A 56,107-nucleotide genomic window follows, 5' to 3' on the forward strand; every position below is an offset into this window, starting at 1 on the left:
ACGGAGGCGCGGCCGCCACGGGTGCGAAGGTGGTCCCCATAGAGATCGAAAAGCGCGGCTCGGGCGTTCACCCCACCCAGTGTGGGGTCACGTCCGGTCCGCCCACAACGCGTGTCCCGCGGCATTGATCCACTGACCGGAGCCGGGCCGTTACCTTTTTGAGCTCGGAGGCGGGATAATAGAACATCACAGAAACGTGAATACGCCGGTTACCCTCCGGGGCGGCCGACAACGCGGGAAGGGATACACGCATGGCGGCGATGAAGCCGCGGACCGGTGACGGTCCGCTGGAGGTCACCAAGGAAGGACGGGGCATCGTCATGCGGGTCCCTCTCGAAGGTGGCGGCCGACTCGTCGTGGAGCTGTCCGCGGACGAGGCCAGCGCCCTCGGTGACGCGCTCAAGAAGGTGGTCGGCTGATTCGTCAGCCGACCTGTTCGATTCACGGCCCTGGCGGCGGGTGATCCCGCGCCGGGGCCGCCCTGTTGGAGGTGGACGTGCCTATCGAGACCACGCCGGTCCTCGCCGGTCCTCACGGTGCCGGGCCCGCGCCGGACGCCGACCTGGTGGCCGTGCCTTTCGGACCCGGACCGGCCCCCGCCCCGGCGCCCTGGCTGGAGACTCCCGTGCCGGTGGACGCGCTGCTGGCGCACTACGAGGCCAAGGGAGAGCCGGGCGAGGTCGTGGAGGTGCCCACCGTCAGGGACGGCGGCGTGCGGCGCGTCCTGCTGTACGGCACCGGCGACGGCTCGGCCGCCGCGCTGCGCAAGGCCGGGGCGGCCGTCGCGAGGCGGGCGAAGGGCCGGGCGTCGCTGTCGGTCGTCGTCCCGTCCGAGGGGGATGCGGCCGCCCTGGTCGAGGGCGCGCTGCTCGCGGCGTACACGTTCACCATCGGCAACGGCCGTACGAAGCCGGTCGGGGAGATCGTCTTCGTGGGCGGGGACGAGCGGGACCTGAAGCGCGGCGAGGTGGTCGCGCGGGCCACCGCGCTCGCCCGCGACCTCGTCAACACCCCGTCGTCGATCAAGACGCCCGCCTGGCTCGCCGACCAGGCGAAGGCGGTCGCCGCCGAATCCGGGCTCGACGTACGCGTGTGGGAGGAGCCCGAGCTCGGCGAGTTCGGCGGCATCCGGGCGGTCGGGCAGGGGTCGATCAGCCCGCCGCGCCTGGTCCAGCTCTCCTACACGCCGGAGAACCCGCGCGCCCACGTGGTGCTCGCCGGCAAGGGCATCACGTTCGACACCGGCGGCCTGTCCCTGAAGCCCACCGAGGGCATGAAGGCGATGAAGACCGACATGGCGGGCGGGGCCGCCGTCATCGCCGCGATGAGCGCGCTGGCGGCCTTCGAGGCGCCCGTGCGGGTCACCGGCCTCGTGGCGTGCGCGGAGAACTCCATCTCCGGCTCGGCGCAGCGGCCGGGAGACGTCATCACCCAGTACGGCGGGCGCACGGTCGAGGTGCTGAACACCGACGCGGAGGGCCGTCTCGTGCTGGCCGACGCGCTGGCGTACGCGGACGCCGAACTGGACCCGGACGTCGTGATCGACGTCGCCACGCTGACCGGCGCGGCCAAGGTCGCGCTCGGCGTGAACCTGGGCGCGCTCTACGCCACCGACGAGTCGCTGGCCGCGGACCTGATCGCCGCCGGTGAGGCCGGCGGGGAACGGCTGTGGCGCATGCCGCTCGTCGAGGACTACCGCACGATGCTCGACTCCGACGTGGCCGATCTGGCCAACGTCGACAGGGCGATGTCGGGCGCGGCGGGGTCGATCGCCGCGGCGCTGTTCCTGCGGGAGTTCACCGGCGGGCGGCCCTGGGCGCACCTGGACATCGCGGGGCCCGCGCGGTCCGCCTCCGACGAGGCGGAGATCACCAAGGGCGGCACCGGATTCGGCGTCCGCCTGCTCCTGCGTTACCTGACCGCCTGACGCCCGCTCAGGAAAGTCTCACGGCGGCCAGCAGCCCGGAGCCGAGCGGCAGCATCAGGGGGCGCAGCCGCTCGTCGTTCCTGACGAGCTTGCCCAGCTCCCGGATCGCGACCGTGTCCGGGTCGCGCTGGGTGGGGTCGGCCACCTGGTCGTCGCAGAAGGCGTCGCCGAAGACGACGACCCCGCCCAGGCGCAGGAGCCGCACCGACTCGGTGAGGTAGTCGATGTACTCCTGCTTGGCCGCGTCACAGAAGACCATGTCGTAGCCGCCGTCGGCGAGGCGGGGAAGGACGTCGAGCGCGCGGCCGCCGATCAGCCGGATGCGGCTGCCGGAGAACCCCGCCTCCGCGAACGTCTGCCGAGCCATGCGCTGATGCTCCGGCTCCACGTCCACGCTCGTGAGCGTGCCGTCCGGGCGCATGCCGCGCAGCAGCCACAGGCCGGAGACGCCGCACCCGGTGCCGACCTCCACCACCGAGCGTGCGTTCACCACCGTGGCGAGGAAGCAGAGCGCCGCTCCGCACCCGGGCAGGATCGGGCGCGCCCCGACCTCGATGCCACGCCGGCGCGCGGTCCGCAGGATGTCGTCCTCCGGGACGAACTCCTCCGCGTACTCCAGGCTGGCCGGTGTCGCCATCGGCCTCTCCCTCCCCTGCTTCATCTTGGTCGCAGCCTAGGGGAGTCGGACCGGAACGGGAACTCACGCCACAACGGGGACGTTGCACGCTTTGAACGGTCTTTGTTCGAGACCGCTCAGCCCGCGGTGCGCAGGAAGGGGCGAAACCAGGCACTATGGCTGTAGCGACGATCCTGCAGAGAGGAATGCCGGTGGACGAGCACGACCACCAGGCGGAGACTTCGGTGTCCGACTGGACGCCTCCCACCTGGGAGGAGGTCGTCCGAACTCATTCCGCTCGGGTCTACCGGCTGGCCTATCGGCTGACGGGCAACGTCCACGACGCCGAGGACCTCACTCAGGAGGTCTTCGTCCGGGTCTTCCGATCCCTGTCGAGCTACACCCCGGGCACGTTCGAGGGGTGGCTGCACCGGATCACGACGAACCTCTTCCTCGACATGGCGCGGCGCAGGCAGCGCATCCGCTTCGAGGGGCTGGCGGACGACGCCGCCGAGCGGCTGCACGGCCGCGAGCCGTCCCCGGCGCAGGCGTACGACGACGCGCACCTGGAGCCCGACATCCAGGCCGCGCTCGACGCCCTGGCGCCGGAGTTCCGGGCGGCCGTGGTGCTGTGCGACATCGAGGGACTGTCCTACGAGGAGATCGCCGCGACACTCGGCGTGAAACTCGGCACGGTGCGCAGCCGCATCCACCGCGGCCGCGCCCAACTGCGGGAGGCGCTCGACCACCGGGCGCCCTCCGCGAACCGGAACGGCGATCAAACCCCCCCTTCAATCAGCAGGGAGGGACTGTGAGTCATCTTGGCGAGCGCGTCTCCGCGCTCATCGACGGCGAACTCAGTCACAACGAGCGGGAACGCGCGCTCGCACACCTGACGTTCTGCGCGGACTGCCGTGCGGAGGTCGACGCGATGCGGGCGCTGAAGACCCGTTTGCGGTCCATGGATCCGCCCGCCATGCCGGCGGACCTCACCATGTCGCTGCTGCGCATGGCGGAGCCGGGAGGGCCGTTGCCGCCGCGGATGCGGCCCTTTCCCGACCACCCGGCCTTCGGCAGCGGGCGGCTACCCGGCATGCACGCCGCCGGGCCGATGGACAACCGGCCCCGAGGCCGGGACGAGGGACGATCGGGGCCTGGACGGTCAGGAAGGGTCAGACGCGCGGGATACGTGGCCGTGGGAATGGCCGGCGCCGCCGTCGCCCTCGGCACCATGCTCATGGCCGGGGGATCCACGGCCACCCCGAACCCGACGCCCGGCCAGATGTTCGTACAGCATCCCGCCCAGAACAGGGCGCCCGTGGTGAGCGTGTCACCCACCCCGTCACCCAGTGTCACCAGGGGTCTTTCGCGCTGATTCGAGGAATCGGCATACGATCGGACATCGCAGCCGTCGTGTGCCGCTTTCCTCGTCACCGCGGCTGCCCAGCGGATGACGCCGTGTGCGAGGAGTGACTGCCGCGATGACCGACAACACGCGTCCGTACGGCGCGTCGGACCGGCCCGAGTTCCTTCCCGCGGGCGAGGAGCCGCAGGACCCTCCGGGCGGTCCTCCGCCTTCCACCGGCGCGTACGGCATGGGCCCAGGATGGGCCCAGCCGCCGCTGTATCCCGTCGTGCCGCAGCCCGAGCCTCGCGGCCCCAACATCGCGCTGTACGCCGCCCTGGCCGTGGTCATCGCGCTCGTGGCGGGCGGCGTGGCGAGCTGGGGCACGTTCCTGCTGACGCGCCCGTCCTCCGGCATCGACCCCGGATACGCGCTGAGCACGCCGTCGAAGCAGCCCACGGCCCGGCCGCCGGAGTCGGTGGCCGGAGTCGCCGCCAAGGTCCTGCCCAGCGTGGTCTCGCTGGAGGTCAAGGGCAACAGCGAGTCCGGCACCGGGTCGGGCTTCGTGATCAAGGGCGGCTACATCGTAACGAACAACCACGTCGTGGCCGTCGCGGGACAGGCCGGGGACATCCGCATCCGCTACAACGACCGCACCTCCTCGGGGGCGCGCGTCGTCGGCCGCGACCCCAACTCCGACATCGCGGTCGTCAAGCCCGACGGGACCGTCAGGGCGCCGGAGCTGCGCCTCGGCAACTCCGACGGCGTGGTCGTCGGCGACCCGGTCATCGCGGTCGGCTCGCCCCTCGGCCTGAGCGGCACGGTCACCACCGGCATCGTCAGCTCGCTCAACCGTCCCGTCGAGGCGGGCGGCAGCACCGGGTCCGACTACGCGCTCATCAACGCGATCCAGACGGACGCCGCCATCAACCCCGGCAACTCCGGCGGTCCCCTGGTGAACGCGGCGGGCGAGGTGATCGGGGTGAACTCGGCGATCGCGACCGTCGGCGGCTCCCTGCTCGGCCAGCAGTCCGGCAGCATCGGCCTCGGCTTCGCGATCCCGGTGAACCAGGTGCGCCGGATCGCCCAGGAACTCATCACCACCGGAGCGGCCCGCACCTCCAGGATCGGCATCACGATCGACCAGAGCTACCAGGGCCAGGGGGTGCGGATCGCCACCCAGACGGAGGGCGGCGCCGTGCCGGTCACGCCGGGAGGCCCGGCCGCGAAGGCGGGCCTGCACGCGGGAGACGTCATTTTGGAAGTCGACGGCCAGCCCGTGAGCGACAGCCGGGAGCTGATCGTCACCATCCGCAGCAAGGCCCCCGGCGACGAGGTGCGCATCAAGTTCCGGCACGACGGCGAGGTGCGGACGGCGACGGTCACCGTCGGCGCGGCCCCCGCCCCCAGCGCTCGGCCTTCATGAAGCAGGGCGTCCCCTGTCCACAGCTTGGGGCGCGGGCATTAGTCTGATTTCAGCGTCGCACGTGCAGGAGGAGATCGCCATGTTCGGACTCGGCTGGGGGGAGGCCCTGGCGCTGGTGGTGATCGCCCTGCTCGTCTTCGGACCGGAGAAGCTTCCTCAGGCCGCCTCGCAGGCCGGCCGTACGCTGCGGCAGCTCCGGCAGATGGCCAACAACGCGAAGGCGGACCTCCAGGCCAACATGGGGCCCGAGTTCGCCAACTTCGACCCGGCCGATCTCAACCCCAAGAACTTCGTGCGCAAGCACCTGCTCGACGATCTCGAGAACGACTGGAACAGCACCCCGGAGACGGCGGCGGAGCCGGTCGCCTCCCCCACGCCCGAGCTGGGCGTGGGGGAGATCCCGCCGTACGACAACGAGGCGACCTGACCCGTCAGTGCTTGACCGGCGAGATGTCGAGCTTCAGGCCCTTGAGGCTGGTCGACTTCTTGCCGAGCCCGGCCGCGATCCGGCGCAGCTCCGCCGCCGCCGGGGCGTCGGGGTCGGTCAGCACGAGCGGCTTGCCCTCGTCGCCGCCCTCACGCAGCCGCATGTCGATCGGCACCTGGCCGAGCAGCGGCACGCGCGCGCCCAGCGTGCGGGTCAGCGCGTCGGCCACGGTCTGGCCGCCGCCCTCGCCGAACACCGAGATCCGCTCGTCGCAGTGCGGGCAGGGCAGCCACGCCATGTTCTCGATGACGCCCGCGATCTGCTGGTGGGTCTGGGCGGCGATCGACCCGGCCCGCTCGGCCACCTCGGCGGCGGCCTGCTGCGGGGTCGTGACGACCAGGATCTCGGCCGTGGGCATGCGCTGGGCGACCGAGATCGCGATGTCGCCGGTGCCCGGGGGCAGGTCCATCAGCAGGACGTCGAGGTCGCCCCAGTAGACGTCGGTGAGGAACTGGTAGAGCGCGCGGTCGAGCATCGGGCCGCGCCAGACCACCGGCGTGTTGCCCTCGGGCTTGAACATGCCGACGGAGATGACCTTGATGTCATGCGCCACCGGCGGCATGATCATGTCCTCGACCTTGGTGGGCCGCTCGCTCACGCCGAGCATGCGCGGCACCGAGTGGCCGTAGATGTCGGCGTCCACGACGCCGACCTTCAGGCCCTGGGAGGCCATCGCCGCGGCGAGGTTCACCGTGACCGACGACTTGCCGACGCCGCCCTTGCCGCTCGCGACCGCGAACACGCGGGTCAGCGAGCCTGGCTTGGCGAAGGGGATCTCCTTCTCCGGCCCGCGGTCGCCGCGCAGCTTCGTCTGCAGTTCCTTGCGCTGCTCGGCGCTCATGACGTCCATGTCCACGTGGACGCGGGACACGCCGTCGATCCGGGACACGGCTCCGGTGACGTCGCGGGTGATGGTGTCCTTCAGCGGGCAGCCGGCGACGGTCAGGAGCACGCCAACGCGCACCACCCCGTCGGGGGAGATGTCGACGCCCTTGACCATGCCGAGCTCGGTGATCGGCCGGCGGATCTCCGGGTCGTTCACCGTCGCAAGCGCGGCCATGACGAGTTCAGGGGATGGTGCCATGAATCCATGCTATGGACTCAGCGGGAATCCTCCGAACCCGCCCCACGTGATCTGGTCCCGGCCTCGGTCAGCTCCTCCTGCAGACGCTGGAGCTCCGAACGGATGTAGTCCCGGGTGGCGACCTCGCCGAGCGCCATCCGCAGGGCGGCGATCTCCCGGGTGAGGTACTCGATCTCGGCCTGGTTGCGCTCGGCCGACATCCTGTCCTGCTCGTACTGGATGCGGTCGCGGTCGGCCTGCCGGTTCTGCGCCAGCAGGATCAGCGGCGCGGCGTACGACGCCTGGAGCGAGAGCATCAGGGTCAGGAAGATGAACGGGTAGGGGTCGAACTTGTACGGCGCGAACACGTTCCACAGCAGCCACACCGCGACGAACACGGTCATGTAGACGATGAACCGCGCCGTGCCGAGGAACCGCGCGAACCGTTCCGAGAACTCGCCGAACGCCTCGGGGTCGTAGTACAGCCGCAGGCGGTAGGTCAGTTCGCGCGGCTGGTCGAGACGTTCTGTCATGGGCGTTCCCGCCAGTCCTCGGGGAGCATGTGGTCGAGCACGTCGTCGACGGTCACCGCGCCGAGCAGGCGGGACAGCTCGTCCACGACGGGGACCGCGACCAGGTTGTACGTCGCGAGGTACGCGGCCACCTCGTGCACCGTGAGCTCGGGCCTGATCGGGTCCACGGTGATGTCTATCACGCTGCCGAGCAGCGTCGAAGGCGGCTCCCGCAGCAGGCGCTGGAAGTGCGCCACCCCGAGGAAGCGCCCGGTCGGCGTCTCGCTCGGCGGGCGGGTGACGTACACCTGGGCGGCGATGGCGGGCGGGCGCTCCTCCTGGCGGATGTGCGCGAGGGCCTCGGCGACGGTCGAGGTCGGCGGGAGGATCACCGGCTCGGTCGTCATCATGCCGCCGGCGGTGAACTCCCCGTAGGTCAGCAGCCGCCGGACCGGCGCGGCCTCCTCCGGCACCATGAGCCGCAGCAGCCCCTCGGCCTGCTCGGTGGGCAGCTCCTGCAGCAGGTCGGCGGCGTCGTCCGGGCTCATCTCCTCCAGCACGTCGGCGGCGCGCTCGCGGTGCAGCCGGCTGAGCACGAGCACCTGGTCGCGCTCGGGCAGCTCCTCCAGGACGTCGGCGAGCCGGTCGTCGTCCAGGGCGGCGGCGACCTCGGCCATCCGTTTGGTGGGCAGCTCGTGCAGCATGTTCGCGAGGTCGGCCGGGCGCAGCGCCTCGAAGACGGCGAGCAGGTTGGCCGCGCCCTGGTCCTTCTGGATCCCCGTGAAGCCGCTGACCTCGTCCCAGTCCACGATCAGCGTCTCGCCCCTGCGCCGGCTCCCGCGGCGTACCGCGACCTTCGTGATGAGCCAGTCGGACGGCCGGGGCTGCTCCATTGCCAGGTCCTGTACGGTCACCCGCTGGCCCTTGTACTCGACGGTGCGGTCGAGCATCTCCCCGATGGCCAGCGTCTCGGCGTCCCGGCACTCGAACCTGCGCATGTTGAGCTTGCCGGTGAAGATGACGGCGCGGGCCTCGATGCTGGTGATCCTGGTGATCGGCAGGAAGACCCGGCGGCGTGGCTGGACCTCGACGACGAAGCCGTGGACCCGGGGGAGCAGCGGTCCCCGCAGCGAGACGACGACGTCCCGGATCCGGCCGATCTGATCGCCGGCCGGGTCGAAGACCGCCAGCCCCGCCAGGCGGGCCACGAAGATCCGATCCACTCTGTCAGGTTACGCAAGGATGCGGACCGCTCCGGGTTATGACAGGATCAAAGCCGTTTATTGGTAATTACATGGGCAGGTGACGATGAGGGCTGTCAGCCTGGCGATCGCGGGCGTCTCGGCCTTCTGCTTCGGGTTCTCGGGGCCGATGGCGAAGATCCTCGGCACGGCGGGGCTCACGCCCCTGGAGGCCGTGTGGGTCCGTATGGCGGGGGCCGGCGTGCTCCTGCTGGCGATCCTGGCCGCCGTCAGGCCGCGCGCGCTGCGCATCCCCCGCGACCGCCTGCTGTTCTTCGCGGCGTACGCCGTGGTCGCCGTGGCCGCCGTGCAGGCCCTGTACTTCATGGCCATCACCCGGCTGCCGGTCGGCGTGGCGCTGCTGATCGAGTACACCTCTCCGGTGATCGTGGTCCTGTGGGTGCGGTTCGTCCGGCGGCTGCGGCTGCCGCGCTCGGCCTACCTGGGGGCGCTGATCGCGGTCGCCGGGCTGGCGATCGTCGTGCAGGTCTGGGAGGGGCTGCGCCTCGACGCGCTCGGGCTGCTGCTCGCTCTGCTCGCCGCCGCCTGCTGCGCCGGATATTTCCTCATGAGCGATTCCTTCGGGGACGACGTGGACACGCTGGGCCTGATCGGCTGGGGCATGCTCGGCTCGGCGGTGGTCCTGCTGCCCCTCTCCCGGCCCTGGAACATCGACTGGCCGGCGTTCGGCCGCGCCGTCGAGGTCTCCGGTCACACGGTGCCGGTCGCCGCGGCCGGCGTCGTGCTGGTCGTGGTGGCCACCGTGGTCGCCTACGCCACCGGGGTCACGGCCGTGCGGCGGCTGTCGGCCGCGGTCGGGGCGACGGTCGCCTCGATGGAGGTCATCGCGGGGGCGGTGATCGCCTGGGTGCTGCTCGGCGAGCGGCTGGGAGCCGCCCAGATCGCCGGAGGCGTGATCGTGCTCGCCGGGGCCCTGCTGGCCCAGACCGCGACCGTACGGCTCGGCTCGGAGCACCACGCCGCCGAGGCGGCCGAGTCCGTGCGCGTGTGAGGGTCAGGCGCCGGGTGGTTCAGGCGCGAGGCGTGAGCCGTACGACGGTGGACCCCTCGGCCCAGCGGGCGGTCAGACCGGCGGCGTCGCGGGCGTTCAGGCGCTCCTTGGCCAGCGCGGCCACGGCCTGCGGGGCGGCCGCCTGGTCCACCACCTCGGCGACGGCCGGGAACCGGACGAGTTCGGCGCCGTTGTCCTTGCTGCGCAGCACGACCTCGACCTCGCCGCGCCCGGCCGCGAGCTCGGCCAGCCCGGGGAGGGACTGCTCCCCTCCGCCGGTCACCACGTAGACCGCGCCGTCGTGCCACACATGCCAGGCCAGCCGGACCCCGGACGGCAGGCCGAGCCACAGCACGTTGGACTTCTTCGCGCCCTCTTCGATCACCGCCATGCTCACGCGTCCCAGCCTATTCACCACGCTACGGTGTGCCCATGCGCGCTCGACGTTCGTGCCTGGCGGTGCCGGGCAGCAATCCGCGTTTCCTCGAGAAGGCCCAGGGGCTCGCCGCCGACGAGGTCTTCCTCGACCTGGAGGACTCCGTCGCCCCCGGCGCGAAGGACGAGGCGCGCCGCAACGTCGTCGCCGCGCTCAGGGAGGGCGACTGGACGGGCAAGACGGTCGTCGTCCGCGTCAACGACCTCACCACCCGGTGGACCTACCGGGACGTCATCGAGGTGGTCGAAGGCGCCGGCGACCGGCTCGACTGCCTCATGCTGCCGAAGGTCGCGGACGCCTCCCACGTGGCCTGGCTCGACACCCTCCTCGGCCAGATCGAGCGGGCCACCGGCCTGCCCGAGGGCGGCATCGGCATCGAGGCGCAGATCGAGGACGCCCGGGGCCTCGTCAACGCCGACGACATCGCCGCCTCCTCGCCCCGGCTGGAGACGCTGGTCTTCGGCCCGGCCGACTTCATGGCCTCGATCGGCATGCGGACGCTCGTCGTGGGCGAGCAGCCCCCCGGGTACGGCGAGGGGGACGCCTACCACTACATCCTCATGCGCATCCTCATGGCCGCTCGCGCGCACGGCCTCCAGGCGATCGACGGGCCGTACCTGCAGATCCGCGACCTGGACGGCTTCCGCCGGGTGGCCATGCGGTCGGCCGCCCTCGGATTCGACGGCAAGTGGGTGCTCCACCCGTCGCAGGTGGAGGCGGCCAACGAGGTGTTCTCGCCGTCGCAGGAGGACTACGACCACGCCGAGCTCATCCTCGACGCGTACGAGTACTACACGACGGTCGAGAAGCGGGGCGCGGTCATGCTGGGGGACGAGATGATCGACGAGGCGTCGCGGAAGATGGCCCTCGTGGTGGCGGCCAAGGGCCGCGCCGCCGGCCTACCCCGGTCCAGCTCCTTCACCCCGCCCAGCTGATCACCCGCGGCACGCGAAGAATGGACATATGAACGAACCACAGCCGGGCCCGGATCAGGCCGCCGGCCCGAACCAGCTGCCCGGTCCCTACCTGGCGCCCGGGCCGTACGCGGGCGGGACCGCCTGGCCGGCCGGTCCGCCGCAGCCGCTGCCGCCCGCGGCGCCACACCCTGCGGTCCAGCCGCAGTGGTCATATCCGGCGCCTTCATATCCGGGCCCTTCATATTCGGGGCCCTCATATCCGGGTCCTTATCCGGGTCCTTATGCGGGTCCTTATGCGTGGGGGCCGCCCCCGCGTACCCGCTGGGACGTCCCGCCCTCGCCCGGCACCCGGTACGACCGCCTGGCCCGCACGCCGTTGCACCGCTGGTGGCGGCCGATCCTCGGTACGGCGGCGATCATCGTGGCCTTCCTGGCGCTCTCGATCCTCCTCGGCCTGGTGGCCTTCGTGGTCTCGCTCTTCACCGGCGTGCCCATGGTGCGGACGGGGACCCGGCTGTTCGCCGACCCCGTCCTCGACCTCGGATTCCAGCTGGGGGTCATCGCACTGCTGCTGCCGCTGGTGCTCGGCGCGGCGTGGCTGTTCCAGCGAAGACCGCCGGGGTCGCTGTCGTCGGTGGCCCTGCGGCTGCGGTGGCGGTGGCTGGGGGCCTGCCTGCTGGTCGCGCTGGTGGCGGTCGTGCTCGGCCAGGCGGTCGAGGCGGGGACGCTGATGTCCGCCGGGGTGGATCCGGGATTCCACTGGGCGGGCTGGGAGAAGTTCCTCCCGGCCGTCATCGTGATCCTGTTGCTGGTGCCGTTCCAGTCGGCGGCGGAGGAGTACGCCTACCGCGGATGGATCATCCAGGGATTCGGGGCGTACCTGCGCACTCCGTGGCCGGCGATCCTGGTGGGCGCGGCGGCCTTCGCCGCCTCGCACGGCTACACGGGCTGGGGAATCGTCTACGTCTTCGCGTTCGGCATGCTCATGGGCTGGCTGGCGGTCCGCACCGGCGGGCTGGAGGCGCCGATCGCCCTGCACGCGACCAACAACATCATGGCGTTCGGAGTCGTCGCGGCCTCGGGGGACATGGGCAGCGCGATGGAGCAGGGCGAGGTGCCCTGGGAGGCGCTGATCGGATCGGCCGTCCAGTTCGCGATTTTCGGCATCGGCGTGCTGATAATCGCCCGAAAGTGGGCAATTCAGACTCTCTCCCGATAAATCTCACTAGAGAGGTATGGCTCGCGCGCTCTTCCCGTGTTGCTCTGGATTCGTGATGGGGTATCACTGTGATCGCTTTGCCGTACGACAGGTGGAACGGTCCGGATTGACCTCTCCGGGGAGGAGGTACTGAGCGTGGCCTCAGGCCCCCACGAGCGCGACCGCCGGCGCGATGCCGGCGAACCCTCCTCCGTGCCACCACCGGAGCTGCATCACCGGCCGCCCGGCCCGTCCCCGTGGGCGCTGCCTCCGTTCGCGGCCCCGATACCCGATGACGCGGCTTCCGATGACGCGGCACAGGACGACGCGGGCGAGACAAGAGACGACGAGGACACCCGGCCGTACCGCAAGGTCGGCGACCCGGACTCGGGCGAGCCACACTTACGCGGCGGCATCTGGGCTCCGCGCCCCGGCCCGGACGCGGGCGGCGGGCCGGAGCCGCAAGCACGGCGCGACCGCGCACCCAGGACCGGCCGCAGGCCGTACGCCGCGCCGTACGGGACGGGGCAACAGGGGACGGGCGAACCGCGCCACAGCCGCTCCGGCGGACGAAGTCCCGAGGACCCGGGCGAGCCCGGCGACGCGGGCGCGACCGGCCCGCCCGGCCCCGCGGACGCCTCCACGACCTGGCATGGCGAGGGTGCCAGGTCGGGGGAGACGGCCCAGGAGTCACCTGGCCAGGAGGAGGGCCGGCGTCGCCGGATCGTGGACCGGCCGGACAAGCTGGTCGCCTCCGGCCCGCCCCGGCGGCGGCGTGCCCAGATCCCCCGCGAGAACCCGGACGGGCCCGGCGCCCCCGAAATCGACACCCCTACGTCGGGACCGCTGCGCGAGCACGACCCCGGCCGGCACGACCCTGGCGAGCGGGGGGAGCACGTGTGGGCGCACACGCCGCCCGAGCCCGCCTCCCGTCACGGCCGGGGAGAGCCCGGCGGCATCCGCATGAGCCCCGAGATCCCGGTCGAGCCCGAGCGCGACGATCCCTCGGTCGAGCCGGTCGAGCCGGTCGAGCGCATCGGGCGCCCGCCGGGGGGCCGCCCGGCCCGTCCCGACGTGCTCGTGGCCGTCGGCCCGCCCCGGGGGAGTGGGGGACGCCGCCACAGGCGGGTGCTGCCGGTCCGGCGGTTCCCCCCGCGCTTACCCCGGATGGTCGCCCCTGCGGTGATCGCCGTGGTCCTCGTCGCGGCCGCCGTGCTGGGCGTGGCCGTCGTCAGGTGGGCTGGCGGCCCGTCCACGGCCGGGCTGCGCCTCGCGGCCGGCGACGGCCAGTCGGGCGACGCGGCGTTCTCGGCGCCCGGGTTGCCGGGCAACGGCTCCAGCCAGGTGCTCACCGCGTTCGCCGCGGCGGGCGCGACGGTGGTGGCGGCGGGCAGCGACACGACGAGCCCGCTCGCCCGGCCGCTGTTCCTCGTGTCCGCCGACGGCGGCGCGCACTGGCAGACGGGCCGGGTCGCCGACGCCCCCGGGTACGAGTCCGCGCCCGGGGCGGTCGGCAGGGTCGCGGGCGGCGACGGCCGCTGGCTCGCCGTCGGCACCGACGCGCCCGGCTCGGCGGGCCCGGCCGCGCGCGGCATGTGGGTCTCCTCCGACGGCCGGTCCTGGACCGCGGTGGACCCCGCCCGGCTGACCGCGTTCTGGAGCCAGGACAGGATCACCGACGTGGCGCGGACCGCGACCGGCTTCCTCGCCGTGGGCGCCACGACCCTGCGGGACGGCACGGCGGGCCCGGTCGCCTGGGTGTCGCCCGACGGCGTCGGCTGGACGAGGGTGGACACCGACCAGATCGGCACCCCCGACAAGGTCAGGGCGATGCGGGCGGTGGCCGCCAGGGGCGACCGGGTGGTGGCGCTCGCCGATCCGGGCTCGGGCGACACCATCTCGGTCGTCCTGCGCTCCGACGACGGCGGCCGCACCTGGTTGCGCACGGCCGCGGCCCTGGCGGACGTACGAGCGGAGCCCGGCGCGCTGGCCGTGACCGGGAAGGGCTTCGTGCTCGTGCCCACCCGGCAGAAGTCGGACGGCGGCGAGGTCCGGGTCTACTGCTCGCCCGAGGGCGCCGACTGGAGCCAGTGCGGCACCATAGGGCCGCTCGGCGCGGAGGGGACGGGCGTGCGCGGCCTGGCGGCGTCGGCGGCGGGCGTCGCGGCGGTCGCCGAGTCGGCCTGGGAGCGGTACGCCGTCTACACCAGCCAGGACGGGCACAAGTGGACCAGGAGCGCCGACCTCGGTGCGATTCCCGGGACGCTGCGCGGGCTGGCCGTCACCGACGCCGGTGTCCTCGTGGCGGGTGGCGACAAGCGCGGGCCCGGCGACGTGGAGAACCTCCCCGTGCTGATCACCGCGGGGAAGGGCGAGGCGGCGCACGCCGTGCCGCTCAAGGAGATCGCCGGGCTCAACCGGCTCGCCAGGGACACCGCGGACGTCGCCGCCTCCGGCGGCACGTTCGTGGCCGTGGGCGCGGCCAACGGCGACGCCGCGATCTGGACGAGCGGCAACAACGGGGCCAACTGGAAGGACGCGGCGTTCCCCGACCTGCTGGGCGGACCGGGACGCCAGGCGCTCAGCGGCGTGGCGCACGGCCCCAGGGGATGGCTCGCGGTCGGCAGCACGACGACCGACCCGGCGGTGACCCGGCCGCTGCTGGTCACCTCGGCCGACGGGAAGAGCTGGCGGCCCGGTCCCGCGATCGAGGTGCCCGCGGGCCACTTCCTGCTCGCGCCCGGCGTGGTGGCCGCCGGGCCGAAGGGCTACGTCCTGGTGGGGGAGGACCGGTCCGCCACGGGGACGCTGCCGGCCCTGTGGTTCAGCCCCGACCTCAAGCGGTTCACCCGTTCCGCGCCGGGCAGCATGCCGGCCGGAGGGGCGGGGGTGCGCCTCCACGACGTCACGGTCACGCCCGACGGGTTCATGGCGGTCGGCGGGTCGGGCACCGCCGACCGCGAGACGGGAGTGGTCTGGGTCTCCTCCGACGGGCTCAACTGGAATGCCCGCGGCCGGGTCCTGCCGCCCGACACCACCTCGGCCGGGCTGCGCCACGTGGTCGCGACCGAGGCCGGCGTGGTGGTCGCCGGCACCGCGATGACCGAGGACGGCCCGCGCCCGTTCTCCGCGCTGTCCACCGACGACGGCGCGAGCTGGGAGTACGGCATGCTGCCCGCCGACGCCGCCGCCTCGGTGCTCGACCTGACCGCGACCGGGCGGGGACTGGTCGCCGTCGGATCGCATCGGTCGCCCGCGGAGGGCGGCGAGGCCGACAGCGCCGCCTGGGTGTCGGAGGACGGGGTGGACTGGTCGCGCCAGACGCTCACCCAGGACGGGCTCGGCGGCCAGGGGGCGCAGTGGCTCGGGGCGGTGGCGGTCTCCGGCGACCGGGTCGTGGCCATCGGCAGGTCGGCCGGCTACGCCGACGACCACCTGACGATCTGGCGCAGCACGGTCACCGAGCGATGATCACGGAGCGGTGATCCCGGAGACGACCCCCCATTCGGTGAGGGCGTCGATGAGGCCGTCGGTCAGCGGGAGCCGTACGAGGTCGGACGGCGCCCACCAGCGGGCGTCGGCGGCGTCGTCCCCGGCGACCGGGACCCCGGAGGCGGTCGCCACGTAGTCGTGGATCTCGAAGGTCGCGCCGCCGGGGGCGGGCCGCAGCACGGTCCCGGCGAGCCGTACGACGGTGACGTCGAGGCCGGTCTCCTCGCGCAGCTCGCGGCGCAGCGCCTGCTCGTCGGTCTCGCCGGGCTCGACCCTGCCGCCGGGCAGCGACCACAGCCCCTCGCCGGGAGGGCGGCCCCGCCGCACCAGCAGCAGGCGTCCCTCGGCGTCGGCGACGATCGCGCCCACACATCTGATGCACCGCACATCACCAAGATTACGACTAGATAACGGGCAGACTCTTGACGTACGGACATCACGGAAGCACCGTGAATATTTGTGAGAACCGCGCCAACATGTCCGCGGTGCTTCGGGCCGCTACACGAACCGAACGTCTGGTCGAGTTCCTGGCGATGCGCCGCTCACGGGGACGTCCTGCCCTTCCAGCCGCCCCGGCGGCCCTCTCAGGCCGCTCTTGAGGCCCTGTGCGAGGCGTCCAGGGTGCCCGTCTGGCTTCCGTGGCCGCTGCCCTCCGGATGGCTGGTGACGGGCTTCGGCGAGGTGGGTGACGACCGCACCGGAATGAGGGCGAGCGTCGTCGCCCTCTCCGGCCCGTCGGTCACCCACGGTCCCGCCGACATGCTGCTCATCGCAGAGGAACCCGGCATCGGTCTCGGCGCCGCGTACGCCGGGCTGCCGGGCCCCGACCCCGGAGCGGGCTTCGACGCCGGCCCCCCGCACGCCAAGATCGACGCACGCGGCCATCCGACGGCGCTGTGGTGCGCCGGGCGGGGAGTGCCGGAGGACCGGGCAGTCTACGTGGGCGAGGCCCTCGGCAACTGGCTGTGGACGGTCGCCTGGCCCGTCGAGGCCGGCTGCTTCATCGCGCTGGCCAACCTGTCGCTGCGTGACCTGCGGGACCAGGACCAGGCGCTCGACCTGCCCTTCGGCGCCTTCTCGCCGCGCCTCGACGGGGATCTGTAGTACGGCGGGTCCGAAGCGCGAGGGATAGTAAGGTTCTGAGCCGTGACAGCGCGCATCGAACGAGTGGTGACCTCGGGCCTCGTGGACATCGAAGGCGACGAGCACAAGGTCGAGAACAACACCTGGATCGTGGGCGACGACGACGAGGTGATCGTCGTCGACCCGGCGCGGGACGCCGACAAGATCCTGGAGAAGGTCGGCGACCGCGAGGTCCTCGCCGTCATCTGCACCCACGGCCTGCCCGACCACGTGGGCGCCGCGATCGAGGTGGCGGCCAGGGACGAGGCCGTGATCGCCGTCCACCCCAAGGACAAGCGCCTGTGGCGGCAGACCTGGGAGGAGACCTGGCCCGACATCGACATGGAGGACGAGGGGCTGTTCTCCGTGGCCGACGTCGAGCTGGAGGTGCTCTCCACGCCGGGCGTCACGCCGGGCGGCGTCTCGCTCTACTGCGAGGGCCTCGGCGCGGTCTTCACCGGCAAGACCCTGCTCATGGACGGCCCCGGCAAGCTCGGCGGGGAGTACCCCGCGCTCGCCGACCAGCTCACCTCGATCGGCGAGCGGCTGTTCACGCTGCCGCACGAGACGAGGGTGCTGCCCGCGCACGGCGAGGAGGGCAAGATCGGCGACCTGGAGCCCGAGTTCGACCGCTGGCTTTCGGGGTCGCTGACCGGCGCCCAGGAGGCCGACGCGGCGCCGCCGCTGGTGGACGGCACCGGGGCGTCCGGCATCAAGCTGAACCTCGACGAGTAGGGCCGTGGAGCAGCTCGGCCTCGACGGCATGCCGAGGCGGCTCTACACCTGCACGCCGTCGCGCCTGAACACCTGGCTCGACTGCCGGCGTCGCTACCGCTTCACCTATCTCGACCGGCCCGCCCCGCAGAAGGGGCCCCCGTGGGCGCACAACAGCGTGGGGGCCTCCGTCCACAACGCGCTGGCCGCATGGTGGCGGGAGCCGTACGACCGGCGTACGCCGGTGATGGCGGCCGTGCTGCTCACCAACGGCTGGATCCGCGAGGGGTTCAGGGACGAGGAGCAGTCGGCCGCGTGGCGGGAGCGGGCCCGGGAGATGGTGTCCTCCTACGTCGCCACGCTCGACCCCGGTGACGAGCCGGTGGGGGTCGAGCGCACCGTCGCCACGCGTACGTCGGTCATCGCCGTCTCGGGCCGCGTGGACCGGCTCGACCGGCGCGGCGACGAGCTGGTCGTGGTCGACTACAAGACCGGCCGCCGCCCGCCGACCTCCGACGACGCCCGTTCCTCGATCGCGCTGGCCGTCTACGCGATCGCCTCGTCCCGCATGATGCGCCGGGCCTGCCACCGCGTGGAGCTGCACCACCTGCCCACCGGGACGGTCGCGGAGTGGGAGCACACCGACGAGTCCCTCGCCCGTCACCTGCGCAGGGCCGAGGACATCGCGACGGAGGCGGCCGACGCCGACGACGCCTACCGCGCGTGGGCCGGACCCGCCAAGCGCGCCGTTCCGGCACCGAGACGGGAGGAGGGCGCGGGGGCGCTCGCGGTGCCGCCCGAGATCGACCGGCTGTTCCCGGCCGAACCCGGCCCCATCTGCTCCTGGTGCGACTTCCGCCGCCACTGCCCCGAGGGGCGGGCGGCCTCGCCCGACCGGCTCCCCTGGGACGGCCTGGCCGAGACGCCGGGCTCTTCCGGCCTCAGCCCCGCGCAGGGCCGGGACGGCGGCGAGGATCGACCAGCGCCCTGAGGCCCTTCCCGACGTCGTATCCGGCGGCGCCCAGGCGCTCGCGCGAGGCCCGCAGCATCGCCCTGGTGCCCTCGTCCAGCACCTGCTGGTGCACGAAGTCGGGGATCGAGTTCATGGTCAGCCGGAAGGCCCGCAACGCGGCCGTGACCGTGATCTGGGGCACCTCGGGAAGCACGCCGTACAGGCGGCGGGCCCAGTCGGGCAGCGTGTAGTAGCACAGCGCGCCGAACGGGAAGTAGACCGGCTTGGCCGGGGACAGCAAGCGCATGCTCTCCGGCAGACGCGGCCAGAGCAGGAACCGCACGGCGGCGGCCGACTCGGGGATGACCCGCAGGACCGGCCGCATCCGGGCGAAGTAGTCGTTCATCTCGCCGACCGAGCCGGGCACGTCCTCCGGGTGGAGCCCGACGTACGCGGCGCTGTGCCGCTGCTCCGCGAGATACTGGTCGGCCTGCCGGTCGGTGATCGGGGCGCCCGCACGGCGGACGACCTCCAGGTAGGACATCACCTCCGCGCAGTGGACCCACAGCAGCAGCTCGGGCTCGTCCACCCGGTGGGTCCTGCCCGTGTCGGGGTCGCGGATGCGCAGGGTGCGGTGGATCGCGCGCACCCGCCTGCCGATCTCCTCGGCCTCCTCGGGGCTGCCGTAGGTCACGCGGCCCACGAAGTCCGCCGTACGGCGCAGCCGGCCGAAGGGGTCCTCCCGGAAGTTGGAGTTCTGCCACACGCCCCGCATCGCCAGCGGATGCAGGGCCTGCAGCATCAGGCCGCGCACGCCGCCCACCCACATGGTCCGGTCGACGTGGACCAGCCACGTCGCGGACTCCGGAGGCTGGGCGGTCAGGCCGCGTGCCGCGGGCATGGCGACCGGGTCATCCGTGCTGGTGCTGGAGCATCCGGCTCTCCGCCGCGTTCCAGAACCGGGTCAGGGCCGCCGCGGTGGTCTCGGGGGCCTCGACGGCCGGCGAGTGGAGCGCCCCGGGCACCACGACGCACTCCGCGTCGAGCCTGCGGGCCATCTCGGCCTGCAGCAGCGGCGGCCAGCCGTCGTCGTGCTCGCCGTACAGGACCAGGAGGTCGAGCCCGCACCCGGCCAGCTCCGCGCAGCGGTCGGCGGCGCCCAGGACCTCGTGCGCCATCGCCACGAGACCGGTGGGATGGTTGGCGAGCAGCCGCTTGCGCAGGAACGCGACGATGTCGTCCGGGACGCCCGCCGCCAGCGCCTCCGGCTCCATCCGGTTCGACCACATGTAGTCGAGGCCGTACTCGGGAAGCTCGGCCAGCATGACCCGCCCCATGCGCTCGCGCGGCCCGACGATGCCCGCGGGCCCCGAGCTCATGAGCGTGAGCGAGGCGAGCTTGGCGGCGCCGTTCAGCGCCGTCTCCCGGGCGACCAGCCCGCCGAAGGAGTGCCCCAGCAGGTGGACGGGCTCGCCCCGGCCGACCACCGCGGCGATCGCGTCGATGTCCGCGCCCAGGGCCGCGCACGAGTACGCCGCAGGATCGTCCGGGCCGGGCGTCTCGTACTGCCCCCGCATGTCGACCGCGATCACCCTGCGCCCGGCCTGCGCGAGCGTCTGCAGGACGGCGATGAAGTCCTCCTTCGACCCCGTGAAACCGGGGACGAGAAGGGCGGGCCAGCGCTCGGGGACACCGCTGGACGGAAGCGCTTCGAGGGCCGCGAACGAGCCCAGCGGCGTCTCGATCTGCTCACTGCTGACACCCGGAGGAAGGGTCAGGAACCGTGGCGTGCTCACGAGGCCTCCTCCACCTCACCCCGGATCCCGGGAACCGATGGGCCGGGCCGGCCCCACCTGGACCGTCTGCTGAAGGCTCGCTCACTCACGTGGCATCACGATACCCAGGGAAGATCCCAGCGACACTGCCGAAGCGACTACGCGGGTTTCGGACGGTCATTGCGCATGCCTCCTGTCCAGCTCATACCCACTGCGGGGCGAAGCGGCCCTCAAACAAAGAACGGGGGCAGGGAGAGCGCCGGTTGCCCGGTGCCCTCCCTGCCCCTGCGGTCGTGCTCATCGCCGAGCGGGCCTGTGCCGGCCCCTCACCCCGTACGGCGGGGCCGCGGCCGGGGCGGGCGGCGCCGCTGCTGGGCGCGCTCGCTCGCGGCGGACGGTGCGGGGTCGTCGTCATCGGTCGCGAGGTCGGGAGACTTGAACACGATCATGAACGGACTGGCCGGGATGATCCGCTCCGGCTCCGGCTTCGGGGCCGGCCGCTCGGCGGGCTCGCCGGCGACCTCGCTCACGGGCGCCTCCACGGCCGGCTCCTCCACCGGGAGTGCCTGGTCGGCGGTGTCGGCGGCACGGGTCCTGCGGCGCCGGGCCGGCCGCTCCTCCACCTGCTCCTCGGCCGCGGGCGCCGGGTCGGCGGCGCGGGTCCTACGACGGGTGGTCCTGCGGGTGGTGACCTCCGTCTCCGTCCCGTCGCCGGCCTCGGCGGTGTCCACCGGCTCGTCCACCGCCCCGTCCGCCGGGCCGTCCACCCCGCCGTCCAGCGGGCCGTCCTTGCCGGGCCGTACGGCGGTGACGTCGGCCAGCGCGCCGGTCACCGCCGCCGCGTTCGCGCCCCTGCGCCCACGACGTCCCGACGTGGCCTCGGCAGCGGTCTCCACGGTGCTCTCCGCAGTGACCCCGGCACCGAACTCGACACCGGGCTCGGCAGGGGTCTCCACGGGAGTCGTCGCCTCGGTCTCCGCGGGAACCCCGGCGTCGTGGAGGCGGCCCCCACGGGTCCGCCGCCGCTCGCGGGTGCGGGCGGGGCGCTCGCGGCGCTCTTCTGCGTTGTCGCGGGTGTTGTCGCGGGCGTTCTCGCGGGTGTTGTCGCGGGCGCTGTCGCGGCCGCTGTCTCGGGTGTCGCCGCGACGGGACTTGCCGCGGGAGCGGGTGCGCCCGGTCTCCCCGAGGTCCTCGATCTCCTCGGCCTCCAGGCCCGCCCGGGAGCGCTGAGCGCGCGGCAGCACGCCCTTGGTCCCCTCGGGGATGTCGAGGTCGGCGTACAGATGCGGGGAGCTCGAATAGGTCTCGACGGGCTCGGTGAAGTCCAGCGAGAGGGCGTTGTTGATGACCTTCCAGCGGGTCAGCTCGGTCCACTCGACGAAGGTCACCGCGACGCCCGTGCGGCCCGCCCGGCCGGTGCGGCCGATCCGGTGGACGTAGGCCTTCTCGTCCTGCGGGCAGTCGTAGTTGACGACGTGGGTGACGTCGTCGATGTCGATGCCCCGCGCCGCGACGTCGGTCGCCACCAGCACGTTGATCTTGCCGCTGCGGAACGCCCGCAGCGCCTGCTCGCGCTGGCCCTGGCCGAGGTCGCCGTGGACGGCCGCCACCGCGAAGCCCTTGTCCTTGAGCTGCTCGGCGACCATGTCACAGGCCCGCTTGGTCTCACAGAACACCATCGTGAGCCCGGCGCCCCTGCTCTGCAGCAGGCGGGCCAGGATCTCGATCTTGTCCATGCGGTGCGTGCGGTAGACGTGCTGCGTCGTCAGCGTGGTCGTCTCGGCCTCGGCCGTGCTGCTCTCCGCCCGGACCCGGGTCGGCTGGGTCAGGTAACGGCGGGCCAGGTTCACGATCTCGCCCGGCATGGTCGCCGAGAACAGCATGGTCTGCCGCTTCTCCGGCACCAGCTTGATGATCCGCTCGATGTCCGGAAGGAAGCCGAGATCCAGCATGCGGTCGGCCTCGTCGAGGACGAGCATGGTGATCTGGCCGAGGTCGAGGTGTTTCTGCTTGACCAGGTCGAGCAGCCGCCCCGGCGTTCCGACGATCACGTCGACGCCGTTCTTGAGCGCCTCGATCTGCGGCTCGTACGCGCGCCCGCCGTACACGGTGAGGATGCGCGAACCCAGCTTCCCGGCGGCGAGGACCAGGTCCTCGGTCACCTGGAGGGCCAGCTCGCGGGTCGGCACGAGGACCAGGCCGCGGGGCTTCTTGCGGTTCTTCCTCGGCTTGCCGACGAGCTGGAGCATGGCGACACCGAAGGCATAGGTCTTGCCGGTGCCGGTGCGCGCCTGTCCGATGACGTCCTGGCCGGCCAGCGCCAGCGGGAGCGCCATCTCCTGAATCGGGAATGGTGAAGTGATGCCCTCGGTCTCGAGCGCATCGGCGATCTCCGGGATGACTCCCAGGTCTCGGAACGTCGTTGTCAGCGTGGCCTGCCTCAATCAGTGCGAAGGCGGCCCTCCGGGACATCCGGCCGGCAGAGCCTCCCCGGTCCGGGTCCTCGCGGACAGTCGCGCCCTCGTCGTGAATCAGCGACCGCGGCATCCAGTGGTTCCTGGGGGTCCGGGGGTGGCCCCGGATCGACACAGGGATCGATACGGTGATCGACACCGTACTGATCCACACAGTGCGGTCGCACTTCCACGAAGCAGTCTACTCGATACCACAACACGGAACCGATTTCTGCGTCTTCTCGCTAAAAGCTCTTGCTGTGTCGCCCGGGAAACCGCGGGGAAGGCGGTGACGAACGCGGCGCCGGCGGCCGAGCCGCGGAGCCGTACGCTGCACCCATGAGTGATTCCTCTCCAGGGATTGTGGACCTGCTCGGTGTCCTCGCGTACGCCGAGCTCACCGCCTTCCTCCGGCTGGCCGAGGACGCCGCCCTGCTGGCTCCGACGCTGAACGACAGGGCCGCCCTCGGGGACGTGGCCGCGACCGAGTACGGGCACTTCCGGGTGCTGCGGGACCGGCTTGCCTCGCTCGGCGCCGATCCGGAGGAGGCCATGGCCCCCTTCGTGGAGGCGATCGACGCCTGGCACGCCCAGACCAGGCCGAAGGACTGGTACGAGGCGCTGATCAAGGCGTACGTCGGCGTGGGGATCGCGGGCGACTTCTACCGCGAGGCGGCGCGCAACACCACTCCCTCGATCAGCGCCCTGGTCGACGAGGTCCTGACCGACGAGAGCCGTGGAGAGTTCGCGGTGGAGCGGGTGCGCGCCGCGCTGGACGCCGACCCGCGGTTGTGCGGCCGCCTCGCGCTGTGGGCGCGCCGCATGGTCGGCGAGGCGCTGAGCCAGGGACAGCGGCTCGCCGCCGCCCGGCCGCAGCTCGCCGCCCTGCTGGTGGGCGAGGAGGGGGAGAACCTGGCGGAGGTCGGGCGGATGTTCGCCAGGCTGACCGAGGAGCACGGCAAGCGGATGGCCGCCCTCGGCCTCACACCCGGCCCGTGATCTTCACGGCTTCGGGCGCGGTCGTCGACGCGGCGCTTCGCGTCCTCGATCCTCGCTGACCTGGCCCGAATCCGGGAACGGCGGCGATCGGGAGGGCCGGGAGCCCGCACCGGGCAGCGGCCGGTCGGGCGTTCATGGGTCGCGCACGTGCCAAACGGATGTACGGTGCGAGCATGAGGGCCTCGCGCCGCTACGGCACTTCCTTGACGAGATGTGGGCCGAACACCTGGACTCCTCGTGCGGTGTTGCGGAGAGGAAGCGCGGGCTGTCCGACGATCAGCGGGAGGCGGGATCCCCATCACGCGGATCTGACCCGCCGTCCCCGCGGATGCGGCTACGGACGCAGCTGACCCCGCGCGGATCACGGCCGCCGGGACGGCGCGCGTCGTGAGCGCGCGCCGTCGGCCGGCCGGTGGCGACGGCGGAGGCGCGCTAGAGCGTCCCGCCGAAGCCGACGGGGCGCGACTCGTCCTCGCCGATCTCGACGAAGCCGAGCGAGGCCACGGGGACGACCACTCGGCGGCCGCTGGTGTCGGTGAGTGAGAAGACGCCCTTCTCGGAGGCGAGCGCCTTGCGGAGTTCCTCCTCGATCTCCTCGGCCGAGAGGTCGGTCTCCACCACGAGCTCACGGTGCACCGACTGCACGCCGATCTTTATTTCCATCGGGCTCCCCTTTCGCGAGGGCTGTTCCCTACCCATCGTCGTCGCCTCAGGGAGCGGCCGGTCCTGTGATCGCGTGAAGCGAACAGGATTCCGGTCAGCCGGTGCGCGGGAAACCGCTGATCCCGCGCCAGGCAAGGCGCGCCATCAGCTGGGTCGCCGCCTCCTTGGGGATCGAGCCGTGGCTGCTCAGCCAGTAGCGCGCGCTCACCTCGGCCATGCCGACCAGGCCCACGCCGAGCAGGTGCGCCTCGTCGCTGGAGCAGCCGGTGTCCTCCTGGATCACCCGGCTGATCGCCTCGGCGCTCTCGTGCAGCGAACGCTCCATCCGCTGCCGTACGGGCGCGACGTTGCGCAGGTCGGATTCGAAGACAAGCCGGAACGCCTCGCCCTGGCTGGAGACGAAGTCGAAGAAGGCGCCGATGGCGGCCTGCACGCGCTGCTTGTTGTCGGTGGTGGACTCGAGCGCCTGCCTGCACCGGCTCACCATGTCGTCGACGTGCAGATCGAGCAGCGCGAGGTACAGCTCCAGCTTGCCCGGGAAGTGCTGGTAGAGCACCGGCTTGCTCACACCGGCCCGCTCGGCGATCTCGTCCATCGCCGCCGCGTGGTAGCCGTTCTCCACGAACACTTCCTGTGCCGCGCTCAGCAACTGGCGGCGGCGGGCCATCCGGGGTAGCCGGGTGCCCCGGGGCTTGGCGTCCGGGGTAGCGGTCACGGCAGTCTCCTTGCAAGATGCGCATCGGGGGCTCCCGCCCCGCGGCCTCATCCTACGTGTCGGTAATCCGGGTCAGCGATAGTCGTCGTCGTCGAGGTCGACCGTTCGCTCCTGCTCGGCCACGTCGGCCGGATCGGCCTCGAACGGAACGCGCTCGGGCCAGCGCCTGTCGTCGGCGACCTTGACGAGCTGGTGCTGCTCGACCGCGTCGGCCTCCGGCGCCTCGATCGAGATCTCCTCGACCACCTCGTCGAGGGGGTCCATCTCGGGCATCTGCTTGTCCTTCCGTTCGAAGGTCGGCTGCGACAGGTCCAACACTACGGCCAGGGCGGCGGCGGAACTAAGCGGCAGGCCTAAGCGGTGAGGGGTGCGAACAGGTCGCCGTGTTTCTCCACGCGCTCCAGCACCTCAGGCGCGGTGAAGACCAGCCGGTCGGGGCTGTCGCAGGCCTCGACCTCCTCCCACAGCAGGGGAGTGGACGCGGTCGGCCGCCCGGCGGCGCGCAGCGAGTAGGGCGCGACCGTCGTCTTGGCCGGGTTGTTCTGGCTCCAGTCGATGAAGACCTTGCCCGGCCGCTCCTTCTTCGCCATCACGCTCGTCACGAACGGATGCTCGGTCTGCATCCGCCGGGCGAGCGCCTTGGCGTAGTCGGAGGTGCCCGGGCCCCGGTCCCAGGGGACGTAGATCTGCATGCCCTTCTGGCCGCTGGTCTTGGGGTGGCTGTCCAGGCCGTCGTCGGCCAGGGCCTGCCGCAGCAGGACGGCGACCCGGCAGCAGTCGACGATCGTGGCGGGGGCGCCGGGGTCGAGGTCGAAGACGAGGGTGTCGGGCGGCTGCGGCTCGCCGTCCTTGGCGACCCGCCACATCGGCACGTGGATCTCCAGGGCGGCCAGGTTGGCGTAGTAGACCAGGGTCGGGAGGTCCTCCACGACCGCGAAGTCGATCTCCTCGCGGTTCTTGGTGCTGCCCGGCGCGGGCAGGGTCACCGTACGGACCCAGTCGGGAGTGTGCTCGGGGACGTTCTTCTCGAAGAAGAACTGGCCGTCGATGCCGTTCGGGTAGCGCTTGACCGTGAGCGGGCGCCCCTTCAGGTGCGGCACCAGGACCGGTGCGATCCGGGTGTAGTAGTCGATCACCTCGGCCTTGCTGAACGCGGCGTCGGGATAGAGGACCTTGTCCAGATTGGTCAGGACAAGCAGGCGGCCCTCCACCTTCACCCGCACCTTCTCCGTCATCGCTGCTCCTCCCGCCGCACCTCCGCGGGGATCTTGTCGGCGCGCGCGCCCCGCCACACGGGGTTGCGCAGCCGCCCGTCGCGCGTCCACATCGTGAACGCCACCTCGCCCACCACCTCGGGCCTGACCCATCGGGCGTTCCGGGAGATCTCTCTCGGAAGCCCGTCAGAGAAGGGGCTCTGCCCGATCTCGAGCGGCTCAATCAGGCGGAGGATGTCGCCGAGCATCGCGTCGGTGAATCCGGTGCCCACGTGGCCGACGAAGAGGAACCCGGCCGGCGACGTCCCGGCGTACATGCCGAGCAGGAGCGAGCCGACGCCGCCCGCGCGGCGGCCCTTGCCCGGCCGCCAGCCGCCGACGACCACCTCGGCGGTGCGCAGGTTCTTGATCTTTATCCACCACTCCGCCCTGCGCCCCGGCCGGTAGGGCGAGTCGAGCCGCTTGGCGACCACGCCCTCCAGCCCCTGCCGCCTGGTGGCCTCCAGCACCGCCGGTTCGCAGGGGAGGTACGGCGGCGCGCCCAGGCCGAGCGAGTCGAGCAGCGCCCGCCGGTCCAGGTAGGGCAGGTCGAGCAGCGTGTGCCCGTCGAGATGGAGCAGGTCGAAGGGCAGGTAGGAGACCGGCAGCCGGCCGAGCAGGTGGGCGCCGCCGGGATCGGTGACGTGCATGCGTCGTTGCAGCCGGGCGAAGCTGGGCCGGCCCTCGGGGTCGAAGGCCACCACCTCGCCGTCGACGACCGCCCTGCGCCCGGCCAGCGGGGCCATGGCGGCGGAGACCTCGGGATATCGGGAGGTGAAGTCGGCACCGTGCCGCCCGGTGACCCGCACGCCGCCGTCGACGTACGCGAGCGCGCGGATGCCGTCCCACTTCACCTCCAGCGCGTACGCCTCGGGGTCGGAGGGGATTTCTCCTGCAATGGCAAGCATCGGCTCGATCGGATACGGCACCGCCATAGTGGGTACCTGCCCATGAGGTAACTCCCTTGAATCCACCATAGCGTTGTTCGAACACAGAGACGAGAATGTGGCTATGCGCAGCATCTGGAAAGGCGCGATCTCGTTCGGTCTTGTCACCATCCCGGTGAAGCTCTACTCGGCGACCGAGCAGAAGGACGTCGCGTTCCACCAGGTGCACCGGGAGGACGGCGGCAGGATCAAATACAAGAGGATCTGCTCGGTCGACGGCGAAGAGGTGCCCTACTCCGACATCGCCAAGGGGTACGAGCTGGCGACCGGCGAGATGGTCGTGCTGACCGACGAGGACTTCGCCGACCTGCCGTTGACCACTTCCCGCAGGATCGACGTGCTGCAGTTCACCCCCGCGGACCAGATCGACCCCATCTACTTCGCCAAGTCCTACTACCTGGAGCCGGACGGGCAGGGTGCCAAGCCGTACGTGCTGCTGCGGGACGCCTTGGAGCGGTCGGGGCAGGTGGCGGTCGTGAAGGTCGCCCTGCGGCAGCGCGAGTCGCTGGCCGCGCTCCGCGTCCGCGACGGCGTCTTCGTGCTGGAGACGATGCTCTGGCCGGACGAGATCCGCGAGGCCGACTTCGGGTTCCTGGAGGAGGACGTCGACGTGCGGCCCCAGGAACTGAAGATGGCCGAGTCCCTGATCGAGACGATGGTGGCGGACTTCGATCCCACGGAGTACAAGGACGCCTACCGCGAGGCGCTGCAGGAGGTCATCGAGGCCAAGGTGGCGGGCAAGGAGGTCGTCGCGCCCGAGGCCCCGGCCGAGGCCGGGCCGGCCGTCGACCTCATGGCCGCGCTGCGGGCCAGCGTCGAGGCGGCCAAACGGGAGCGCCAGGGCGCCCCTGCGGCCAAGTCGCCCGGCAGGGCCGCCAAGGCCAAGGCCGCCGCCTCCGGCACCGCCGCGAGGAAGGCCGCGTCGGACGGCGCGGACGAGGAGGAGAAGACGCCGAAGAAGCGGAAGACCCGCCGCTCCGCCTGAGCTTTTTCGGAGGAGCCCCGGCGGACTTTCCGCCGGGGCTTTCTTCACGGTACGGAAGTGGGCGATCCGTACAGGGCCGCAGGCTCTCGGCCGCCCGTTCACCGCCGCCCGATCGCCACGAAGGTGGCGGAGGCGTGATCAGGGCGGGCCCGGACACCGCGGCCTCACGCCGACGGCCCCATACGAGTGGGTGTCACCCGTCAGTGTCAGTCGTCGTCGTCGCCGTCGATCTCGACGACGGCGTCACCGGATGCGAAGGCCGCGTTGTTCCGAGTGACCTTCTTCTCCTTCTTGAACTTGAAGAAGCGGAAGTCGTTACGGTTGACGGCCGTGTTACGGCAGCCGCGTCCGCGACGCCCGCAGTGGTCCCAGCCGTGGCCCCAGTTGCTGCTGATGGTCGGGGTGCCAGGGGTGGCTGCGTGAGCCGTGGTGGCGCTCAGGGCGAGCGCGCCGCCGGCCATTACCGTGCTGACCGCCAGACCGGTGATGACGTTCCGGAATTTGGGCATTGAGGTCCTCCTCGAAGGATGGAGTGCCCGAGTGCGACATTCCCGATGACTGCCGGAAATGTCCAGGTGATGTCCGGTATGTCCGGTCATCGCCCGTGGCGTCTTAATTGCCGATGGAGCCTGCCGGCAAACTGGGCCGGAGGGAATTTGGGCCCGCGTTGTGGTGCGACGCGCCGGGTTAGGCGACCGCTGACCTGATCGACGTTCATGCCTGACGTGTCCGTGCGGCATGCGGGGTACGGCGGGCTCTGCTTCCCCGTCGTGATGTTCGTCAATCCCCCGTTCTCGTTCGCTTCGGCCCACGGGAGCCGGTCGCCCGGGACGGCGCGTGAGGTGGTGGCGGGGCGGGATCGGAGGCCGGAAAAGGTCAGGGCTCCGGCGAGGATCTCGCCGGAGCCCTTGTGTCATGCCATCCGGTGGAAGGCGTTCTCAGGCTTCCCGTCGCTCGGCGCAAGGTCGCACTGAAAACGCCTGGTTGCACTCACCCGGTGCCGTCGTCCCCGGCCCGTGGCGGAGTGGAACTCGCGGGGCGGTCCCGCCTCACTGGCTCACGTCACCCGACCGGACGGCGCGGTGTCGCACGAGGCGTCACGCCTCGCGGATCAGTTGTTGTTGTTCTTGTTCTCGTTCTTGTTGTTGTGCTCGCGGTCGTTGCGGTTCCACCAGTCGTTGTTGTTGTGGTCCCACCAGTTCTGGTCGGCCCACCAGTTGTTGTTGAGCCAGTTGAAGGCGCGGTCGTCCTTCTCCTGGAAACCGAAGGCGACGTCCTTGGCGACGAGGCCGAAGGCGTCGTGCTCAGCCTTGTCGTCCTTGTAGAGGTTCTGGCCCCACCAGTTGTTGGTGTCCCACCAGTTGTTCTGGTTGCGGTCGTTGACGTTGTGGTTGCGGTCGTTGCGCTCCCGGTTGTTGTTGGGGAAGAACGCCTGCGGGTTGTTCTCCCCCTTCTTGTTGTCCTGGGCGATGCCGCCCGTGCTGTCGTCGACGCCGTTGGCCGCGCCGTCCTTGACGATGGGGCGGTCCTCCTTGACCCAGAAGGGGTTGTCGTCGGCACTGGCGGCCGTGGCGCCCATGGCGACGGCCCCGCCGACGACCGCGGTGCTGAGCGCGAGCCCTGCGAAGATCTTCTTGAGGTTGGGCATTATGATTCCTCCCTGACAGGATTCGATTTCGAATTGCCCTGCGTCTGCCGGCATTTCCCGTCCGCCTGCTGTGGGCGGGAATTCCTTCGTGGCTCTAATTGAGCCTTGCTTCCGACGCTAGTTGTGATTTCCTGCCAGGCGGCCCGACAAACTGACGTCTGCTGCTTTTAGTTAATGATTAGCTGCGTATAGGATTGATTCGATGGATAATGCGCCTTATGTAGGGATAGGTACGATTTGCCCCTCTGGCGTGGCCGCGCTCTGACTTCCGGCGAGTGGGGGTGCCGGCTTGCCCGCATTGCGATGCGGTGGGCTGGTGTGGGGAGTAGGACGGTGCCCGTACGTCATCCCATCCGGGTCGGACGAGGTCGGGGAGCGGCCGCGAATCGTGGGCCCGAGAAAAGGCCGCGGAGGGAAGTGAGCGGCGGCGATGACCGCAGTCGGGGAAAAGGGCAGGGCTCCGGCGGAACCTTCCCGCCGGAGCCCTTGGTTGTCACTGTAGGAGGATTGACGGCCGTTCCCCTTTCAGGCCGCCGTCGCTCGGTGAGCGAGCGGCCGGCCGGTCGGGGAACGTGTCTCTGCACTCAACGGCGCCAGTCCGTGTGCCGGGGCCGGAGACCTCGTGGGAGGTCCTCCAGGTCCGTCACCTTCTCGGAGCGGCGCGATCGTCTCGCAGGAGCCGCTGGACCTGCCTTCTCAGTTCACGCGGTCGTTGTTGTTGTGGTTCCACCAGTTGTCGTCGTTGCAGTTCCACCAGTTGTTGTTGTTCCACCAGTTGTTGTTGAACCAGGTGTTGTCCTTGTTCGTCTTGTCCTGGAAGCCGATCGCGACGTCCTTGGCGACGAGCCCGAAGCCGGAGAAGTCGTCCCGCTTGTCGGAGAACGCCCCCTGGTTCCAGAAGTTCTGGTTGTTCCACCAGCAGTTGTCGTTGTTCTGGTTGAAGTTCTGGTTGCGGTCGTTCCGATCGAAGTTGTTGTTGTTGTTCGGGTTGGAGAAGACAGGGAAGACGTTCTCCCGATCACCGCGCTCGCCGAAGCCCTTGTTGCCCTGGGCGATGCCGCCCGTGCTGTCGTCGACGCCGTTGGCCAGGCCGTCCCGGACGATGGGACGGTCGACATCGCCGGTCCTGGTCGCGGCGCCGGCGGCACCGGCGCCCAGAGCGGCCACGCCGCCGATGGCGGCGGTGCTGAGCGCGAGACCAGCGATGATCTTGTGGAGCTTGGACATGCGTGTCCCCCTTGACAGGATTCAGTATCCCTGAATTTGTTTAGGGCATTTCTGAGAGAAATGTCCTTCGGGCTCTTAATTGAGCCCTAACTTCCTGTGCTGTCATGATTTCCAGCGCGCTGGCCCGACAAACGGCCATCTAGGCCTTTTGATCACTAGTTAGAGTCTTATGAACTGACTTAGAGGTATTAAGAGAGAAATGTCTTGATTGACCGATTTCTGACGGGGGCGTTCACGCGTGCCGTTCACGCGTCGGAGTTCGGCCGTGAGACGGAAACGGAGGCGACGGCCTGAGCCCTACGACGCTGTGAGCGTCGTCCGCCTTTGCCGTTGCGGCGTGGCCGCGGCCGATCGGGCCGGGCCGGGAAGGGCGCCCTGGCGGGCCCGCTGCTGTCTCCGGCCTGGGCCGTGAGCAGTCGCTCGGGGCTCCGGGCCGACTGGTGGAGGCCGAGCGCCGGATCCCCCTGCCGGAGCGTGTAGGGGCGGCTCGCGTTCCCGTGGGAGACCTCTTGTATGGGGAAAAAGTCAGGGCTCCGGCGAGAGTCTCGCCGGAGCCCTTGTCTCTGCTGGATCGAACGGCCGTTCCCGGAGCGTGGAGCTCACGGAGCTTCGGATGCCACGGGAACGTGACTGCGCCTCAGGGCGCCGTTCTCCTGTCGAGGCGGTGGAGGACGGTGTGGCCGGCCGGTTCCGTCATCCCTTCACCTGCAGGATTTCGAGCGGCGCGGTCGTCTCGCGGGCGTTGCCCGCCCCGCCATTCTCAGTTGCAGAAGTTGTCGTTGTTGTTGTTGCACCAGTTGTTGTTCTGGTTGTTGTTCCACCAGCAGTTGTTGTTGAACCAGCCGTTGTTGAAGAAGTTGCTCTCGCGGTTCGTCTTGTCGCTGAAGGCGATCGTGGCGCAGGGGCCGACGATGGCGAAGTTGGAGTCGCTGTCGAGGTTGTCGCAGAACGCGCTCTGGTTCCAGAAGCTCTGGTTGTTCCAGAAGTTGTTGTTCTGGTTGTTGTTGCACCAGTTGTTGTTGTTGCAATTGTTGTTGTTGAACGGCTGGCAGTTGTTGTTGTTGTTACAGTTGAAAGGAACGAAGTTGTTGTTGTTGCAGGGCATGCCGCCGAGACCGAAGAAGCCGTCTCCACAGCTGGCGCTCGCGGCTGTGGCGCCCATGGCGATCGCGCCACCGGCGATCGCGGTGCCGAGTGCGAGTCCGGCGAGAACGTTCTTGAACTTGGGCATTGCTGTCCCCCTTGAAAGGATTGGAATTCCCCGCATCCTCCGATATTTCTCACTGGAGATTCGAGAGAAATATCTCTATGGCCCCCGCGGGCCGGGTTCCTGCGATACGTTGATGTCCGACGCACGAGCCCGACAAACGCACTCCTGTGGCTTTTGATCAGCTATTAGGGCTTTATGGCGGGACTTAGAATAATAAAGGGCGACTTGTCCCAGAATGTCCGATTTTCGTGCTGGGCCGGCGATGGCGGGCGGACGGCGTGCCGAGGCGAGGTGAACGCCGGACGCGTGAGGCGTTCCCGGCGGAGTCAGGGAGCCAGCGAGCCCGGGGAAACGGGGATACGGGGAAATCCGGAAAGCGGGGGAACGGGCCGGGCGCGGCTCGTGGAGCACGCCATGCAGTCGCGCGTACGAGGGCGTGCGGTCGCGCGGGAGGCAGGCGGAAGGCGGGGCGGCGGTGGAAGGCGGGGCGGAAAGGCGAGAAGACAGGGCGGGAACGAGGGCCGGGGGCGGGCCGATGCGGGGAGCGCCGTGCCGATCGGAGGGGGTCGCGACGGTGACGGGCCTCGGGCCCGCTGGGGAACGTGCCTGAAGCCGCGCGGACCTCGCGCGGCCGGACCGGGGCGAGCGGCGGGGGACAGGGGATTGCGGGCAGCGAGGAGCGCCCGTGCCCCCGGAGGCCCGTGGACACTGTCCACGGGCGCGGTGAGCACGGGCGCCCTTCAACCGATCCCCGAGCCCGCGGCCCGGGTTTTACCGCAGCCGGTCATCCGGCGACACGGTGGGTCCTGTGTCAGGGCCTCGGCGTCTCGTTCGAAGGCTCGTGGCCCTTCTTCCTCTCCTCTTCCTTCTTGACGTCGGCGTCCACGTCGACGTCGACATCCTTCGTCTTGGCCTGCGGGTTGACCTGCGTGGCCGTGTTCGTGCGCGGGTCGGCCTGCGAGGACTGGTCCTGCCAGGGCCGGTTGTGCATCTGGTTCCAGTCGGTGGTGTTCGTCGTCGGGAACGTGGAGTTCTGCGACCACTGGGCGTTCCACGGAACCGCGGCGGAGCCGTTCGACGACTTCTGGAACGGCGTCAGAACGAGCGTGAAGTCACGCAGCAGGAACTGGCTCTGGTTCTCCGACTGACGAGCGTGCTGCCACTCGTGGTTCTTGTTCTTGTTCTTGTTCTTGTTCTTGTTACGGCCCTTCTGCCCCTGGGCCTGCCGGTTGGTGTTGTAGTTGCGGTTGTAGCTCGGCCGGACGTAGCGGACACCGCCGGACGGAGCGGGAACGTACCCGCCCATGACGGTCGCTGCGCTTGCCGTGCCGGCGGTGGCGCCACCGAGCGCGATGGCCGCGCCGCTCAGCGCGGTGCCGAGGGCGAGAAGCCCGGCGATGTTCTTCAACGCGGACATTTGGGTGTTTCTCCTCTGAATATTGCGACCCCGGCCCGGTCCGGTGAGGGACCAGGGCGGGTGTAGTGGGTTCGGCGCCGTCGTGTGTGACGCGGCGCGATGCGTTCGCCTGGCACCGGCGGTCCTCTCCTCGAACACGCCGCCGGCGCTCTGCTTTCTCAACTGCTCGTTCGACCGCGGACGGAGCGGCGGACACGGGCGGCGCCGGCGCGTGTCTCACGGTCATCCGGTCGCCGCCCGTCCCGCCGGGCGGTGTCCGCCGATCCGTCACTCGCGGTGTGTCTTCCGTTGCTCGAAGATCGCGGCTCAGGTGAGACCGCGGGTCACGAGTACGGGTGGCCGTCGGCTGCCGCGTCACCCGCCGTGGCCGGGACGTTCACCGAGGCCGCTCGTGCGGATCCCGTCAGGGCGCGATCACCGGCTCGTCGCGGTCGTAGCCACGGTCGTAGCCACGGTCGTAGCCCTTCTTCTTCTCCTTCTCCACGTCCACGTCGATGTCCGCGTCGATGTCCTTCTTCTTCACGCGCGGGTTGACCTCGGTGGCCGTGTTCGTCTTCGGCTGGGCCTGGGCGTCCTGGCCCTGGCGCGGGTTGTTGAACTGGTCGCTGAAGTTGTTCGAGCGGGTCGTCGGAACCGACTGCGAGTTCCCGTACTGCCAGTTGTACGGAAGCGCCCGCGCGTCGGTGTCCGTCTTCTGGAACGGCGTGAGGACGAGCGTGAAGTCACGCAGCAGGAACTGGTTCTGGGCCTGGTTCTGCCGCTCGTGCTGCCACTGCTTCGTCTTGTTCTTGTTCTTGTTCTTGTTGCCGTTCAGAGCCTTGTTCTTCTGGCGCTGCGCGTTCCGGTTGCGGTTGTAGTTCGCGTAGGGGTAGTAGCCACCGCCGCCCACGTAGCCGCCCATGACGGTCGCGGCGTTCGCGCTGGTGGCGGCGACAGCGGTACCCAGGGTCACGGCGCCGCCGGTGAGCGCGGCGCTGATCGCGAGGATCCCGACCAGGTTGTTGAACTTGGGCATTTCATGTCCTCCTTGAAGGATTGTTGCCCCGACACTCCGGCGTTTTCCAAGTCGTTCGGAAAATGCCCTTACTGATGACCCTTGGTGGATCATCCCTGCATTGTCTTGTTTTCCTCACCGTCCGAGCGACAAACGGCGGTCGGCGGCTTTTGCCATTCACTTATCGCTTTATTGGCATCGTTGACACCGATAGGATCGCTTTGGTCCGAATTGCGATTCGTATCCGCATTTCGAAATGTCCGAATGAGGGCGATATTGCCCCTATGTCGCGCTCGCTGATCGGGGCGAACCCGGATGATCGATCCCGCGTCCCCCGGGTAGCGGGAGTGCCGCCCGAGGTGGCGTACGGGCGGGGTTATGGTCGAGAAACGCGAGGCGAACAGGGGAGGACGCGTGGGTGTCGAGCCGATTCCGCAGTGGCCCGGCCGGCTCATCGACGTGGGGGACGCGCGCATCCACGTGCGGACGACCCCGGAGGGGCCGCCCGAGACCGCTGTCTACGTGCACGGTCTGGCGGGTTCGGCGACCAACTGGACCGACCTGATGGGCGAGCTCGCCGACGTGGTGCGGGGGGTCGCGGTCGACCTGCCGGGGGCCGGGCACTCCCCGGAGCCCGCGGACGGCGACTATTCGGTCCCCGCCCACGCCAGGGCGCTGGTCCGGGTCGTCGAGAGTCTGGGGGAGGGGCCGGTCCACCTCTTCGGCAACTCGATGGGCGGCGCGGTCTCGGTGCGGGTCGCGGCCACGCGCCCCGACCTCGTCAGGTCGCTGACGCTGGTCTCGCCGGCGCTGCCCGACCTGCTGCCGAGGTACGGCCCGGCCAGGGTCGCCATGTCGGCCGCCCCGCGCCTGGGAGAGCTGGCCGTCCGCTGGCTCAGCGCGCTGCCGCCGGAGCGGCGCGTCCAGGCGACGCTCAGCATGTGCTACGCCGACGCCGGGCGGGTCCATCCGGAGCGGCTGCGCGAGGCGATAGAGGAGCTGTGCCGCCGCGACGGCCTGCCGCACGCGGGGGCGGCCATGGTCGGCTGCGCCCGCGCGATCGTGCGCGAATACTTCCGCCTGGGCCCCGACAACCTCTGGCGGCAGGCCGAGCGGGTCACCGCGCCCACCCTCGTCGTGTACGGCCTGCGCGACCGGCTGGTCCACGCCCGCATGGCGCACCGGGCCGGACGGGTCTTCCGCGACGTGCGCCTGGTCACACTTCCGCACGCCGGTCACGTGGCGCAGATGGAGTATCCCGAGCTCGTGGCCCGCGAGGCGCGCCGCCTGCTCGCCTACACGAGGACGCCCCTGCGCCGAACAGCGTGATTGGGGAATGCGGGGCCACCCCGGTTAAGTTGTGAGAAGAGCTTGTGATGGGCCCATGGAGCCGAGCGCGACCATTGGCACGCAAACGGGACACGGAGAGCAGGAGTGGAACTGTGTCGTTGCCACCGCTGGTAGAGCCGGCAGCAGAGCTGACGGTTGACGAGGTGCGCCGCTACTCGCGCCATCTGATCATCCCCGACGTCGGCATGGCGGGTCAGAAGCGCCTCAAGAACGCCAAGGTCCTGTGTGTGGGCGCGGGCGGCCTGGGCTCTCCCGCGCTGCTGTACCTGGCCGCGGCCGGGGTCGGGACGCTCGGCATCGTCGACTTCGACGTCGTGGACGAGTCGAACCTCCAGCGCCAGGTGATCCACGGGCAGTCCGACGTGGGCCGTCTCAAGGCCGAGTCGGCCGCCGCGAGCGTGCGCGAGATCAACCCGCTGGTCAACGTCATCATCCACAACGTCGCTCTCACGACCGACAACGTGATGGACATCTTCTCCGGCTACGACCTCATCGTGGACGGCACGGACAACTTCGCCACCCGCTACATGGTCAACGACGCGGCCGTGCTCCTCGGCAAGCCGTACGTGTGGGGGTCCATCTACAGGTTCGACGGGCAGGCCAGCGTCTTCTGGGCCGAGCACGGCCCGTGCTATCGCTGCCTCTACCCCGAGCCCCCGCCGCCGGGCATGGTCCCGAGCTGCGCCGAGGGCGGCGTGCTCGGCGTGCTGTGCGCGTCGATCGGCTCCGTCCAGGTGAACGAGGCCATCAAGGTCATCACCGGCATCGGCGAGCCGCTCGTCGGCCGCCTGATGATCTACGACGCCCTCGAGATGAAGTACCGCGACGTCAAGGTCCGCAAGGACCCCGAGTGCCCGCTGTGCGGCAAGAACCCCTCGATCACCGAGCTGATCGACTACGAGGCGTTCTGCGGCACGATCTCCGACGAGGCGCAGCAGGCCGCCGCCGGCAGCACGATCACCGCGGCCGAGCTCGAGGCGATGCGCGAGCGGGGCGAGGACATCATGATCATCGACGTCCGCGAGCCGAACGAGTACGAGATCGTCAACATCCCCGGCGCCGTGCTGATCCCCAAGGGCGAGTTCCTCAACGGCTCGGCCCTGGAGAAGCTGCCGCAGGACAAGAAGATCGTGCTGCACTGCAAGTCGGGCGCCCGCTCGGCCGAGGTGCTCGCGGTCCTGAAGAGCGCCGGCTTCTCCGACGCCGTCCACGTGGGCGGCGGCGTGCTGAGCTGGATCAAGACGGTCGACCCCAGCCTGCCGACCTACTGATTCGCGACGACACGACGACGGCCGCCGCCTCCACGCGAGGCGGCGGCCGTCGCCGTCCACGCGCTAGACGTCTCTGTCCGGCACCACGCTGAGGCCGCTGGGTGCGACGATGCGCTGCAGGGTCTCGACGTAGGCGGCGAACGCCGCCCGTCCCTCGTCCGTGAGCTTGAACCACGTCTTGGGCCGCTTGCCCACGTATCCCTTGCGTACGGCGACGTATCCGGCGCTCTCCAGCGCGCCGCCGTGCTTGGACAGGACGGAGTCGCTGACGCCGACGGTGTCGCGGACGAACCCGAACTCCGCCTCCTCGGCCGCCGCGAGCAGCGAGACGATCTGCAGCCGCGTCGGCGCGTGGATGACCGGATCGAGTTCCATCAACGGTCCTCTTCGAACCTGCGGGCCGTCCGGCGCGCGATGGCGCGGGAGATCGGCCGGCTGCCCAGGGCGAAGTACAGAGTCAGCGCGACGCCGCCACACGCCATGCCATACGGCACGTGCGCCGCGGCGAGGGGGAACGACACCGCGTAGTTCAGCAGGATGCCGCCGAAGAGCCAGGGCAGGTAGAGGACCGAGAAGTCGCGCCGGATCGTGCGGTCGCTGACGCTCATCGGCCGTGTCTTCGCGTAGACGGCGCCCAGGACGGCCATCGCCGCGCAGAGCAGGAGCACACCTAGGACGATCATCGGGACCGGCAGCCGGCCGGGCTCGACGACGGCCAGGATTCCGGTGATCAGCAGCCCCACGGTGGTGACCCACCAGGTGGACAGCCATGGTTGCGCCCGCATCGCCTTTGCCTGGGTCTGCCGGATCGTCGCCAGGCTCCGCGCCGCTTCCTCGGGGTTCATCGGGCTCCTCCCTATGCGTTTTCCAACTCGGAAAGTACTTTTCGCTTTCCAAAGCGTCAAGTACTTTCCAGGACATTTGTGGGGATGGCGGTCGGTAGGTCGCGTTAAGGTCACTGGAGGAGGGAGGCCGCGACGGGAACGGAGGCGCAGTGGGCGAGACGCGGACCTGGCCGGCCGTGGCCGTGGCCTCCGCGATCACCCTCGTCTGCGCGATCGTCGGCGGGATCGCGGCCAGCGCCGCCGTCGCCGAGCTGACCAGAGGACCGAGCGCGGCGGAGCTGCGCGAGGCGCAGGCGGCCGAGACGGCGCTGCGGTGGGAGCGCTGGCCGGCCGGCCGGATCTTCCCCGCCACCCTGACCTACACGAGCGAGCAGGGCGGGCCCGAGATGGCGCGGCGGGTGGGCATCTCCTCGCGCACCGACTGCCGCGGGGCCGTCGACGCGGCTATCGCCGGCCAGATGACGGCGGCCGGCTGCCGGGCGATCCTGCGGGCCACCTACCTCGACGCCCTGCAGGGCATCGTGGTGACGATCGGCGTGGCGGCCTTCCCCGACGAGCTCAGGGCGCGTTCGGCCATCCCCATCTTCCCCGGCGACGGGTCGGCCGCCCCCGGGCTGCGCGCCCTCGCGTTCCCCGGCACCGTGACCGACCGCTTCACCGCGAGCGGGCGCCAGTCGCTGATCCTGCGTACGGCCGGGCCCTACCTCGTGATGACGACGGCGGGCCAGGTCGACGGGCGTCCGGCCCGTGCGCTCGGGGAGCAGCGGGAGACCATCTTCTCCTTCACCGAGGACCTGGCCGAGAAGGTCGGCGCGATCCTCACCGCCCCGGCGTCCCCGGACTGCACGGCCAAGGAGTGGCGGTGCTGACCGCGCTGCGCCGCAGGGTTCTCGCGGCGTCCGCCGCCGCGCTCGTCCTGTCGGGTGGCGCGTTCCTCGTCCCCGGCCCGGCCAGGGCCGACGATGTACGGCTCAGCCAGCAGGACGTGCTGCGCACGCTCGACGTCGACGACGCCTGGCGGCTGACGCGAGGCAGGGGCGTGACCGTCGCGGTCCTGGACTCGGGCGTCGACCCCGATCACCGCGACCTCGCCGGATCGGTCGTCACCGGGAAGGACTACACGGCCGGGGCCAACCCGCGCGGGGTGCAGCCGGTGCGCCTGCACGGCACGTACATGGCCTCGCTCATCGCCGGGCACGGGCACGGTCCCGGCGGCGCCGACGGCATCATCGGCATCGCGCCGGAGGCCAGGGTGCTGTCCGTACGGGTGATCCTCGAGGACGAGGAGCCCGGGTTCCGCACGTTCAACTCCGACGCGCGGTACGAGGCCGTGGTCGCCAAGGGCATCCGCTACGCCGTGGACCACGGCGCCGAGGTCATCAACCTGTCGCTGTCGAAGGACATGCCGACGAGGGACGAGCGTACGGCGATCAGGTACGCGATCTCCAGAGGCGTCGTCCTCGTCGCCGCGGCGGGCAACGAGGGCGCGGGCAAGCGGACCGCGCCGTACTCCTACCCGGCGGCGATCCCCGGCGTGATCTCGGTGGCGGCCGTCACGTCGACGCTGAGGCGGGCCTCCTTCTCCAACCGCAACTCCTCGGTGATGGTGGCCGCGCCGGGCGTCGACGTCCTCGGTGCCGGTCCCGGCGACGAGTACTGGGTCGGCAGGGGGACCTCCCAGGCGACCGCGCTCGTCTCCGGCGTCGCCGCGCTGATCAAGTCGCGTTATCCCCGCATGTCGCCCGCCCTCGTCGCGCAGGCGCTCGCGTCGTCGCCGGCCAGGAAGGGGCCGTACAACACCGGCACCGGGTTCGGGGTGGTCAACGCCTACCGGGCGCTGAGCGTCGCGGCGACCCTCGCCCGCCACCACGCCACGGCGTCGGGCGCGGGTGTGCAGAGCCCCTCGCGTGCCGTCCGATCGACGGCCAAGGACCATGACCCGATCGTGGTCGTACGGCGCGACACGGGGGCGATCCTCCTCTACGGAGCCGTCGCGCTCGGCGCCTTCGCTGGCTCCGGCGCGGGGGTGGCGGTCCTGCTCGTGCTGACGCGGCGGGCGCGCAGACGGCAGCGGGAGGAAGACGACGCGCTGCCGCCGGCTCCTTGGCCGACGGGCCTGCCGACGTAGCATCGAGGTATGCCGCCCGAGCAGTCCCGCATCCCGCAGACGGCGCGGACGCCGTCCGGCCTCCGGCGGGCGGGCCCGCGGGCACTGCCGCTCGGCGCGTCCGCACGCCGTGCCCGCGCGCGGCCCTGGACGGCGTCGAGGGGGCGGGCCGCCGCCGCCCAGGCGGCCAGGGAGCGGGCCGAACTCGAGCGCGGCATGCGCCTGCGCTCGCTCTATCTGACGATCATGGGCGTCGTCCTCGCCGTCGCCGCGGTGAACGTGCTGCTGGGGTCGGTGGGGCTGATCCAGGAGAACAGGTCCAGGCCGCTCACCGACGCCGAGCGCGCCCGCTACGTGGCCGAGGACGTGGCCCGGCGGTGGCGTGCGTGGCCCGCCGGCATGGTCTTCCCCGAGGAGCTTCCGTACACGGCGCTCGGCCGCGCCCAGCAGTACGCGCGCAGGGTGGGCATCGCCCCCGAGGCGGCGTGCGGCGCGGCGACCGACTCGCCGGTGGCGTCGGTGCTGCGCAAGTACGGCTGCCGGGCCATGCTGCGCGCCACCTACGTCGACCAGACCTCGACGTTCGCCGTCACCGTGGGCGTCGCCGTGCTGCCGAGCGAGCAGGCCCGCGCCGACGCGGCGGGCGAGCTGCCCGTGGACGACCGGGTGGGCGTGCGGCCCGTGGCCTTCCCCGGCACGGTCACCGACACCTTCGGCGCGGCCCAGCGCCAGCGCACGGGATGGGTGGGCGCCGGGCCGTACATCGTCTTCTCCACTGTGGGGTACACCGACGGAAGGACTCGAGCCTCCGTCCCCCTGGAGGAACAGGTGAACAGCGAGATGTGGCCCGTGGCCGAGACCGTGGCCGGGCGCATCGCGCGCGCCCTCGGAGAACCCCCCGACGTCCCCCGCTGCACCCAGGGGAACGTGTGCTGAGGCCGGCCTCCCTCTGCGCGGCGCTCACGGCCGTCCTCCTGTGGACCGGACCGGCGGTCGCGGCGGCGCCGGCGCCCGGCGGGGAGGACCCGCGGTGGGCGCTCGACGCCGTCAACGCCGCCGCCGCGTGGAAGGTCAGCAAGGGCGCGGGCGTGACCGTCGCCCTGCTCGGCAGCGGACAGCCCGACGCCGGTGTGCCCGAGTTGAGCGGCCGGGTCGAGCGCGGGCCGGACATGACGGGCGCGACGTTCGGCGACGACACGGTGCCGCCGGGCGACGACGTGACCGCGCTGGCCTCGGCGATCGCCGGGAGCGGGCGCGGCGGGGGGACGTCCGGGGTCGCGCCTGAGGCGCGGGTGCTGTCCCTCCCCGTGGTCCGCAGCCGTCCTGCGGGTGGCTCCGTCGAGCCCGAGGGCCCGGCCCGGGAGACGCAGGACAGCCCGCTCGCGCGCGGCATCCGCTACGCGACCGGCCGGGGCGCCAAGGTCATCTGCCTGCCCGTCCCCGCGTACGGCGTGGACCGCGTGGAGCGGGACGCCATCTCCTTCGCGCTGGCGAGGGGCGTGGTGCTCGTCGCGGCCGTGGGAGACGCCGGCCGGTCGCCGTACACCCGGCAGAACGGCACCTCCTACTGGGCGTTCCCCGCGGGCTACCCCGGAGTGGTGGGCGTCGCCGCCGTCGACCGCAAGGGCGCCAAGACCCCGGGCAGCAGTGACAACCTCTCGGTCCTGGTCGCCGCGCCGGGAGACCGCGTGCCCGTCACCCTCGCCGGGGGCCGGCGGGGGGCCGTGTCGGGGACCGGCGTGGCCAGCGCGCTCGTCGCGGGCACTATCGCACTAATAAGGGCGAAATATCCGGATTTGCCGCCGGAATTGGTGTCGCGTGCTTTGACGGCGACCTCTCGTCCTCATCCGTCCGCGGGTTATGACGACAAAGTCGGATTCGGAATCGTGGACGCGGCGGCGGCCCTGCGCAAGGCCGCGGAGCTGACCGGATATGGCCACGCGTCCTCCGTTCAGGACGACGCGCATTTCGGCAAGGGCCCGGTCTCGCAGGGGCCCGCGCGCCCCGGCCCGGATCCGGTTAGGCTCTGGATCTACGCCGTCGCCGTCGCCCTCGGAATCGGCGGTTTCTGCGCCGCGGCCGTCGCGCTGCGTCGCCGGTGACGGAATGCCGCCGGTGATCACATGTTGGCCGCCGTTCTGCAGCATTTCGGACGCGGTCTTCCGGATGTTCGCGTTTCCGGTGACAAAGCCAGGTCAAGTTTCGCTAGGGTCCCGGCTCATGGGGTACGAGCTGCGCGTAGAGCGGGATGCACCGCTCGCCTACGCCGAACTCGCGAGCGTCTCGGCACGGGCCGGATTCGAGTTGCGTGGGTCGCACGAGGCGGGCGAGGTCGTCGCGCGCCACGGCGACTCCGTGCATCAGATCGCGACCTGGTCGGGACGGCTCTTCGGCCAGCCCGGGTCCGACTGGCAGGTCGCCCAGCTGGCACTTCTCACCGATCTCATGGGGGCCCGGCTCGTGGGTGAGGACGGCGAGGCGTACGGCATCAGGAACGGCGTCGTCGAGCAGATCAACGGATCGTCCAGCTACGAGTTCGGCAAGCTCGAAGAGATCATCGCGGCTGGACCGACCGAGTGGAGCGCTTGAGGGACGGCCGCGGCCAGCCACCGCCGTACGCGGAGCGGGTGCTCGATCTGGTCGAGCGGATCCCGCCCGGCAAGGTGATGTCGTACGGAGACGTCGCCGAGTACCTCGGCGAGGGCGGCCCGCGGCAGGTCGGCCGAGTGATGTCGATGTGGGGCGGAGCCGTGCCGTGGTGGCGGGTGATCCACTCCGACGGCACCCCCGCGCCCGGTCTTGAGACCGAATGCCTGGCCCGGTGGCGCGAGGAGGGCACCCCGGTCCGCGGCGCGCGGGCCGACATGCGCGCGGCCCGCTGGGACGGCCGGGACCGGCCGTCTCCGTGATCACCGTAGCCCGTCCCCGGCCCTGACTTGGGGGCTGACAAGCCGCGCCCCGGGCGGTCGGGCCGGCGCCCTTCCCCCCGCCGTAGTGCCGCTCGTCACCCGGTGCCACAGGGGTGTCACCCGCTGATTCACAGGAAATCCACAGGCTTGCCCGAGTCAGGTCTGGCAGTGTTCTGAGGGCATTACCATTTTCTGAACACTGGTCTGGCGAAGGGTGGTGCCTCCCGTATGACACCCGCACCCACGAGCGACGCCGTCGCTGAACGACTGCGGGCTGTCCAGGAGCTTTACGACCGGGGCGAGCCGATCGACGCGCTGGTCGCGCTCGTGCGCGCGGAGGGGCTGAGCCCCGCGCAGCGCCGGGAGGTCGACCGTGAGGCGATCGTCGGTCCCCTGGGTCTGCGCCTCGACGCCGCAGCCAAGCGCGGGCCCGCCCGCCGCCGCCAGACCATCGACGCGCTCCGGCCGTACCTCGCGGAGGTCGACCCGAAGGTCAAGCGGGAGCTGCCGGTCGGGCGCCGGGTCGCCTGCCACCTCATCGAGACGCAGGACCCGGGCGAGCTCGCCGAGAGCGACGCGCTGGCCAAGCTCGCCGCCGCAGCGGCCGAGCCCTCCCGCCGGGCCCGGCGGGGCCTGCGGTGGTACGCCGACCTGCCGGTCGAGGTCGACGACCCCTCGCTGCTGCGCCTGCGGGCAGCCGACCTCGTGCCGGTCACGCAGATCGACGACATCACCTGGGTGGGCAACCGCCTGAGGGTGACCGGGCACGCCTACATCGCGGGCCTGTCGGTCCGCAGCGGGCGGTTCAACCGCGCCACCGTCGTGCTGCGCGGTCCCCGCTGGCTGCCCCGGGTCACGATGAGGACCCGCAGGACCTACCGCCCCGAGGCCACCCACGCGGCCCGCGAGCCCGGCTGCAACTACGACTGGGCGGGCTTCACGGCCGAGGTGCATCCGTTCGCCCTGCGCTGGCGCGCCGGCGTGCGCGCCCTGGTGCGCGGCACGAAGCGGGTGCTGCGCCGCCGCCACATCGTCCAGGACACCACCACCTGGCGGGCCGAGATCGTGATCTGGAGCCGCGCCGCCCGGGCCAAGGGAGTGCTGCGCGGTCCGGTGATCGGCCGCACCGAGCGCCCGGCCGGGCTGCAGGTGCGCCCGCGCTGGTGGGTGCGGCCGGTGTGGACCTCCGACAAGGCGCTGCAGGTGGTCTACCAGCCGACCCGCGCCCAGCTCACCGACGTGCGGCTGAACGGCGACAACATCGAGCTCACCGGCTTCCTGCCGGGCCGGCCCGTCACCAAGGGCAAGGCCCGCGTCGGCGGCCATCGCATGTCGGCCGACTTCGCCCCGGTCGAGGGCGGCAGCCGCTTCTCGCTGTCACTCGCGGTCGGCACCCTGCTCAACGCGGAGTCCAGGCGGCTGTGGGTCGAGCCCAAGGGCGACCCGGCCGCGGCCGTCATGCTGGAGGGCGCGGAGGAGACCCGTCTTCTGCTCGGCGAGCGCGAGGTCACGGTGCAGGGCGACCGGCGCGACCGGGTCGTCATCTCGGGCCACAAGATCCTGCCCGCGATCACCTCGGCCGAGTGGAACGACGAGTCGATCACGCTCACCGGCCGCTACCCCGACCCCGACCAGGGCCCGCGCGACCTCGTGCTGCGGCACCGGGGCGGGCTCACGATCCGCGTGCCGCTCGAGCGCGACGGCGAGCGCTTCACCGTACGGCTGTCGCCCGGCGCGATGCCGCGCTTCGGGTCGGCCGTGCCGCTGGCCGAGGGCACCTGGAACGTCTCGGTGGCCCCGCCCGGCAGGTACGGCCCCGCCATGGTGCCCGCCCGGTTCGACCACGCCGGTCTCGACGCGCTGGACGAGAGCCCCCGGCTCATCGGCGGCCGGGTCTACCGGTTCGTCGCCACCCGCTATGACGTGCCGGTGCTGGTGGCGGCCGAGGACCGGCCCGGCGACGAGCGGAGCGCGGCGGGCGTGTGGGCGCTCAGCCGCACCTTCTACCCGGCCGAGCGCGCGCGGCCGCTGCGCGAGGCCACCGTCTACGTCTCCTTCGACGGCCGCGCCTACTCCGACAACCCGCGTGCCATCTACGAGGAGCGGATGCGGCGCGGCGACGAGGGTGAGCACATCTGGGTCGTCAGGGACGGCGCGTTCGTCCCGCCGGGCTCGCGTGAGCTGGGGCTCGGCGACGGTGTGGTGCCCACGGTCGTCCGCGAGGGCAGCCGGGAGCACTACGAGGCGCTGGCCCGCGCGCGCTACATCGTGTCCAACGGTTTCATGCCGCAGTGGTTCCGCACCCGTGAGGACCAGGTGTGCGTGCAGACCTGGCACGGCACGCCGGTCAAGCACATCGGCCGCGACCAGGCCCACATGAAGCGCGAGCCCCGGCCCCCGGTGTGGCACCGCCAGGCCGTGGAGGTCCGCGGCTGGGACCTGTTGCTGTCGCAGAGCCCGTGGGCGTCGTCCGTCCTGCGCAAGGCCTTCGGTTACGAGGGCGAGATCCTGGAGTCGGGCTACCCGCGCAACGACGTCCTCGTCGCAGGCGACCGTGACGCGCTGGCGGCGGAGATCCGGCGCAGGATCGGCATCCCCGAGGGCAAGCGGGTCGTCCTGTACGCGCCGACCTACCGCGACTACGACCGCAGGAACGCCACGGTCAAGCTCGACCTGGCCGACGCGAAGCGGGCACTCGGCGCCGACCACGTCGTGCTGGTCCGCGGCCACATGATGCAGGCCTTCCCGCACGTGAACGCACACGACGGCTTCGCGATCGACGTGACGACCTACCCCGACACCGCCGATCTGCTGCTGATCGCCGACGTGCTCGTCACCGACTACTCGTCGGTCATGTTCGACTTCGTGGCGACCGGGCGGCCGGTCGTGCTGTTCACGCCGGACCTGGCCAAGTATCGCTCGTCCCGCGGGCTGTACCTCGACCTGGAGTCCCAGCGCCCGGGGCCGCGCCTGGAGACCTCGCCCGAGGTCGTGGAGGCCCTGCGGAACATCGACGCCGTGACGGCCAAGCTGACCGACCGTTACGCCGCCTTCGTGCGGACCTACGCGCCGCACGACAACGGCAAGGCCACCGCCCGGGTCATCGACCACGTGTTCTCCTCCTGACCGGCATGGAGAACGCCGCGGATTGCGAGGTAGAGGTGCCGGACGGACGAGGTTCGCAGGGGACGAGACCAGGGATGCGGCCATACGGGCGGATGCTCGTGCTGGCTGTGGTGGTTCTTCTCGTGGACCAGGCCTCCAAGTTCTGGGCGATCTCCGCGCTTTCGCACGGTGAGAGCATCACGGTGATCCCGGGGCTGATCCGGTTGCGGTTGTTGCTGAACGCCGGTGCCGCCTTCTCGACCGGCACAGGGGTGACGTGGGTGTTCGCCCTGACGGCGGCCGCCGCGGTCGCCGGCATCCTTTACGTCGGGCGGCGGCTGCGGTCCCTGGCCTGGACCTTCGTGCTGGGTGGGTTGCTCGGGGGCGCCACATCCCATCTGCTCGACCGCCTCTTCCGCCCGCCCGCCTTCGCTCAGGGTCATGTTGTGGACTTCATCGACTACGGCGGCCTGTTCGTCGGCAATGTCGCCGACATCGCGCTCGTGGGCGGCTGCGCCCTCCTCCTGCTGCTGAGCCTGCGCGATGTCCCTCTCGGGGGCGTACCTGATAAGGGACGCCCGTCCGTGTAGGCGGACCGCCCCGCGCATGAGGAGCGCCACGGGCGGGAGCTCCGGCGCCTGGCGGAATTCCGTGGGCATCTGTCGCCAATGCCCCTGGGAAGGCGTGGCGGCCGGCTGGTTGGCTTTCTGACGCGGGTTCGCCGTCACCATGCGCGGTGCGGCCGTCTGCTCGCGCCATGACGACAGCCATTCGAGAGAGCCGCACGATCATGAGTCTTGTCCTGCCGATCCTGATCGGCCTCGCCTACGCCGTGCTGATGTCGTTGATCCCCGAGCCGCACCGGCGTCGCTTCAACGCCATCATGGTGGGCGGAGCGGGGGCCGCCTACCTCAGCGGAGGGGGCCTCGGCGGCTGGGAGTTCCCCTTCACCGCCCTCGTCGCGTACTGCGCCTACCGCGGTCTCGAGTCGTGGACGTTCATCGGGATCGCCTGGCTGCTGCACACCGGGTGGGACGTCCTCCACCACCTCAAGGGCAGCCCGATCATCCCCTTCGCCCACGACTCGTCCTTCGGCTGCGCCGTCTGCGATCCCGTCATCGCCCTGTGGTGCTTCTGGGGCGGTCCCTCGCTCATCAGCCTCGTCAGGACCCGAGTCGCCCGGCCGCACACCCCGGACAGGGTTTCCTCTTAGCGGGTGTGCTTTCTTCCCTTACGGCCCGCCGGTGTCGGTCGGATTTCCTCGCGTCGCGATTACCGGCTCGGGTGCTCGTCGTGCCGGGCCGGCGTTCGACGCGTGAATGTTTCAGAGATCTCGGGGGCTTTCTGCGATCTGTGACAAGCTCACGATTTCGTGAGAGCGCCGGCAGAAATTCGAGGCTCGTCGGGGGGCGGGCAGCGCTGTCATGATTTCCGAGATGTCCGTCACGAATCCCCAGGGAGAGTCAATGGGCAAAGCTCGAGCGTTGGCCGTCACCGCGGCGCTGGCCGCCGGCCTGACACTTTCAGTGGGCACGGCCCCTGCTCAGGCCGCCAGCATCAGGTACGTCTACTACCTCTACTCCGACTGCGTCAACGGCGGCAACCTCGGGATCGAGTGGGGATGGTGGACCTCCTACAGCTGCTCCTACATGAGCAACACCTACGGGCCGACCTGGGCGTTGTGGGCCTGACCGCCGGCTGACGGAATTCCTTTCGCGCGTTATCCGCAACAAGGCCGATCCCGGACGCTCTCGCACGGGTCGGGTTGATTCCGTCGCGCGTCGAGTGGCGTCCGGGTGCGGTGGCGATTTCCGGGCAGGGCGCTTGCGCGCCGAGAACAATTTGGTTATTTCCTTCAATCGGGGTGTCCGTTACGCCGCTCATTTTCGCGTGGCTGAGACGGGGGACGCCCGGCGCGCGGCGACCTCAGGCCTGGTTCGTCGGCAGCACGACGACCTGACGGAGGTTGACGTGCTTGGCCCGGCTGACCGCGTACCCGATCAGGTCGGCGACCTCCTCGGCGGTCAGGGACGTGATGACCTCGTACATCCCGGAGAGCTGCGCCCCGAGCTCCCGGCTGTCGACGTGGTCGCCCAGCTCCGTCGCCGTCAGGCCCGGCTCGATGTTGGTCACCCGCACGCCGCGCGGGCCGAACTCCGCGCGCAGGTTCGCGGACAGGTGGCTGAGGGCGGCCTTGGTCGCCCCGTAGACGGCGTAGCCGGGGAAGACGACGTGGGCGCCGATCGACGAGATGTTGACGAGGTCGGCCGTCCGGCCCTCCGCCGCCGCCGCGAGCAGGTCGGCGGTGAACGCCCGCGTGATCCGCAGAGCGCCCGCGACGTTCGTGTCGAGCATCCGCGTCCACTCGTCGACGCGGCCGTCGTCGATCGGGTTGGGCAGCATCACGCCCGCGGCGTTGACCACCAGGTCGACGTGCCCGAGCTCGGCGTGGATCAGGTCCACGGCGGCGGCCACGCTGTCGTCCCGGGTGACGTCGGCGGTCACGGCCAGCGCGGTGCCGCCGTTCGCGGCGATCTCCTCGGCCAGGCCCTTCAGCCGGTCGGCCCTGCGGGCGAGCAGTGCGACCTTCGCGCCGGAGGCGGCCAGCAGCCGCGCCGTCGCCTCTCCCATGCCGCTGGCGGCCCCGGTGACGACGGCGACGCGTCCGGCCAGGTTCTCGTAGTTCATCGTGACTCCTTCGAGTTCGGAGGTTGACGAGAGCCACTCTGGCGGGACGGACCAGGTCTACCCAGCGCACGCCTTTTCCTGGTAAAGCCAGTACTAGGCTTGGACCCCATGGATGGTGATCTGGGACGGTTCCTGCGCTCTCGCCGGGCCCGGATCCGGCCCGAGGACGCCGGGCTTCCGGCGCACGGGCGGCGACGGGTCAGCGGGCTGCGGCGCGAGGAGGTCGCGCTGCTCGCGGGCGTGAGCGCCGAGTACTACATCCGCCTGGAACAGCAGCGCGTACGCAACGTCTCCGACGAGGTGCTCGACGCGGTCGCCCGGGTGCTGCGCATGGACGGCACCGAGCGGGCGCACCTGCGCCGGCTGCTCCGCCCGCCGGACGACCGGCCGGCCCCCGTCGCCGAGGTCCGGCCCGGGGTGCGGATGCTCCTGGACGCGGCCGACTCCGTGCCGGCGTTCGTCCTGGGCCCGCGGATGGACGTGCTCGCCTGGAACGCCCTTTCCGACCGGATCAACGGTTTCTCGGCCATGCCCGCGGACGAGCGCAACATGGCCCGCCAGACGTTCCTGACGCCGGGGGCGCGCTCCCTCTACCGCGACTGGGCGGCCGTGGCCGGCGAGACCATCTCCTACCTGCGCCTGTACGCCGGAAGGCACCCCGACGATCCGCTGCTGGGCCCGCTCGTCGCCGAGCTGTCCGCCGACCCCGACTTCGCCCGCCTGTGGGAGGAGCACCGGGTCGCCGAGAAGACCTTCGGGGTCAAGCTGTTGCGGCACCCGGAGCTCGGCGACCTGGACTTCGCGTACGAGACCCTGGCCCTGCCCGGGGATCCCGACCTGCTGGTCGTCATGTACACCGCCGATCCGGCCTCCCCGACCGGCCGCACACTGGACAGGCTCCGGCAGGCCCATCGCGCCGATCTCGACAAGCCGGGCGTACGGGTGACGACGGGCGGCTGATCCGCCCGAGCAGGACACGGAGTGGGCATTCGGGCACGATCTGTCCGAGTGATCTGGTGGAATGCTGTGTTGTGAGTGGTCAGAACTACCGGCTGGTGCGTCGCGGGGGCGTGGGACGTCGCGCGGCTCCCGTGCTGGACGAACATCAGCGCGCCGTCGTCGAGCACGAGAGCGGGCCCCTGCTCGTGCTCGCCGGGCCGGGCACCGGCAAGACCACCACGATCGTGGAGACCGTCGTCGACCGGGTCGAGCGCCGCGGCGTGGACCCCGAGCGCGTGCTCGTCCTCACCTTCAGCCGCAAGGCGGCCGGCGAACTGCGCGAGCGGATCACCGCCCGGATGCGCAGGACCACCAGGACCCCGCTGGCCCTCACCTTCCACAGCTACGCGTACGCGCTGCTGCGCCGTGAGGCGGTGCTGGCGGGCGAGCCGCCGCCGCGCCTGCTCACCGGTCCCGAGCAGCTGCTGGAGATCAGGCGGCTGCTGCACGGCGAGCTGGAGGACGGCGCGCGGCACTGGCCCCCGGACATGCGCGAGCTGCTCAAGACCCGGGGGTTCGCCGAGGAGCTGCGCGACTTCCTGTCCCGTGCGGCCGAGCGCGGCCTGTACGGCGACGCGCTGGTGCAGCTGGGCCGCGAGCACGGCAGGCCCGACTGGGAGGCCGCCGGGCTGTTCTCCTACCGCTACCAGGACCGGTTCGACCTCGATCCGGTGCCCGCGCTGGACTACTCGGAGCTGATCCGCGAGGCGGCCGGTCTGCTGGCGGACGGCGAGGTGCGGCGGCGCGAGCGGGACGCGTACGACCTGGTGCTCGTCGACGAATACCAGGACACCGACCCGGCGCAGGAGTTCCTGCTCCGGCAGCTCGCGGGAGACGGCCGCGACCTGATCGCCGTGGGCGACCCCGACCAGTCCATCTACGGCTTCCGCGGCGCCGACGTGCAGGGCATCCTGCGGTTTCCCGAGCGGTTCCCGAGGCGCGACGGGCGGGACGCCCCGGTGGTCGCGCTGCGGGTGTGCCGTCGCAGCGGCCCTGCCCTGCTCGAGGCCTCCCGGCGCGTCGCCTGCCGCCTTCCCGCCGTACCGGGCCACGAGACCAGGACCGGCGGCCATCGCGACCTGATCCCGGTCGGGGACGCCGATCCGGGCGAGGTGAAGGTCCTGCTGGCCGACAGCGCCAGCCAGGAGGCCGCGGTGGTGGCCGACACGCTGCGCAGGGCGCACCTGCTCGACGGGGTGCCATGGTCGCGCATGGCGGTGCTGGTGCGCAGCGCCGTACGGCACGTGCCGCTACTGCGGCGGGCGCTGGTCACGGCGGGGGTGCCCGTCGTGGTGGCGGGCGACGAGCTCCCGCTGGTGCAGGAGCCCGGCGTCCGGCCGCTGATCACGCTGCTGCGGATCGCCGCCGCGCCGGCCACGCTCGACGTCGCGACCGCCGAGGAGCTGCTGACCGGTCCGCTCGGCGGCACCGACATGATCGGCGTACGCCGCCTGCGCCGCGCCCTGCGGATCGCCGAGCACGAGGCGGTCGCCGCGGAGGCCGCGAACCAGGAGGCGGCGGGCCAGCCGGCGCTGCCCTTCACCCCGCGCTCGTCCGACGAGCTGCTGGTCGCGGCGCTGCGCGACGCCCGGGAGCTGAGCGGCGTCGAGCCGCACGTCGCGGCGCCGGCCGAACGCCTCGCGCGGCTCGTCGCGACCGCCCGCGAGGCCGTGCGGCACGGCCGGGGCGCCGAGGAGACGCTGTGGGAGATCTGGCAGGCCAGCGGGCTCGCGGAGCGCTGGACGGAGGCCAGCCTCGCGGGCGGGGCCCGAGGCGCCCAGGCCGACCGCGACCTCGACGCCGTCGTCGCTCTGTTCGACCATGTGGCCCGCTTCACCGACCGGCTGCCCAAGGCCGGGGTCGCGGTGTTCCTCGACGACCTGACCTCCCAGGAGATCGCCGGCGACTCGCTGGCCGAGTCCGCCCCCGAGGGCGACGCCGTACGGATCCTGACCGCGCACCGCTCCAAGGGCCTGGAATGGGACGTGGTGGTGGTCGCCGGCGTCCAGGAGGGCCTGTGGCCCGACCTGCGCCTGCGCGGCTCGCTCCTCGGCACCGAGGCGCTGGTGGAGTTCGCGGGCGGCTCGGCGCTGGACACCACGCAGGCCGCGACGGCGGCGCTGGCGTCCAAGCTGCTCGCCGAGGAGCGGCGGCTTTTCTACGTCGCGGCCACCCGCGCCCGCAGCAAGCTCGTCGTCACCGCCGTCGGCGGCGAGGACACCGACGAACGGCCCTCCCGGTTCCTCACCGAGCTGCTGCCCGGCGGCGTGGAGGCGGCGACCGTGGACGACCGGGCGCGGTGGCTCAGCATGTCCGCGCTGGTCGCGGATCTGCGCGCGGCCGTGTGCGACACGTCCAAGCCCGAGGCGGTGCGCCGCGAGGCCGCCGCGCACCTCGCCAGGCTGGCCCAGGCCGGGGTGCCCGGCGCCAACCCCGGCGAGTGGTACGCGCTGACCCCGATCTCCGACGACCGGCCGCTCGGCTGGCCCGACGACGTCGTCCAGATCTCGCCGTCGTCCGTGGAGAGCTTCACCAAGTGCGGGCTGCGCTGGATGCTGGAGACCGCGGTCGGGGCCGGGTCGTCGAACGTCACCCAGAGCCTCGGCACGGTCGTCCACGCGATCGCCGCGATGGCCACCGAGGACGGCACCGACTACGTCAAGCGGCTCGACGACATCTGGGACCAGTTCGACTTCGGCGGGCTGTGGTTCAACCGCAAGCAGCGCCGCGTCGCCGAGCAGATGGTCGACAGGTTCGTCCGCTGGCAGAAGGACAAACCACGCGACCTGGTCGCCGTGGAGGAGGCCTTCACCGTACGGGTGCCGGGTCACGACATCCAGATCACCGGCCGGGTGGACCGGGTCGAGCGTGACGAGGCCGGCCGGGCCGTGATCATCGACATCAAGACCGGCAGCGGCAGGCCCAAGGACACCGAGATCGACCGGCATCCGCAGCTCGGGGTCTACCAGCTCGCCACGACGCTCGGAGCGTTCGAGCGGCACGGCCTCATCCAGCCGGGCGGCGCGTCCCTGCTGCACCTGGGCAAGGCGGCGGGCCAGTCGGCCGACGCCAGGGAGCAGGCGCAGCGGGCGCTCGCCGACGACCCCGAGCCCGGCTGGGCGGAGAACCTGGTCAAGACGGTGGCGACCGGCATGTCGGCCAACGTGTTCGTCGCCACGGTCAACGACGGCTGCCGCACCTGTGCCGCTAAAATCGCCTGCCCTGTGAACGACAACGGAGGACAGGTGTGCTGACGCCCGGTGAGCTGGCCGGCCGCCTCGGGATCCTCCCGCCCACCCCCGAGCAGGCGGCCGTCATCGAGGCGCCCCCGGAGCCGATGGTGGTGGTGGCGGGGGCCGGATCCGGCAAGAGCGAGACCATGGCCGGGCGGGTGGTCTGGCTGGTCGCCAACGGCCTGGCCAGGCCCGAGCAGATCCTCGGCCTCACCTTCACCCGCAAGGCCGCCGCCGAGCTGGCCGAGCGGGTGCGCCAGCGGCTGGCCGGGCTGGCGGCGGCGGGTCTGGTCGAGCCCGAGCTGCTCGACTCCGAGCCGACGGTCTCCACCTATCACGCGTACGCCGCCCGGCTGGTGACCGACCACGCGCTGCGGGAGGGGCTGGAGCCCACCATGCGGCTGGTCACGCCCGCCGTCGCCTGGCAGATGGCGGCCCGGGTGGTCGGTCAGTACGACGGGCCGATGGACCGGGTGGACCTGTCTCCGCCCAGCGTCACCGCCGCCGTGCTCGAGCTGGCCGGAGAGCTGGCCGAGCACCTGCGCGTCCCGGCGGACGTACGCGAGGTCGGCGACTGGCTGCGCGAGCGTCTGGCCTCGCTCACCGGGCGCATCGTCAAGGACCAGCGCAAGCCGGTGGAGACCCAGGCCGTCCGCGAGCAACTGCTGCCGATGGTCGAGGCGTACGAACGGCTCAAGCGCGGCCGGGAGGTCATCGACTACGGCGACCAGATGGCGCTGGCCGCGCGGATCGCCTCGCGGCATCCGGAGGTCGGCGCGTCCGAGCGGTCCCGGTTCTCCGTCGTGCTGCTCGACGAATACCAGGACACCAGCCACGCCCAGCTCGTGCTGCTGCGTTCGCTGTACGGCGGGGGCCACCCGGTCACGGCGGTCGGCGACCCCTGCCAGTCGATCTACGGCTGGCGCGGCGCGTCGGCGGGCAACCTGTCCCGGTTCCCCAGGGACTTCCCGGCGGCTTCCGGAGATCCGGCGCAGGTGCGGCGGCTGTCGGTCAGCTTCCGCAACGGCGAGCACGTGCTCGGCGTCGCGGCCCGGATCCAGGCGCCCCTGCGCCGGGAGGCCCGTGAGGTGCCGGTGCTGGTGCCGGGCGGCAACCGGGCGGGCCGGGGGCGGGTGCTGTGCGCCTTCCACGAGACGGCCGAGGACGAGGCGGAGTGGATCGCCGAGGGCCTGGCCGGGATGCTGCACGGCGAGGGCGCCCCGGACGGCCTGCCCTGGGGTGAGGGCGAGCGGGCCAAGCGCGGCCCCGCCCTGCAGCCGCAGGACGTCGCGATCCTCGCCCGCAAACGGTCGCAGTTCCCGGCCCTGCGCCGGGCCCTGGAGGCCCGGGGGATCCCCGTGGAGGTCGTGGGCCTCGGCGGGCTGCTCACCGTGCCCGAGGTGGCCGACATCGTGGCGACCCTGCGGGCGCTGTACGACCCGACCGCGGGGGACGCGCTGGTCCGGCTGCTCGCCGGGCCCCGCTGGCGGATCGGCCCGGCCGACCTGAAGGTGCTCGGCGACCTGGCCCGCGAGCTCAACAAGGAGATCAGGGCGGCCAGGGGAGGGCCGCGCCCGGAGGACCCGCTCGACCAGGTCGTCGCCGACCTCGCCGAGGAGCGCGGCAGCCTGATCGACGCGCTCGACGAGCTGCCCGACCGGCCCGACTGGCTGGAGAGGTTCTCCCCGCTCGCGCGGATGCGGCTGCCCGCCGCCGCCCGCGAGCTGCGCCAGCTGCGCGCCCACGCCGGGCAGCCGCTGCCCGACCTGATCAGCGAGATCGAACGCCGGCTCGGGCTCGACGTCGAGGTCGCCGCCAAAGGAGGCAGCCCGCTGGCCGCCCGTGCCGACCTCGACGCCTTCCTCGACGCCGCCTCCCGGTTCGCCGGCGACTCGGAGGACCCGACGCTCGGCGCCTTCCTGGCGTACCTCAAGGCGGCGGAGAGCGAGGAGTTCGGGCTGGAGGCCGGGCGCGTCGGCGACAGCAACACCGTCAAGCTGATGACCGTCCACGCGTCCAAGGGACTGGAGTGGCCGGTCGTGGTGGTGCCGGGCCTGTCGCAGCTCACCTCCCAGAAGGGCGGGCTGATCAAGGGCAGCATGTTCCCGGCGACCCCGGTCACCAACTCCCGGTGGACGGAGAACCCGCGCAAGCTGCCGTACCCGCTGCGGGGGGACAGCGCGGACCTGCCCGAGCTGGCCGGGCTGGACCGGGAGGCGCTGGGCGCCTTCGACGAGCGCTGCCGCGACCGCGACCTGATGGAGGAGCGGCGGCTGGCGTACGTCGCGGTGACGAGGGCGCACTATCTGCTGATCGCCTCCGGCTACCGCTGGGGCACCTCGTCCCGGCCGCTTGAGCCGTCGGACTTCCTGCGGGAGATTCGCGAGGCGGGCGCCCGGGTCGTCCGCTGGGCCGAGGACTCCGAGAGCCAGGACAACCCGCTGCTCGCCGAGCCGCCGGTGGCCGAGTGGCCGTCCGTCACCGTGCGCGACGCGATCCTCGACGGCGCCCGCCTCGTGGAGGAGGCGATGATGGGCGACGCCCCGCCCGCGGCCGCCGACGGCCACGTGCTCCTCAGGGACCGGGACCGGGAGCGGATGCGCGCCTGGGCGCGCGACACCGATCTGCTGCTGCGCGAGCGGGAGACGAACCGCCGGCGCGCCGGGGCGGTGGTGGAGCTGCCGTCGCGGCTGTCGGTGTCGTCACTGGTCACGCTGGCCCAGGATCCGGCGGCGTTCGCCCGGCAGGTGCGCCGGCCGCTGCCGCGCAGGCCCGCTCCGCTGGCGCGCCGTGGCACCACCTTCCACCGGTGGCTGGAGTCGCGCTGGGGCCAGCAGCGCCTGATCGACGACCT

Annotated in this window: 54 protein-coding genes (2 of these 54 only partly in view); 30 read left to right on the plus strand and 24 right to left on the minus strand. The window is 71.5% G+C overall.

Annotation, left to right across the window (positions count from 1 at the left end; all coding sequences use genetic code 11):
* Positions 1-71 carry the 5' portion of a PaaX family transcriptional regulator C-terminal domain-containing protein gene (locus ABZ860_RS16585; RefSeq protein WP_357220639.1) on the minus strand. 700 nt of this gene lie to the left of the window's left edge, so only the first 71 of its 771 coding nucleotides appear in the window; its start codon is at positions 69-71; the stop codon falls past the left edge of the window.
* A gap of 180 nt (positions 72-251) precedes the next feature.
* Here ABZ860_RS16585 and ABZ860_RS16590 point away from each other — a divergent pair, with 180 nt between their 5' ends.
* Both ABZ860_RS16590 and ABZ860_RS16595 read left to right on the plus strand, forming a co-directional pair.
* Positions 252-419, plus strand: a complete 168-nt coding sequence (locus ABZ860_RS16590; protein WP_076433904.1) for a DUF3117 domain-containing protein — start codon at positions 252-254, stop codon at positions 417-419.
* A 77-nt stretch (positions 420-496) separates the two neighbouring features.
* Positions 497-1,927: a leucyl aminopeptidase gene (locus ABZ860_RS16595; protein ID WP_357220641.1), complete on the plus strand. Its 1,431-nt coding sequence runs from the start codon at positions 497-499 to the stop codon at positions 1,925-1,927.
* A gap of 7 nt (positions 1,928-1,934) precedes the next feature.
* On the opposite strand, the gene ABZ860_RS16600 is transcribed toward ABZ860_RS16595, so the two are convergent.
* On the minus strand, positions 1,935-2,564 hold the full coding sequence (locus ABZ860_RS16600; protein ID WP_357220643.1) for an O-methyltransferase: 630 nt from the start codon (positions 2,562-2,564) through the stop codon (positions 1,935-1,937).
* 185 nt (positions 2,565-2,749) lie between these two features.
* Here ABZ860_RS16600 and sigE point away from each other — a divergent pair, with 185 nt between their 5' ends.
* From sigE to ABZ860_RS16620, 4 genes are all read left to right on the plus strand, one after another.
* Positions 2,750-3,358 (plus strand): RNA polymerase sigma factor SigE, encoded by a 609-nt coding sequence (sigE, locus tag ABZ860_RS16605; protein WP_079319394.1) that lies wholly within the window; start codon positions 2,750-2,752, stop codon positions 3,356-3,358.
* Positions 3,355-3,918: a zf-HC2 domain-containing protein gene (locus tag ABZ860_RS16610; protein WP_357220645.1), complete on the plus strand. Its 564-nt coding sequence runs from the start codon at positions 3,355-3,357 to the stop codon at positions 3,916-3,918. Before sigE ends, ABZ860_RS16610 begins: the two co-directional genes overlap by 4 nt.
* A gap of 106 nt (positions 3,919-4,024) precedes the next feature.
* Positions 4,025-5,314, plus strand: coding sequence for a trypsin-like peptidase domain-containing protein (locus ABZ860_RS16615; protein WP_357220647.1), 1,290 nt, complete (start codon positions 4,025-4,027; stop codon positions 5,312-5,314).
* A 79-nt stretch (positions 5,315-5,393) separates the two neighbouring features.
* Entirely contained in the window at positions 5,394-5,741 is a 348-nt protein-coding gene (locus tag ABZ860_RS16620; RefSeq protein ID WP_357220648.1) for a sec-independent translocase, read from the plus strand.
* A gap of 4 nt (positions 5,742-5,745) precedes the next feature.
* Here ABZ860_RS16620 and ABZ860_RS16625 read toward each other — a convergent pair whose 3' ends face one another.
* Genes ABZ860_RS16625 through ABZ860_RS16635 form a run of 3 tightly spaced genes read right to left on the minus strand, consistent with a single transcriptional unit; the run spans position 5,746 to position 8,599 of the window.
* Entirely contained in the window at positions 5,746-6,885 is a 1,140-nt protein-coding gene (locus tag ABZ860_RS16625; protein WP_357220650.1) for a P-loop NTPase, read from the minus strand.
* 17 nt (positions 6,886-6,902) lie between these two features.
* Positions 6,903-7,397: a DUF1003 domain-containing protein gene (locus ABZ860_RS16630; RefSeq protein ID WP_357220652.1), complete on the minus strand. Its 495-nt coding sequence runs from the start codon at positions 7,395-7,397 to the stop codon at positions 6,903-6,905.
* Positions 7,394-8,599 (minus strand): CBS domain-containing protein, encoded by a 1,206-nt coding sequence (locus ABZ860_RS16635; protein WP_357220654.1) that lies wholly within the window; start codon positions 8,597-8,599, stop codon positions 7,394-7,396. The genes ABZ860_RS16630 and ABZ860_RS16635 overlap by 4 nt, the downstream gene beginning before the upstream one ends.
* Positions 8,600-8,684: 85 nt before the next feature.
* Between ABZ860_RS16635 and ABZ860_RS16640 the strand changes: the two genes are divergently transcribed.
* Positions 8,685-9,629: a DMT family transporter gene (locus ABZ860_RS16640; RefSeq protein ID WP_357220656.1), complete on the plus strand. Its 945-nt coding sequence runs from the start codon at positions 8,685-8,687 to the stop codon at positions 9,627-9,629.
* 19 nt (positions 9,630-9,648) lie between these two features.
* Here ABZ860_RS16640 and ABZ860_RS16645 read toward each other — a convergent pair whose 3' ends face one another.
* Entirely contained in the window at positions 9,649-10,020 is a 372-nt protein-coding gene (locus ABZ860_RS16645; RefSeq protein ID WP_357220793.1) for a hypothetical protein, read from the minus strand.
* Between the two features lie 41 nt (positions 10,021-10,061).
* Between ABZ860_RS16645 and ABZ860_RS16650 the strand changes: the two genes are divergently transcribed.
* From ABZ860_RS16650 to ABZ860_RS16660, 3 genes are all read left to right on the plus strand, one after another.
* Positions 10,062-11,000: a CoA ester lyase gene (locus tag ABZ860_RS16650; protein WP_357220658.1), complete on the plus strand. Its 939-nt coding sequence runs from the start codon at positions 10,062-10,064 to the stop codon at positions 10,998-11,000.
* 358 nt (positions 11,001-11,358) lie between these two features.
* On the plus strand, positions 11,359-12,201 hold the full coding sequence (locus ABZ860_RS16655) for a type II CAAX endopeptidase family protein (RefSeq protein WP_357220660.1): 843 nt from the start codon (positions 11,359-11,361) through the stop codon (positions 12,199-12,201).
* A 135-nt stretch (positions 12,202-12,336) separates the two neighbouring features.
* Positions 12,337-15,651, plus strand: a complete 3,315-nt coding sequence (locus ABZ860_RS16660; protein ID WP_357220662.1) for a hypothetical protein — start codon at positions 12,337-12,339, stop codon at positions 15,649-15,651.
* On the opposite strand, the gene ABZ860_RS16665 is transcribed toward ABZ860_RS16660, so the two are convergent.
* A complete protein-coding gene (locus ABZ860_RS16665) occupies positions 15,652-16,059 on the minus strand; it encodes an NUDIX domain-containing protein (RefSeq protein WP_357220664.1) in 408 nt (135 codons plus the stop codon).
* A 72-nt stretch (positions 16,060-16,131) separates the two neighbouring features.
* Here ABZ860_RS16665 and ABZ860_RS16670 point away from each other — a divergent pair, with 72 nt between their 5' ends.
* The 3 genes from ABZ860_RS16670 to ABZ860_RS16680 are packed head-to-tail and all read left to right on the plus strand — an operon-like array spanning position 16,132 to position 18,499.
* Positions 16,132-16,776: a DUF6758 family protein gene (locus ABZ860_RS16670; RefSeq protein ID WP_357220666.1), complete on the plus strand. Its 645-nt coding sequence runs from the start codon at positions 16,132-16,134 to the stop codon at positions 16,774-16,776.
* Positions 16,777-16,818: 42 nt separating this feature from the next.
* On the plus strand, positions 16,819-17,529 hold the full coding sequence (locus tag ABZ860_RS16675) for an MBL fold metallo-hydrolase (RefSeq protein WP_357220668.1): 711 nt from the start codon (positions 16,819-16,821) through the stop codon (positions 17,527-17,529).
* Positions 17,530-17,533: 4 nt separating this feature from the next.
* Positions 17,534-18,499 carry a PD-(D/E)XK nuclease family protein gene (locus tag ABZ860_RS16680; RefSeq protein ID WP_357220670.1) on the plus strand — a complete coding sequence of 322 codons (966 nt, stop codon included), beginning with the start codon at positions 17,534-17,536 and terminating at the stop codon, positions 18,497-18,499.
* Here the strand turns inward: ABZ860_RS16680 and ABZ860_RS16685 are convergent.
* The 3 genes from ABZ860_RS16685 to ABZ860_RS16695 all read right to left on the minus strand — a co-directional run bounded on the left by ABZ860_RS16685 (position 18,450) and on the right by ABZ860_RS16695 (position 22,571).
* Positions 18,450-19,361 (minus strand): oxygenase MpaB family protein, encoded by a 912-nt coding sequence (locus ABZ860_RS16685; protein WP_357220672.1) that lies wholly within the window; start codon positions 19,359-19,361, stop codon positions 18,450-18,452. The genes ABZ860_RS16680 and ABZ860_RS16685 overlap by 50 nt on opposite strands.
* Positions 19,362-19,371: 10 nt before the next feature.
* Entirely contained in the window at positions 19,372-20,256 is an 885-nt protein-coding gene (locus tag ABZ860_RS16690) for an alpha/beta hydrolase (protein WP_357220674.1), read from the minus strand.
* Between the two features lie 305 nt (positions 20,257-20,561).
* Positions 20,562-22,571, minus strand: a complete 2,010-nt coding sequence (locus tag ABZ860_RS16695; RefSeq protein ID WP_357220675.1) for a DEAD/DEAH box helicase — start codon at positions 22,569-22,571, stop codon at positions 20,562-20,564.
* A 456-nt stretch (positions 22,572-23,027) separates the two neighbouring features.
* Here ABZ860_RS16695 and ABZ860_RS16700 point away from each other — a divergent pair, with 456 nt between their 5' ends.
* Complete coding sequence (locus tag ABZ860_RS16700; protein ID WP_357220677.1) at positions 23,028-23,687, plus strand: ferritin-like fold-containing protein; 660 nt, start codon at positions 23,028-23,030, stop codon at positions 23,685-23,687.
* Positions 23,688-24,119: 432 nt separating this feature from the next.
* On the opposite strand, the gene ABZ860_RS16705 is transcribed toward ABZ860_RS16700, so the two are convergent.
* From ABZ860_RS16705 to ligD (ABZ860_RS16725), 5 genes are all read right to left on the minus strand, one after another.
* On the minus strand, positions 24,120-24,350 hold the full coding sequence (locus ABZ860_RS16705; RefSeq protein ID WP_357220679.1) for a DUF3107 domain-containing protein: 231 nt from the start codon (positions 24,348-24,350) through the stop codon (positions 24,120-24,122).
* Between the two features lie 94 nt (positions 24,351-24,444).
* Complete coding sequence (locus ABZ860_RS16710; RefSeq protein WP_142620227.1) at positions 24,445-25,065, minus strand: TetR/AcrR family transcriptional regulator; 621 nt, start codon at positions 25,063-25,065, stop codon at positions 24,445-24,447.
* A 72-nt stretch (positions 25,066-25,137) separates the two neighbouring features.
* Positions 25,138-25,338, minus strand: coding sequence for a hypothetical protein (locus ABZ860_RS16715; protein WP_357220681.1), 201 nt, complete (start codon positions 25,336-25,338; stop codon positions 25,138-25,140).
* An 80-nt stretch (positions 25,339-25,418) separates the two neighbouring features.
* The gene (gene ligD / locus ABZ860_RS16720; RefSeq protein ID WP_357220683.1) at positions 25,419-26,300 is read right to left on the minus strand and encodes a non-homologous end-joining DNA ligase; all 882 of its coding nucleotides are present in this window, start codon (positions 26,298-26,300) and stop codon (positions 25,419-25,421) included.
* Entirely contained in the window at positions 26,297-27,226 is a 930-nt protein-coding gene (ligD, locus tag ABZ860_RS16725; protein ID WP_357220685.1) for a non-homologous end-joining DNA ligase, read from the minus strand. Before ligD (ABZ860_RS16725) ends, ligD (ABZ860_RS16720) begins: the two co-directional genes overlap by 4 nt.
* 103 nt (positions 27,227-27,329) lie before the next feature.
* Between ligD (ABZ860_RS16725) and ABZ860_RS16730 the strand changes: the two genes are divergently transcribed.
* Positions 27,330-28,250, plus strand: coding sequence for a Ku protein (locus ABZ860_RS16730; RefSeq protein WP_357220687.1), 921 nt, complete (start codon positions 27,330-27,332; stop codon positions 28,248-28,250).
* A 206-nt stretch (positions 28,251-28,456) separates the two neighbouring features.
* On the opposite strand, the gene ABZ860_RS16735 is transcribed toward ABZ860_RS16730, so the two are convergent.
* From ABZ860_RS16735 to ABZ860_RS16760, 6 genes are all read right to left on the minus strand, one after another.
* Complete coding sequence (locus ABZ860_RS16735; RefSeq protein WP_357220688.1) at positions 28,457-28,759, minus strand: hypothetical protein; 303 nt, start codon at positions 28,757-28,759, stop codon at positions 28,457-28,459.
* Positions 28,760-29,361: 602 nt separating this feature from the next.
* On the minus strand, positions 29,362-29,898 hold the full coding sequence (locus ABZ860_RS16740) for a hypothetical protein (RefSeq protein ID WP_357220689.1): 537 nt from the start codon (positions 29,896-29,898) through the stop codon (positions 29,362-29,364).
* Between the two features lie 696 nt (positions 29,899-30,594).
* Positions 30,595-31,125, minus strand: coding sequence for a hypothetical protein (locus ABZ860_RS16745; RefSeq protein WP_357220691.1), 531 nt, complete (start codon positions 31,123-31,125; stop codon positions 30,595-30,597).
* A 760-nt stretch (positions 31,126-31,885) separates the two neighbouring features.
* Complete coding sequence (locus ABZ860_RS16750) at positions 31,886-32,356, minus strand: hypothetical protein (protein WP_357220693.1); 471 nt, start codon at positions 32,354-32,356, stop codon at positions 31,886-31,888.
* Positions 32,357-33,146: 790 nt separating this feature from the next.
* Positions 33,147-33,752, minus strand: coding sequence for a hypothetical protein (locus tag ABZ860_RS16755; protein ID WP_357220695.1), 606 nt, complete (start codon positions 33,750-33,752; stop codon positions 33,147-33,149).
* 403 nt (positions 33,753-34,155) lie between these two features.
* Entirely contained in the window at positions 34,156-34,767 is a 612-nt protein-coding gene (locus ABZ860_RS16760; protein WP_357220697.1) for a hypothetical protein, read from the minus strand.
* Positions 34,768-35,160: 393 nt separating this feature from the next.
* Between ABZ860_RS16760 and ABZ860_RS16765 the strand changes: the two genes are divergently transcribed.
* Positions 35,161-36,075: an alpha/beta fold hydrolase gene (locus tag ABZ860_RS16765; protein WP_357220699.1), complete on the plus strand. Its 915-nt coding sequence runs from the start codon at positions 35,161-35,163 to the stop codon at positions 36,073-36,075.
* A 113-nt stretch (positions 36,076-36,188) separates the two neighbouring features.
* Entirely contained in the window at positions 36,189-37,367 is a 1,179-nt protein-coding gene (gene moeZ / locus ABZ860_RS16770; protein WP_357220701.1) for an adenylyltransferase/sulfurtransferase MoeZ, read from the plus strand.
* Between the two features lie 63 nt (positions 37,368-37,430).
* Here the strand turns inward: moeZ and ABZ860_RS16775 are convergent, their stop codons facing one another.
* Together ABZ860_RS16775 and ABZ860_RS16780 are read right to left on the minus strand one after the other, a co-directional pair.
* A complete protein-coding gene (locus tag ABZ860_RS16775) occupies positions 37,431-37,742 on the minus strand; it encodes a transcriptional regulator (protein WP_357220702.1) in 312 nt (103 codons plus the stop codon).
* Positions 37,742-38,212: a hypothetical protein gene (locus ABZ860_RS16780; protein WP_357220704.1), complete on the minus strand. Its 471-nt coding sequence runs from the start codon at positions 38,210-38,212 to the stop codon at positions 37,742-37,744. Before ABZ860_RS16780 ends, ABZ860_RS16775 begins: the two co-directional genes overlap by 1 nt.
* Positions 38,213-38,361: 149 nt before the next feature.
* On the opposite strand from ABZ860_RS16780, the gene ABZ860_RS16785 reads away from it, so the two are divergent.
* From ABZ860_RS16785 to ABZ860_RS16830, 10 genes are all read left to right on the plus strand, one after another.
* Positions 38,362-39,081, plus strand: a complete 720-nt coding sequence (locus ABZ860_RS16785) for a hypothetical protein (RefSeq protein WP_357220706.1) — start codon at positions 38,362-38,364, stop codon at positions 39,079-39,081.
* Positions 39,075-40,340, plus strand: a complete 1,266-nt coding sequence (locus tag ABZ860_RS16790; protein WP_357220708.1) for a S8 family serine peptidase — start codon at positions 39,075-39,077, stop codon at positions 40,338-40,340. The genes ABZ860_RS16785 and ABZ860_RS16790 overlap by 7 nt, the downstream gene beginning before the upstream one ends.
* A 9-nt stretch (positions 40,341-40,349) precedes the next feature.
* Positions 40,350-41,255, plus strand: coding sequence for a hypothetical protein (locus ABZ860_RS16795; protein ID WP_357220709.1), 906 nt, complete (start codon positions 40,350-40,352; stop codon positions 41,253-41,255).
* Complete coding sequence (locus ABZ860_RS16800; protein WP_357220711.1) at positions 41,249-42,421, plus strand: S8 family serine peptidase; 1,173 nt, start codon at positions 41,249-41,251, stop codon at positions 42,419-42,421. The genes ABZ860_RS16795 and ABZ860_RS16800 overlap by 7 nt, the downstream gene beginning before the upstream one ends.
* A 118-nt stretch (positions 42,422-42,539) precedes the next feature.
* On the plus strand, positions 42,540-42,908 hold the full coding sequence (locus ABZ860_RS16805; protein ID WP_357220712.1) for a hypothetical protein: 369 nt from the start codon (positions 42,540-42,542) through the stop codon (positions 42,906-42,908).
* On the plus strand, positions 42,896-43,228 hold the full coding sequence (locus ABZ860_RS16810; protein ID WP_357220714.1) for an MGMT family protein: 333 nt from the start codon (positions 42,896-42,898) through the stop codon (positions 43,226-43,228). Before ABZ860_RS16805 ends, ABZ860_RS16810 begins: the two co-directional genes overlap by 13 nt.
* A gap of 228 nt (positions 43,229-43,456) precedes the next feature.
* Positions 43,457-46,354: a CDP-glycerol glycerophosphotransferase family protein gene (locus ABZ860_RS16815; protein ID WP_357220715.1), complete on the plus strand. Its 2,898-nt coding sequence runs from the start codon at positions 43,457-43,459 to the stop codon at positions 46,352-46,354.
* A 92-nt stretch (positions 46,355-46,446) separates the two neighbouring features.
* A complete protein-coding gene (locus ABZ860_RS16820; RefSeq protein WP_357220717.1) occupies positions 46,447-46,923 on the plus strand; it encodes a signal peptidase II in 477 nt (158 codons plus the stop codon).
* A 167-nt stretch (positions 46,924-47,090) separates the two neighbouring features.
* Positions 47,091-47,546: a DUF6010 family protein gene (locus tag ABZ860_RS16825; protein WP_357220718.1), complete on the plus strand. Its 456-nt coding sequence runs from the start codon at positions 47,091-47,093 to the stop codon at positions 47,544-47,546.
* Between the two features lie 253 nt (positions 47,547-47,799).
* A complete protein-coding gene (locus ABZ860_RS16830; RefSeq protein ID WP_076433872.1) occupies positions 47,800-48,024 on the plus strand; it encodes a hypothetical protein in 225 nt (74 codons plus the stop codon).
* Between the two features lie 235 nt (positions 48,025-48,259).
* On the opposite strand, the gene ABZ860_RS16835 is transcribed toward ABZ860_RS16830, so the two are convergent.
* Complete coding sequence (locus tag ABZ860_RS16835; RefSeq protein WP_357220719.1) at positions 48,260-49,021, minus strand: SDR family oxidoreductase; 762 nt, start codon at positions 49,019-49,021, stop codon at positions 48,260-48,262.
* A 108-nt stretch (positions 49,022-49,129) separates the two neighbouring features.
* On the opposite strand from ABZ860_RS16835, the gene ABZ860_RS16840 reads away from it, so the two are divergent.
* The 3 genes from ABZ860_RS16840 to ABZ860_RS16850 form a co-directional block, all read left to right on the plus strand.
* Positions 49,130-49,981: a helix-turn-helix transcriptional regulator gene (locus ABZ860_RS16840; protein WP_357220721.1), complete on the plus strand. Its 852-nt coding sequence runs from the start codon at positions 49,130-49,132 to the stop codon at positions 49,979-49,981.
* A 71-nt stretch (positions 49,982-50,052) separates the two neighbouring features.
* Positions 50,053-53,274 (plus strand): ATP-dependent DNA helicase, encoded by a 3,222-nt coding sequence (locus ABZ860_RS16845; RefSeq protein ID WP_357220723.1) that lies wholly within the window; start codon positions 50,053-50,055, stop codon positions 53,272-53,274.
* A protein-coding gene (locus tag ABZ860_RS16850; RefSeq protein WP_357220724.1) for an ATP-dependent DNA helicase crosses the window boundary here: on the plus strand, positions 53,268-56,107 show its 5' portion. It continues 418 nt past the right edge of the window; only the first 2,840 of its 3,258 coding nucleotides appear in the window; it begins with the start codon at positions 53,268-53,270; the stop codon falls past the right edge of the window. The genes ABZ860_RS16845 and ABZ860_RS16850 overlap by 7 nt, the downstream gene beginning before the upstream one ends.

Source organism: Microbispora sp. NPDC046973, assembly GCF_040644495.1.
Classification (GTDB): Bacteria; Actinomycetota; Actinomycetes; order Streptosporangiales; family Streptosporangiaceae; genus Microbispora.

Coding starts and splice junctions, on each gene's coding strand:
- sigE (WP_079319394.1), top strand. CDS start 2,750: ATGCCGGTGGACGAGCACGACCACCAGGCGGAGACTTCGGTGTCCGAC.
- ABZ860_RS16625 (WP_357220650.1), bottom strand. CDS start 6,885: ATGGCACCATCCCCTGAACTCGTCATGGCCGCGCTTGCGACGGTGAAC.
- ABZ860_RS16715 (WP_357220681.1), bottom strand. CDS start 25,338: ATGCCCGAGATGGACCCCCTCGACGAGGTGGTCGAGGAGATCTCGATC.
- ABZ860_RS16705 (WP_357220679.1), bottom strand. CDS start 24,350: ATGGAAATAAAGATCGGCGTGCAGTCGGTGCACCGTGAGCTCGTGGTG.
- ABZ860_RS16835 (WP_357220719.1), bottom strand. CDS start 49,021: ATGAACTACGAGAACCTGGCCGGACGCGTCGCCGTCGTCACCGGGGCC.
- ABZ860_RS16745 (WP_357220691.1), bottom strand. CDS start 31,125: ATGTCCAAGCTCCACAAGATCATCGCTGGTCTCGCGCTCAGCACCGCC.
- ABZ860_RS16750 (WP_357220693.1), bottom strand. CDS start 32,356: ATGCCCAAGTTCAAGAACGTTCTCGCCGGACTCGCACTCGGCACCGCG.
- ABZ860_RS16780 (WP_357220704.1), bottom strand. CDS start 38,212: ATGAACCCCGAGGAAGCGGCGCGGAGCCTGGCGACGATCCGGCAGACC.
- ABZ860_RS16740 (WP_357220689.1), bottom strand. CDS start 29,898: ATGCCCAACCTCAAGAAGATCTTCGCAGGGCTCGCGCTCAGCACCGCG.
- ABZ860_RS16700 (WP_357220677.1), top strand. CDS start 23,028: ATGAGTGATTCCTCTCCAGGGATTGTGGACCTGCTCGGTGTCCTCGCG.
- ABZ860_RS16620 (WP_357220648.1), top strand. CDS start 5,394: ATGTTCGGACTCGGCTGGGGGGAGGCCCTGGCGCTGGTGGTGATCGCC.
- ABZ860_RS16775 (WP_357220702.1), bottom strand. CDS start 37,742: ATGGAACTCGATCCGGTCATCCACGCGCCGACGCGGCTGCAGATCGTC.
- ABZ860_RS16730 (WP_357220687.1), top strand. CDS start 27,330: ATGCGCAGCATCTGGAAAGGCGCGATCTCGTTCGGTCTTGTCACCATC.
- ABZ860_RS16650 (WP_357220658.1), top strand. CDS start 10,062: ATGCGCGCTCGACGTTCGTGCCTGGCGGTGCCGGGCAGCAATCCGCGT.
- ABZ860_RS16815 (WP_357220715.1), top strand. CDS start 43,457: ATGACACCCGCACCCACGAGCGACGCCGTCGCTGAACGACTGCGGGCT.
- ABZ860_RS16755 (WP_357220695.1), bottom strand. CDS start 33,752: ATGTCCGCGTTGAAGAACATCGCCGGGCTTCTCGCCCTCGGCACCGCG.
- ABZ860_RS16760 (WP_357220697.1), bottom strand. CDS start 34,767: ATGCCCAAGTTCAACAACCTGGTCGGGATCCTCGCGATCAGCGCCGCG.
- ABZ860_RS16830 (WP_076433872.1), top strand. CDS start 47,800: ATGGGCAAAGCTCGAGCGTTGGCCGTCACCGCGGCGCTGGCCGCCGGC.
- ABZ860_RS16645 (WP_357220793.1), bottom strand. CDS start 10,020: ATGGCGGTGATCGAAGAGGGCGCGAAGAAGTCCAACGTGCTGTGGCTC.
- ABZ860_RS16600 (WP_357220643.1), bottom strand. CDS start 2,564: ATGGCGACACCGGCCAGCCTGGAGTACGCGGAGGAGTTCGTCCCGGAG.
- ABZ860_RS16735 (WP_357220688.1), bottom strand. CDS start 28,759: ATGCCCAAATTCCGGAACGTCATCACCGGTCTGGCGGTCAGCACGGTA.
- ABZ860_RS16630 (WP_357220652.1), bottom strand. CDS start 7,397: ATGACAGAACGTCTCGACCAGCCGCGCGAACTGACCTACCGCCTGCGG.
- ABZ860_RS16840 (WP_357220721.1), top strand. CDS start 49,130: ATGGATGGTGATCTGGGACGGTTCCTGCGCTCTCGCCGGGCCCGGATC.
- ABZ860_RS16615 (WP_357220647.1), top strand. CDS start 4,025: ATGACCGACAACACGCGTCCGTACGGCGCGTCGGACCGGCCCGAGTTC.
- ABZ860_RS16825 (WP_357220718.1), top strand. CDS start 47,091: ATGACGACAGCCATTCGAGAGAGCCGCACGATCATGAGTCTTGTCCTG.
- ABZ860_RS16590 (WP_076433904.1), top strand. CDS start 252: ATGGCGGCGATGAAGCCGCGGACCGGTGACGGTCCGCTGGAGGTCACC.
- ABZ860_RS16685 (WP_357220672.1), bottom strand. CDS start 19,361: ATGCCCGCGGCACGCGGCCTGACCGCCCAGCCTCCGGAGTCCGCGACG.
- ABZ860_RS16795 (WP_357220709.1), top strand. CDS start 40,350: ATGCCGCCCGAGCAGTCCCGCATCCCGCAGACGGCGCGGACGCCGTCC.
- ligD (WP_357220685.1), bottom strand. CDS start 27,226: ATGCTTGCCATTGCAGGAGAAATCCCCTCCGACCCCGAGGCGTACGCG.
- ABZ860_RS16805 (WP_357220712.1), top strand. CDS start 42,540: ATGGGGTACGAGCTGCGCGTAGAGCGGGATGCACCGCTCGCCTACGCC.
- ABZ860_RS16640 (WP_357220656.1), top strand. CDS start 8,685: ATGAGGGCTGTCAGCCTGGCGATCGCGGGCGTCTCGGCCTTCTGCTTC.
- ABZ860_RS16695 (WP_357220675.1), bottom strand. CDS start 22,571: ATGGCGCTCCCGCTGGCGCTGGCCGGCCAGGACGTCATCGGACAGGCG.
- ligD (WP_357220683.1), bottom strand. CDS start 26,300: ATGACGGAGAAGGTGCGGGTGAAGGTGGAGGGCCGCCTGCTTGTCCTG.
- ABZ860_RS16820 (WP_357220717.1), top strand. CDS start 46,447: ATGCTCGTGCTGGCTGTGGTGGTTCTTCTCGTGGACCAGGCCTCCAAG.